Here is a 57,671-nt window from a genome sequence, read left to right as displayed (position 1 = left end):
TATTTAATTAGTATGGAAAAATTTAGCGATATTTATAAGCGAGCGGTAGAGCGAAAAGGCTCTGAAAAAATGCTTAAGTTATTACTTGCAAAACCGCTATCTAAAAAACAACTAAGCACGTTAAGTGACGACGATTGGCTGGAAGAATTTACTCGAAAAGTATTTCAAAGCGGCTTTTATTGGTCAGTCATTAATAATAAGTGGTCGGGATTTAGAGAGGTTTTTTGGGATTTTAGCGTTGATAAGTTATTAATGATGCCCCCCGATATGCTGGAACAAAAAGCAACGGATGAGCGTATTGTTCGTAACTATAAAAAAGTAAAAACAATTACTGAAAATGCTTACATGATCCACGAAATAGCACAAGAACATGGCAGTTTTAGCCAGTTTGTCGCTAATTGGCCAGCAGACAATATTATTGGTTTATGGGCGTATTTAAAAAAGCATGGCGCGCGTTTAGGCGGAAATACAGGGCCTTATGCGCTACGAGCACTTGGTAAAGATACTTTTTTACTATCACGCGATGTAGAGAATTATTTGCGTGCCCATAAAATTATAGATGGCGGCTTACAAACTAAAAAGTCATTGAGTGCAGCCCAAGCTTTTTTTAATGAAATGCAAAAGCAAAGTGGCTTAAGTATGCAAGAGCTGAGCTTAATTGTGGCCTATGGTGTAGGTGACAACCGCGTTGGTATAAGTCAGCAATAATAGGAATTACCATGAAATTAGTGCCAAGATATACGCAAATAGCCGAAAGCTTTGCGATAGAAGATTTCCCTGCAAGTGTTGCCTCTCCTCAGTTATTGCTGTGGAATGAGAGCTTAGCAAAAGAGTTTAATATTAACGTTGCTGCTGATTTACGTGCTAGCACTTTTAGCGGTAACGAAAAACAGGCAATTCCTGCAGTAGCACTTGGTTACTCTGGGCACCAATTTGGACATTTTTCACCACGTTTAGGCGATGGGCGAGCGCATTTACTGGGCGCTATTAATGATGATAAAAACCAATTGTGGGATATTCAACTAAAAGGCTCTGGTGCTACTCCTTATTCAAGAGGGGGTGATGGCAGTTGTGCACTTGGGCCCGCTATTCGTGAATACGTAATGAGCGAGGCAATGCATGCACTAGGCATTAAAACTACCCGATGTTTAGCCGTCGTTGGCAGTGGCGAAACGGTTTATCGCAACCCGCCACAAGCAGGCGCCATAGTGACTCGTTTAGCGACGAGCCATATTCGTGTTGGCTCGTTTCAATATTTAGCGACGCAAGGCGATGTTGAAGGACTTAAAAATTTAGCTGATTTAGCTATAGAGCGACATTACTCAGAAATAACTGGTACAGGATCGCAGCGCTATTTAGCATTTTTAGGCGCTGTGATTAAAAACCAAGTTAAGCTAGTTGTGAGCTGGATGCGTGTTGGCTTTATACATGGGGTTATGAATACAGATAATACGTTAGTGAGTGGAGAAACCATTGATTACGGCCCGTGTGCCATGATGAATAGCTTTGATTTTGATACTGTATTTAGCTCTATCGACAAACAAGGTCGCTATGCATTTGGTAATCAGCCAAATATGGCTAACTGGAATTGCGCCCGCTTAGCAGAGAGCTTAATACCACTAATTCATGACGATGATGAACAAGCGGTTTCATTAATGACGCCACATATTAATAGCTTTGCTGAACTGTTTAATATTGAATTTACAGCAATGTGGGCACAAAAATTAGGGTTGGCAAAAGCAGATATTGACGACAGTGATTTGATTGGTGAGCTATTAAAATTATTAAAGGACCATCAATTAGATTACACCAATACCTTTGATGCATTAACTGAATCATTGAAATATAAAGCGACAGTGCCAGACGTGCTAGCACAGTGGGCTATAAAGTGGCATCACCGCACTGATGAAAATAGCTATCAAACAATGCGCCAAGCTAACCCTAGAGCCATTCCACGAAATCACATCATCGAAAAAATAATTACCGAGTATAATGAATTTGGCTCAAGTGATGTGTTAAATCGCTTTACGAAAGTGATAAATAACCCATATTTAGCGAGTGAAGAATTATTAGAGTTCCAGGTTGTGCCAGAGAGTGACAATGGTTATCGCACTTTTTGTGGTACTTAATCATTGATTGTAAATGTAATGGCATGATTATAAAGAGCCATTTTTAATCGTAAACACGCCATCGCTAGGGTAAGCCATGTTCGAGTGGTATTATCCGATGCAATTAAAATAAACTTTGTTTTCGTTAAGTATCGATTAACAAAGGTTAAGGTAGTCTGTACAAAACTGGTTGAGCTAGAGTTTATTAGCTACAATTTATTAGTTGTTAAAAAATGGGAACAAAACAATGAAATTAAAATCACTTGCAATCGCAATTGCGCTAGCTGCAACTAGTGCATCTACATTTGCTGCAGATAAAGAAGAAGGCTTTTACATTGGTGCATTCGGTGATTACTACGATGCTTCATGGGAAAACATCCGCGCTCAAGCTGGCCTTGATATCAATGAATCGACTGGTTGGGGTGCCGAAGTAGGCTATCGTTTCAGTGATTACTGGAGTGCACGAATTGAATATGCAGACATGGATTTTAACGCTTTTGATAAAGTAAATGGTAACCGCAACAATGTTGACGGTGAGCGTTACGGCATTGACGGTTTGTACCACTTTAATGGCGGTCCTTTTTACGGTTTATTCGGTATTAAAGAAATTGACGTTGTTAAAGATAATACGTTTTTAAATGCAGGTGTTGGTTACCAACATTTCATCACAGACGGCTTATTTGTAAATGCAGAAACAGCTGTTTACCAAGGTCTTGATAAAGGTTATACAGATTTAGGCGCTAAAATTGGTATTAACTACTTATTTGGCCAAAACTCTGCACCTGCTGAGCCTGTTAAACCGGCACCAGAACCTGTAGTTGTTGAAGCACCAGTTTCAACTCCTGCTGATAGCGACAATGATGGTGTTGTTAATGCAGATGATAAATGTGCAAACACACCAATGACAGATGCAGTTGATAGCGATGGATGTACTTTATATGAAGAAGCTAAGGTAACGACTAGCTTATTAGTTACATTCCCACATGACTCTGCGATGGTTAAGCAACAATATTTTGACGACATTGCTGCGGTATCAAAGTTTTTGAAAGAGCATACAGAGACAACAGTATTACTTGAAGGTCATGCTTCAGCTGTTGGTGACGCAAGTTACAACAAAAAACTATCTAAAAAGCGTGCAGATGATGTTGCTGATGAGTTAGTTAAAGATGGTATTTCAAGAGATCGTATTAGTACTGTAGGCTACGGCGAAGAACGTCTTAAAAATACAGCTAATACTAAAGCTGCACACGCAGAAAACCGTCGTGTTGAAGCTCATGTATCAACTGTTGAGCGCGTAAAAGTTAAGCGTTAATAGTTAGAATTTAAGTTTTGTAAACCCAGCCACGCGCTGGGTTTTTTTATGCGTATATTAAAAGTAGGTAACGTTATAACAATGGAACTTTATCAATTTGAGGGATTAAACCTGACGCCTAACTGCGTTAAAATTTTCTGATATACAACTACATGGATGCGGATCAACTGTCGATAAACTATAAATAACCTGAACTCTGGATAATAAACCCATCTCGAGCAGCTATTTTCAACGCTAACTGCGTTGAATTTACTTGCAATAGACCCGCTATTGACGCGTAAATTCGCCTTGTTTTCACTGAAAATCTCTGACTAGAAAAAATAAATTTAAATATCACAATAATTCAATATGTTAGTAAATCCCTTAACCAGAGTTAAGGTTAAATAGCAATGATTCTTACTTAATAAACATTCATGAAAATAGATTTTAACCTAACCACTATTCATAATATTTATAGTCGGTATAATCAGTTGCGTAACTGGATGGATTTTCATCTATCTATAAAAGCTTTATAATCACGCGATAGAATACTATAAGTATTGGGTAATATGTTGCGCATGAAGCGCTACCGGATACTTTCACGTCACCAAGAGGGCAATATTGTGCTACAAGAATATCGTAAACACGTAGAAGAACGTGCCGCGTTAGGTATCGTACCAGCGCCATTAGATGCTCAGCAAACAGCTGATCTTATTGAATTAATTAAAACTCCACCGGCTGGTGAAGAAGAGTTCATTTTAGATTTATTAGTTCACCGCATTCCTGCAGGCGTGGATGATGCTGCTTATATTAAAGCAGGATTTTTAGCGGCAGTTGCTAAAGGTGAAGCTAATTCTCCACTTATTTCTAAAGAAAAAGCAGCAGAACTGTTAGGTACAATGTTAGGTGGTTACAATATCGCACCTATGATTGACCTACTTGATGATGAAACGCTTGCGCCGATCGTAGTAAAAGGCCTTTCAAACACATTACTTATGTTTGATGCGTTCTACGATGTAGAAGAAAAAGCAAAAGCAGGTAACACATTCGCTAAGCAAATTATTGAGTCTTGGGCAAATGCAGAATGGTTTACTAATAAACCAGCGGTTGCTGAAAAGATCTCAGTAACTGTATTTAAAGTAACTGGCGAAACAAATACTGATGACTTGTCTCCTGCACCAGATGCATGGTCTCGTCCAGATATCCCACTGCATGCTTTAGCAATGCTAAAAATTGAACGTGACGGTATTACACCTGATAAAGCGGGCGAAGTAGGTCCAATTACTCAGCTTGAAGAATTAAAAACCAAAGGTTTACCACTTGCATACGTAGGTGACGTTGTTGGTACGGGTTCTTCTCGTAAATCTGCAACTAACTCTGTACTTTGGTTTATGGGCGATGATATCCCATTCGTACCAAACAAGCGTGTTGGCGGTGTATGTTTAGGTAATAAAATTGCGCCAATCTTCTTCAACACAATGGAAGATTCAGGCGCATTACCAATCGAATTAAATGTTGATGAACTCAACATGGGCGAACAAATCGACATCTATCCATATGAAGGTGTTGTTAAGCAACATGGTACTGATAAAGTAATTTCTACTTTTGAACTTAAGTCTGATGTGATCTTAGATGAAGTTCGTGCTGGTGGTCGTATTCCACTAATTATCGGTCGTGGTTTAACTGATAAAGCGCGTACATCTCTTGGCTTAGGTGCAACTGATATATTTAAAGTACCAACAGCAACAGAAGTTTCAGATAAAGGCTTTACATTAGCGCAAAAAATGGTTGGTAAAGCATGTAACGTTGCAGGTATTCGCCCAGGTCAGTACTGTGAGCCTAAAATGACAACTGTTGGTTCGCAAGATACAACAGGTCCTATGACACGTGATGAACTAAAAGATCTAGCATGTTTAGGTTTCTCTGCAGATTTAACAATGCAGTCTTTCTGTCATACATCAGCTTATCCTAAGCCTATTGATGTAAACACTCACCATACGCTTCCTGATTTCATCATGAACCGTGGCGGTGTTTCACTTCGTCCAGGCGATGGTATTATTCACTCATGGTTAAACCGTATGTTATTACCAGATACCGTAGGTACTGGTGGTGATTCACATACACGTTTCCCATTAGGTATTTCATTCCCAGCAGGTTCGGGTGCAGTAGCATTCGCAGCAGCAACTGGTGTTATGCCACTTGATATGCCTGAATCTATTTTGGTTCGTTTTAAAGGCGAAATGCAACCAGGTATCACTTTACGTGACCTAGTCCATGCAATCCCTTACTACGGTATCAAACAAGGTTTATTAACAGTTGAGAAAAAAGGTAAAATTAACGAATTCTCTGGTCGCGTACTAGAAATTGAAGGCGTTGAGCACCTAACTGTTGAGCAAGCGTTTGAACTATCAGATGCATCTGCAGAGCGTTCTGCAGCTGGTTGTACAGTTAAATTATCTAAAGAGTCTATCTCTGAATACCTAGAATCAAACATTGTTATGCTTAAGTGGATGATCTCTGAAGGTTACGGTGATGTACGTACGATTGAACGTCGTATTACTGCAATGCAAGATTGGTTAGCTAATCCTGAGCTTATGGAAGCTGACAAAGACGCTGAGTACGCTCACGTAGTTGAAATTGATTTAGCTGAGATTAAAGAACCTGTTCTTTGTGCTCCAAATGACCCTGATGATGCGCGTCTTCTTTCTGATGTTGCTGGCGAGAAAATCGACGAAGTATTCATTGGTTCTTGTATGACTAATATTGGTCACTTCCGTGCTGCTGGTAAGTTGCTTGATGGCTTTAAAGGTCAACTTCCGACTCAGCTTTGGGTTGCTCCACCTACTAAGATGGATAAAGACCAACTTACAGAAGAAGGTTACTACGGTATTTTTGGTCGTGTTGGCGCACGTATCGAAACTCCAGGTTGTTCACTATGTATGGGTAACCAAGCACGTGTTGCAGATAAAGCAACGGTTGTGTCTACCTCTACACGTAACTTCCCTAACCGTTTAGGTAATGGCGCAAACGTATTCTTAGCATCATCTGAGCTTGCTGCAATTGCTGCAATCATTGGTAGACTACCTACAGCTGCTGAGTACCAAGAGTATGCTGCGAAGATCAATGCAACGGCGTCAGATACATACCGTTACTTGAACTTCCACCGTATGCCTGCTTACACTAAAAAAGCAGACAACGTGATTATTCAACAAGCTGTATAATTTTTAAAGTTTGTTTAAAAACCCGCTTCGGCGGGTTTTTTATTGGCTAAAATAAATATTAGATAGTTCATGTTGTTTTTTTTACATTATTGTATTAACTCTGGTCTTAAGTTGCTTTTAAAGTAAGTAATAAAGCAAAAAATCCTCTCAAAATGCATTAAAATCCTCGCCAATATTCTCATTATTTTAGGCGAGATTTTATGACAGCATTAAACAACCAGAATTTACTGCAACTTCGTTTTATTAACCAAGCAAACATTGATTTGGTTAAGCCTTCTTTTGATAACCTACCTGCTAATCCGTATGCAGATGGTGCTTTTCGAAAACGTCGTTATTCAGTAGTTAAAATGCAAAATGGTGAATTACAGTTACAAAAAACCAAAGCATTTGTGCAAGATGATTCAATTAATACCTTCCAAGGTAATGTAGAGCGCACCTATGAAAATCTAGAGCAAAGCTTGCTTGAATCAGAAGGTATGAAAAATATTGTAAATGAGTTTTGCCAAATTACCGGTATTGATGAGCAGCGCGATATAGAAATTCATCAGTTTCGTATGCTTGCCATTGATAGTGATACACCCGCAGCCCCAGAAGGCGTTCATCAGGATGGGTTTGATCATGTGTGCGTATGTGGTGTTTCTCACGAAAATTTAGAAGGTGGCGAACTACTTGTATACGAAAATAAACAAGCAGAGCCGTGTTTTAAAATGGAAATAAAAGACGGTATGTTTGCATTAATAAATGACCGTCAAGTATGGCATAACGCAACACCTATGAACAAAATTGATGCGAGCAAACCAGGTTACCTGGATTGTTTCGTATTAACGTCTTAAGGAATAAGTATGAACATAGCGCAATTACGTGGGCAGTTTCCTGCACTAATGCAAAACGTTGATGGTAAATCGCCGGTCTTTTTAGATGGTCCAGGTGGTTCGCAAATACCACAGCAAGTACTTAATGCAATGACGGCTTATTTAGGGCATTACAACTCAAACTTAGGCGGTGCATTTTTTTCAAGTGATAAAACGGTTGAGTTAATGGCGAATGCGCGCCAGGCGGCGGCTGATTTACTCAATGCACCTAGCTCACAACAAATTGTGTTTGGTCCAAACATGACCAGCCTAACATTTAGCTTTAGCCGTGCAATTTCACGTGATTGGCAGGCAGGCGATGAAATAATTGTAACCAATGCTGATCACTTCTCAAATGTATCGTCATGGCAGCAAGCTGCAGAAGATAAAGGTGTAAAGGTAAATACCGCAGTTATTAATGAAGTAGATTGCAGCTTAGATATGGCGCAATTTGAAAGCTTACTAAACAGCAATACAAAGCTGGTAGCGGTAACTTATGCGTCAAATACCACAGGCTCAATTAACAATATTAAACGCATTGTAGAGCTTGCTCACGCGGTGGGCGCACTTGTTTATGTTGATGCCGTACATTATGCCCCTCATGAGCTTGTTGATGTACAAGCGCTTGATTGTGACTTTTTAGCCTGTTCTGCGTATAAATTTTTTGGTCCGCATTTAGGGATGGTTTACGGTAAAAAAGAACACTTAGAGGGGTTTACTCCTTACAAAGTTGAGCCAGCTAAAGACGTAGCGCCAGGTCGCTGGGAAACCGGCACACAAAGTTTTGAAGCAATGGCAGGTTTTATAGCCGCTGTTGATTACATTGCGGCAATTAGCGAGCTTGATGATAGCTATTCACGACGTGAAAAACTAAGTGTGGCTTTTGCTAAAACTAAACAACACGAAATGGCGCTTAGTGAGCACTTTTTAACGCGCTTAGTTAATTATCCGCGTATAAAATTATTCGGTATTGATGACTTTGATCGCTTAACCGAACGTACACCGACCTTTGCCTTAATTTTCGAAGGGCTTGAACCGCGTGCAGTGTCTGAATTTTTAGGCAAGCATCACATCTGTGTGTGGGATGGTAATTTTTATGCACAAGGCTTGTGTAAACAACTAGGCGTTCTCGACAAAGGCGGTGTAGTGCGTATTGGTTGTATGCATTACAACACCATCGAAGAGTTGGATCAGTTATTTGATTTATTTGATGAACTACTCGGTTAAATCATACTGATTGTGGTGCGCTAGCTTTCAGGCGCACCATATATTTGCTCTGCACGATTAAACAGTACCCACGATGTTAAAATATACTTATCGTTAGATACAGGCTTATTGCCTCGGTGAGTATGTGTAAAGTAGCCAGGCGCTATTACCATTGTGCCTTTTTTAGGTGCTATTTTACGATTTTGATAGTAAAACTCTGTTTCACCACCTTCTTGCACATCGTTTAAATAAAACATGAATAACAATACGCGATGCAAAGCTTCGTTATGCTGTAGCTGCGGATAAACTTCACTGTGCCAATAAGGATAGCCACCTTTATTTACCTCATATTTTTGCGCTTGAATATTACCGAGTCTAAAAATTTGCTGAACAAGCAAAGGTAATTGCGGTTTACCCACGTCTTCAAAATTTTCTTGAGTTAAATCGACAACTTCAGCTGTTTTTGGGTGATAAACCTTTAAGCCAAATGCTCCGATCATCATAAAAATATGTTCTTCAATGTATTTAAAAACATACTGTGCAGTGGTTTGCTGAATATGTTTTAATTGCTGGGCATATTCGGGGTGATTATTTAAATGTAAATCGTGGCTGTCTTTTTTCTTTAAATCGACTCCGCCTGATGTGACCCCTTGTTTTACATGCGGGCTTTGCGTGAATGTAGTAATAAAGTTATCGCAAAAATCATTGCTTAGCGCATTATCGTATACGCGAATAAAGTCCGTCATGAGTTACCTTTTATAAGGATTATTATGTTTATTGAAAAAGTGATGCCGCGCTTTAGTGAAACAGATGCGCTCGGACACATTAACAATACAGTACTCCCTGTATGGTTTGAAGTTGCACGTGCCCCTATTTTTAAATTTTTTACTCCTGATCTTAACCCACACGACTGGAAATTAATTATTGCCAAAATAGAAGTGTCGTTTGTTGGTGAGTTGTTTTACGGCTATGAGGTAACAGTCAAAACCTCTGTAGAGCATATAGGCACTAGTTCTTTTGTGTTACGCCAAGAGGCATGGCAACACGATAAATGCTGCGCAATAGGTAAAGCAATTATGGTGAGATATGATTTTACTGCAAAGGCTAAACAAGCGCTTTCAACACAAGAAAAAAGCTTGCTAAATGAGCATCTCACGACGCAAAGTGAGCCCTAATATTTAATTAACCTCCTACTGCTAAGCGTTGCTCGATGTAATCACTAAGCGCTGCGGTTTGTGTGTCGTCAAAGCGCAGGCCAAGCTTGGTGCGACGCCATAATAGATCGTGTGCGTTTTGTGCCCATTCTTCTTGCAATAAAAAATCAACTTCAGCGGCAAATAAACCGTGGCCAAAGTTTTGGCCTAAATCAGTTAACTGTTTTGCATAGCCTAAAATGTTTTTAGTGCGTGTACCATAAGTGCGTATAAAGCGATTCAATATTTCTGCGGGCAACCAATTATAGTTACTTTTAAACTCAGATTTTAACCGCTCTACGCAGCTAAAGTCACCACCAGGTAATGCGCTGTCTTTAGTCCATGCGGGGCCCATTTGTGGGTAAAACTCTTGGAGTTTATCAACCGCATTTTCAGAGAGTTTACGATAGGTTGTTATTTTTCCGCCAAAGACACTTAGTAACGGTGTTTGTTTATTTTCGCTAGAAAGCGTTAATTTATAATCACGGGTGACCGATTGGGCATCAACCGATTCATCGTCGAGTAACGGTCGTACACCCGAAAAGGTATGCACTATATCGTCGTATTTAATCTGTTTTTTAAAATAACTGTTCGTTACGTTGATTAAGTAATCGATTTCCTCATTACTTATTTTCACATTTCGCGCAGCGCCTTTGTATTCAACATCGGTAGTACCAATTAAAGAATAGTCATCCTCGAAAGGGCTAACAAATACAATGCGCTGGTCTTTATTTTGCAAAATATAAGCATGTGGTTGGCTGTGAATGCGAGGCACAATAATGTGACTGCCTTTAACAAGGCGGATATTTTGTGGCGATTTTTCTGTTAATGCATCATCAAACAGCTTGGCAACCCAAGGACCTGTTGCATTAACAATGCCTTTGGCTGAAATACTATATTGCGATTTAGAATCCTGCTGCTCAAGTGTTACTTGCCACTTATCTTGTTTGCGCTGTGCTTTTACACATTTGGTTTGCGTGGCAATAATGGCGCCTTTATTTTTTGCTGCAAGGGCATTTAAAACCACTAATCGGGAGTCATCAACCCAACCATCAGCGTATTCAAAGCCTTTAGTTATAGAAGACTCTAATACACTATGCTCATCAAATTTTATACTTTTGGATGCAGGTAAGGTAACGCGCTTTGCTAAATTGTCGTAGATAAACAAGCCAATGCGGATCATCCAAGCAGGGCGTAAATGAGGTTGATGCGGTAATCTAAAAGTTAGCGGCCACATAATATGAGGCGCATTTTTTAATAATACCTCACGCTCTGTTAATGCCTCTTTTACTAATCTAAATTCGTAATGCTCAAGGTAGCGTAAACCACCGTGGATCAACTTAGAGCTATTTGAGGATGTTGCACAAGCGAGATCCGCTTGCTCACATAGCAGTACTTTGAGTCCTCTACCTGCAGCATCTGCAGCTATACCTGTACCATTAACTCCGCCACCGATGACGAGTAAGTCATAGTCGTTATTTATTAATTTCATCGATCACCTTGTTTGGTTAGGGTTAGTTAGTCGTGGCTTGTAATTTCAAGTCATCGGCTTGATAACTGTTTTGCGTCGTTTAACGGTTAGCTATCTTCGCTCGATAAGCATACCTGCGCTACGCAGTGCTGCCATTTTGCGTATAGATCGTTACGTTCATCGGCGCTCATTGTTGGCTCAAAGCGACGCTCGCATACCCACATTTTTGACAGCTGCTGAGTTGATGCAAAGACTCCAGTGTGTAAGCCTGCCAAATAGGCTACGCCTAAAGAGGTTGTTTCAGTGACTACTGGGCGCTCAACTGTGGCACCTAAAATATTGGATAAAAACGTCATTACCCAGTTGTTTTTAACCATACCGCCATCCACCCTAAGTACACTTGGGCGCAGGCCATCACGCTCCATCGCTTTTTGTAAGTCTTTAGTTTGATAACCAACTGACTGCAACGCCGCTGCAACAATGGTACTAATACCAGAGTCGCGTGTGAGTCCCAATATTGCGCCACGTGCATTAGCATCCCAATAAGGTGCGCCTAAACCTGTAAATGAGGGAACTAAAAATACACCATGATCCAGTGGGACATCTTTAACTAAAGATTCACTCTCACCTGCATGGCTGAGTAATTTTAAACCTTCAACAATCCATTGCATGGTGGCACCCGCCATAAAAATACTGCCTTCAATGGCATAGGTTGGTTTTCCTTTTAAGCGATAGGCAACGGTTGTAAGTAAACGATTTTTAGATGTGAGTGCTTTTTCGCCCGTATTTAGCATTAAAAAACAGCCGGTACCGTATGTACTTTTAGCCATACCTTGTTCAAAACAGGCGTGGCCAATAAGTGCGGCTTGTTGATCGCCAGCAATACCACACACACGAATTGGTGCGCCAAAAATATCAGCACTTGTTGAACCAAATTCGGCCGCTGAGTCCATTACTTCAGGCAACATAGATGTAGGAATATCAAATAAGTCGAGTAACGCCTGATCCCACTGCTGAGTATGAATATTAAATAACATGGTGCGTGACGCATTTGTTGCATCTGTGCGGTGCGCTTTACCACCAGTTAGGTGCCAAAGTAAGTACGTATCAACAGTACCAAAAGCAAGTTCGCCAGCATCAGCTTGTTCTTTTGCACCTTCAACATTATCTAAAATCCAACGAATTTTAGTCGCTGAAAAATAAGGGTCGAGTAATAGGCCTGTTTTTTCGCTAATGGTTTGGCAAAGCTCATCGCTACTAAGCTTTTTACAATAGTCGCTGGTGCGTCTGTCTTGCCAAACAATGGCGTTATAAATTGGCTTTCCTGTTTTTTTGTTCCATACCAGCGTCGTTTCGCGCTGGTTAGTAATTCCAATGGCAATAATTTCTTCAGGCTTAACGTTATTTTTAGCCATCACTTCTCGACTAGTACTGAGCACGGTTTGCAAAATGTCATTCGGATCATGTTCAACCCAGCCATTTTGAGGGTAATGCTGCGGGAATTCCTGTTGAGCTAAATCAAAAGCGTCAGCGTCTTTTGTGAATAAAATAGCACGAGAGCTTGTTGTTCCCTGATCAATCGAGAGTATATATTTGGACATAATTTAACGTTATTTATCTTAGATATTACTAGCATCTCTTTAACGTAAGTTAATGGCAATGTTTTTTTAGGAACATATTTGCTTGATTTATTATAAAGGAAGAACGATAGAGTACGCAGTCGTGGTCATTATGTTGATTAATAATAAGCCTCGTGACGCGATTAAATCGCCTCTACAAAGCGCTGACACTTTTAACCGCTTGAGTTAGAATGCGTGGTGCGGAAATAATCCGCGATAAATAATTACTTTGAGTGCTTTATTACATGCTTTTAATGATCGATAACTACGATTCGTTTACCTATAACTTAGTGCAATATTTTCAGCGATTAGATCAAGACGTGTTAGTTAAACGTAATGATGAGCTAAGCATTGCACAAATAAAACAGTTAAACCCGCAGCATATCGTTTTATCGCCGGGGCCATGCACGCCTGACGAAGCGGGTGTCTCGTTAAGTGTGGTTGAGCAGTTAAAAGGTCAATACCCTATTTTAGGTATTTGCTTGGGGCATCAAACTATCGCACAAGCTTTGGGTGGCGACGTAGTCCGTGCAAAAAAAATAATGCACGGTAAAACATCACCTATAATTCATACCAATAAAGGTGTGTTTAAAGATTTAGTTAACCCATTGACAGTGTGCCGTTATCATTCTTTAGTGGTTAAAGCGCAGTCGCTACCCAGAGAGCTTGAGGTAACCGCATGGACGCAAACGCAGCAGGGCGAGTTCGATGAAATTATGGGATTATTACACAAAGAATTAGCCATTGAAGGGGTGCAGTTTCACCCTGAAGCCATTTTAACTGAGCAAGGCTTACAATTGCTTGATAACTTTTTAACTCGGTTTTAATCTAGTACTATTAAATGTATGTTTTTTAATTAATGGATGTTATGACTGAACTCGTATCGCAACAGCGTACTGCAAAAATACTTAACCAACGAGCGCATGACTTGTTGCTTGGCCATAGTTTTGCACATCAACAAATTGGCTTTATCCATACGTTAGATATTGATTATGGCGAACCAATGAAACAGCGCACTTTACTGCAAGTAGAAGTGGCTGCTCAACATAAGCGCCAGCAAGGTAGTACAGCTCATCATAAGTATCGTGCACAAGCGAGTGAAGTGCTTCATAACGCGATCGAAACGGCTATTTTTAAACAGCTCAACGACATAGACGCCGTCATCGAAAATACATTAGGGATAGAGGATGGTATTGCTACTATTCTTGATATTCTTGCTGTTAAGTCGGCGTCGATTGGGCGGTTAGAGCCATTAATTAATGATCTAAGTTGGCTCGGACGAGAGCTCGTAACTTTGGTTAACTTGCCTTATTATCGTAAGCAGCGTAGTAAAAATACCTCAGTAAAAGTGGATAACCCTGCTTTAGCGCTTCGTTATATTGGCCTTGAAAATTTACGATTTATCATTCCTACATTTGCAGTACGCCATTGGATGCCGCACAGCACAGAACCCTTTTCATTATTAAAGCGTAGGCTCAATGAAAGCGTAATGGCCAATGCCCTAGCTGCGCAAAAAATAGCGCAAATGAATGATGTAAATGAAGTGCACGCATTTACTCTAGGTATGCTTTTAGATATTGGGCGTGTTGCATTAACGCGTTTATATTTAAAAACGTTTGAGCAAGTATGGCAGCGTAAAGTACAGCTCGCGCGTAAAGAAAACGAAAAAGATCTACACACTGCGTTATTGGAACTTAAGCCCGACCCTCTGTTTTTAACCACTTTACTTAATAATAAATCTTTAGAGGTGAGCGCTAAAGTAATTGAAAAAATGGCGCTGAGGTATTTACCCTTCAAAGGTGTAATGCAGCAGTTGGTAAGTGGCGTAGAAAAAGGTGACTCAATGCTGCCTTTAACTGAGGTTATGCTAAAAGCTCGCTGTTATTCTCAGTATTTAAGCTTAAAAGAGCATCAGCTTATTGAACCAGACGAAATAGTGGCGTGGTTTTCGCACTTTAAGTTCACTAAAACGGAGTTAAAAACCCTCCAAACAAGTAATTTTACTAATTTAGCTATTCAAATTGACTAAAAAATTGAAATTTTTGTTAATTTTTTAGCGACTAACCATTCATTCTCATTTGATTGTTATATCGTAAATTAGATGCTTAAAGCGTGTACTCTTCAGTGCTCATGCGGTTAGTTACTTAAAATTGATCGCAATTGGCTATGCAAATAGTTATTCACTATCTATGAAATAATATCTTTAGCCCTTTATTTTCAAGGGATACATGAAAGTTTTTAACGAGACAGATATCAGTAATTCTGAAATAATGTGCGTCTGAAAATTGAACCACAAAACAATTTTGCGCAATTATCAGGCTACTGATCTTGCCTATAAAGTTGGTTACAAATAGTAACCAAACACCTATTTTGATGTTTTGTGTTGCTCACAATTAAGAGGAAATAAAATGACAGTCAATCGCGAATTATTTGATCACGTAATGGTTCCTAACTACGCACCTTCAAGCGTAATCCCTGTTCGAGGCGAAGGCTCTCGCGTATGGGATCAACAAGGTAGAGAGTTTATCGACTTTGCTGGTGGTATTGCAGTTAACTGTCTTGGCCATTGCCATCCTGCATTAGTAGGCGCATTAAAAGAGCAAGGCGAAAAAATCTGGCATTTATCAAATGTAATGACCAACGAGCCGGCACTACGCCTAGCTAAAAAAATGGTTGATGCGACATTTGCCGAAAAAGTTTACTTTGCTAACTCTGGCGCAGAAGCCAATGAAGCCGCGCTTAAACTAGCACGTCGTTTTGCGCTTGATAAATTCAGCGCAGAAAAATCACAAATCATCGCATTCAACAAAGGTTTTCACGGTCGTACTTTCTTTACCGTAACGGTTGGCGGCCAAGCGGCATATTCAGATGGCTTTGGTCCAAAACCTGGTGACATTGTACATTGTGATTACAACGACCTAGCTGCTTTTGAAGCGCTTATTAGTGATAAAACATGTGCCGTAATGATGGAACCACTACAAGGTGAAGGCGGTATTATTTCGCCAACTGATGAATTTGCTCAAGGCGTTCGCGATTTATGTACTAAACATAACGCACTGCTTATTTTTGATGAAGTTCAAACGGGTGTTGGTCGTACTGGCGATTTATACGCATACCAAGGCTTAAACGTAGTACCTGATATTTTAACTACCGCTAAAGCACTTGGCGGCGGTTTCCCGATTGGCGCTATGATCACAACAACTGAAATTGCACAGCACCTTAAAGTAGGTACTCATGGTTCTACTTATGGCGGCAACCCGCTTGCGTGTGCTGTAGCAGAAGCTGCATTTGATACAGTAAATACACCAGAGGTACTTGCTGGCGTTAAAGCAAAAGCGGCTTTATTTAACGAACTACTGACTGCGGTTAACGAAAAATACAATGTATTTAGCGAAATTCGCGGCCAAGGTTTATTAATTGGAGCGGTAGTAAACGAGCAATACAAAGGTCGTGCAAAAGAGTTTTTAGTGGCAGGGACTGAGCAAGGTCTTATGTCATTAGTAGCGGGTGCAGACGTAGTACGTTTTACTCCATCGTTAGTCATTCCTGAAGCGGATATTCGTGAAGGTATGGCACGCTTTGAAAAAGCAGTAGCCAACGTTGTAAAAGGGTAATACCTTAACCAACAAATTAAGGGCAAGCATTGCTTGCCCTGCAATTCCTATTTACCGTTATTTATAAGGGAGCAAGCGGACTCATGATGATCCTTCGCCCAATCCAGCAAAATGATTATTCAGCATTACTGAAAATTGCCCACGAATCAGGGCATGGTTTTACCTCTTTGCCATTAAACGAAGCGCTATTACAAAAGAAAATAGACCATTCAGTAGAGTCATTTGCTAAACAAACATCACAACCAGGTGATGAAGGCTACCTGTTTGTTCTTGAAGATAGCGAAACCGGTGAGGTTGTAGGCACATCTGCAATTGAAGCTGCGGTAGGGCTTGATGATGCGTTTTATCATTACCATTTAAGCAAAGTAATTCACTCGTCACGTACATTAGATGTATATAAAGCGGTTGATATTTTGACTCTGTGTAACGACTACACAGGGGCTACAGAATTATGTACGTTATTTTTAAAAGAAGCGTATCGTAAAAACTGTAACGGTAAATTACTGTCTAAAGCGCGTTTTATGTTTATAAAACAGCACCAAGCACGTTTTGCGCAAACCGTTATCGCAGAAATGCGCGGTGTGTCTGACGAAGATGGTAGCAGTCCTTTTTGGCAGTGGCTAGAAGAGCACTTTTTCTCAATGGACTTTCCTACAGCCGATTACCTTACCGGTATTGGTCAAAAGGTTTTCATCGCTGAGCTCATGCCTAAATACCCAATTTACGTAAACTTGCTAAGTAAAGATGCGCAAGCTGTTATCGGGCAAGTTCACGGCAACACGCGTCCAGCAATTGAGCTATTAAAAAGTGAAGGCTTTACATTTAATGGTTACGTAGACATTTTTGATGCTGGTCCAACGGTTGAAGCAAAAGTTGATAATATTGCCACCATTCGCAATGCCAATAGTTTTACTGTTGAAATTGGTGAAATGGCAGCAGGCGATACAATGGTGCTATTAGCGAACGAAAAACTCGAAGGCTTTAGAGCAACAGTTACACCTATGTTGTTTGATAGTCGAGTGAAAAGTATTGTTTTATCGCAAGCAATAGCTGATGCATTGCATCTACAAGCGGGCGATATAATTAGCGCAACCACGATTTAATTTAGGAGAAAGTATAATGGCTCATCCTGCACAATTTATTAATGGTCAATGGTCACAAGGCCAAGGCACAGAATTTAATTCAGTAAACCCTGCGAATAACGACGTTATTTGGCAGGCATCTTCAGCAACTGCGGCGCAAGTAGATACCGCCGTTAATGCAGCGCGCGAAGCATTTTATGCATGGGCTGATAAAAGCTTTAGCGAACGTTTAGAAATAGTTAAAGCATTTGCAGCACAATTAAAAGAAAACAGCGAAGAGCTCGCTGTTACTATCGCACAAGAAACAGGTAAGCCACTGTGGGAAACTCGCACAGAAGCGGGTGCTATGGTTGGTAAAATTGCCATTTCTGAAAAAGCATTTTTAGAGCGCACAGGCGACGTAGAAAATGCAATGCCATTAGGGCGTGCAATGATCCGCCATAAGCCACATGGCGTTGTAGCAGTATTCGGCCCGTATAACTTTCCGGGTCACTTACCTAATGGTCACATTGTGCCTGCGCTTTTAGCGGGTAACACGGTTGTATTTAAACCATCTGAATTAACACCTAAAGTAGCCGAGCTTACGCTTAAACTTTGGGAAAAAGCAGGTTTACCAGCAGGTGTAATCAACCTTGTTCAAGGTGAAGTAGAAACGGGCAAAGCCCTTGCTGCTCACAAAGGTATTGATGGCTTATTCTTTACAGGTTCTTCGCGTACGGGTCATATTTTACATGAACAGTTTGCAGGCCAACCTGGAAAAATTTTAGCGCTAGAGATGGGCGGTAATAATCCACTTATTATTACCGATGTTGAAGATACTAAAGCGGTTGTTCACGATATTATTCAATCTGCGTTTATCTCAAGTGGTCAACGTTGTACCTGTGCACGTAAATTGTTTTTACCAACAGGTAGCAAAGGCGACGTGATTTTAGAGCGTTTAATTACAGCCACTAAAGCCATTAAAGTAGGTAACTATGACGATGCAGAGCAGCCATTTATGGGCTCTATGATCTCATCTACGGCAGCTGCTGGCATGGTTAAGGCGCAAAACGAGCTAGTTGAGCTTGGCGGTCAAGTACTTGTAGAGCTTAAGCACACAGCTAACACAGGCTTTGTAACACCAGGTATTATTGAGTGTACAAATATTAGTGATTTCCCAGATGAAGAACACTTTGGTCCGTTATTAAAAGTATTCCGCTTTGATGACTTTGACCAAGCAATTGATAAAGCAAACGATACAACGTTTGGTTTGTCAGCTGGTTTATTAAGTGATAATGAAGCCGATTACGATCATTTCTTACGTCGTATTCGCGCAGGTATTGTTAACTGGAACCGCCCAATTACTGGCGCATCAAGCGCGGCACCATTTGGTGGTATTGGCGCATCCGGTAATCACAGAGCAAGCGCGTATTACGCTGCTGATTACTGTGCATACCCTGTTGCTTCAGTTGAACTTGAAAAAGTAGCAATGCCAGCAACATTAAGCCCAGGCTTAAAAATAGATTAAGTAATAATTTATTTTAATACTTTTTACTTATAAAAGCAGCCTAGGCTGCTTTTATAAGTATTGCGGTCTTGCAAAGCTAGTAATTTGAATTGCTTTCTGCTTAAATCATGGCAATTAATTATTTTATGGTGGTGTAAAAAATGGTTTTAGATAGGCAAGGGTACGATGATCTGATCATGTATCTAACTCAAAACTTAGCGTTGTTTGAGAAGCCAGGCGAAATAAAACCAGGTGCTCCAACGGTAATGGAATTAATCGAAGATGTGATTGCCGAAAACGTGATGCGTATTTGCGAGCAACACAAAGAGCTTAATACAGAGCAGCGTAGCTTAATTGTACGCGAAGTTGACGGCATAGTTTACGATTTAGAAGAAGTCCTCAGTAGTATCACCTCACAGCCTGTCACAGTCGAACAGCATGTCTTTATAGATGAATTTGCTGGTTTAGTTAAAAACTTATTCGACAGCGCAGTTTCGCAACAGTACTAATCAATTGCTTATATAGCCGCGTAACGCAATTTCATTTGCAACTGCGGCTAAGTTGCTTACAATCGAGAAAATATTTTTTTTGAGATAAGCACATGCAAGCAAATGTAAAATGGGTTGAAGGCGACACGTTTATTGGTCGTTCTAATTCTAATCATAATATTGTTTTTGATGCAGGTAGCGATAGCGCAGCACCAAGCCCAATGGAAATGGTTTTAATGTCAGTCGGCTGTTGTTCATCAGTTGACGTGGTCAGTATTTTAAAAAAAGCGAAACAAGATTTCTCAGACGTGCAAGTTCAGCTTAGCGCAGAGCGTGCCGAAACAGCCCCCCGCGTATTTACTAAAATCAACCTACACTTTGTTGTTAAAGGCAATAATGTGTCTGAAAAGCACCTAGCTCGCGCCGTTTCGCTCTCTGCTGAAAAGTATTGTTCTGTTGCATTAATGCTTGATAAAACAGTAGAAATTACGCATAGCCACGAAGTTGTACAAGATCAAGGAAAATAACGCTTTTTCCATGAGGAAAATTCGTATAAAATCCGCGAACTTTTCATTCTGCAGGTGCAGATTTCACTAATTTATAGGTTGGTTTATTATGAACAAACCCTTCGATAAACTTAAACTTCATGGCTTTAACAATTTAACCAAAAGTTTAAGCTTTAGTATTTACGACATTTGCTACGCAAAGACCGAGCAACAACGTAAAGAATATATTGAATATATCGATGAGCAGTACAGTGCAGATAGACTAACCGACATTTTAGGTGAGGTTGTTGATATCATTGGCGCTAACATTTTAAATGTAGCTCGCCAAGATTATGAACCGCAAGGTGCGAGTGTTACTATTTTGGTTTCAGAAGAGCCAGTAGAAGAGCAGCAAAATTACGATGCTGACGAAGCACCAGGGCCATTACCTGATTCAGTTGTTGCGCACTTAGATAAAAGCCACATTTGTGTACACACATACCCAGAAGCTCACCCTGATGATGGTATTTGTACATTCCGTGCTGATATTGAAGTATCAACTTGTGGCATTATATCGCCACTTAAAGCGTTAAACTTCTTAATTCATAGCCTTGAATCAGACGTAGTAACCATTGATTACCGTGTACGTGGTTTTACCCGCGATATAAACGGTGTCAAACACTACATTGACCATGCAATTAACTCGATTCAAAACTTCATGACAGAAGATACCAAAGAAGCGTACCAAATGATGGACGTGAACGTGTATCAAGAAAATCTGTTCCACACCAAAATGATGTTAAAAGAAACCGATTTAAACACCTATTTGTTTGGTCTTTCAACTGATGAATTATCAGATGACGAAGAAGAAGAAATTCGCTCTAAACTGACTCGTGAAATGCAAGAAATATTCTATGGCCGTAATCTGCCAGAAACAGAATAACCGCAACGAATTGAATTGAAAATGGCGCTCAGTGAGCGCCATTTTTTTGTGCCTTAAATAAGTGTTTATTTAAGCATACTATATAAAAGTGCAAACACAGCAAGTGAACCAACCGCTAATATAAATAGCGTACTTAAACGATTACGGTATTTATGAAGTGCAGGCACTTTATAAACAGCAATCATTGGCATAATGAATAAAATCATCGCAATGATTGGGCCCGATAGTTGATCCATCATGTCTAAAATACTTGGGTTTTTAACAGCGCAAAACCAAATAGCTAAAAACATAATTAACACACCAATTTTATCGGCAACGCCAGCGCTTAATCGTGTTTGTTTAGTCACTAAACCCGTAAAGCTTTCGCGTGCTCCTAAAAAGTGACCTAAAAACGACGACGTAATAGCAATAAAAGCAACAAGCGGCCCAAGCGTGGTAATAAACGAGTTATTAGTAATATTAGCAAGGTACGATAAAACCGAAACGTTAGCCGTCTTAGCTGCAGCCATTTGCTCGCCTGTAAGCGACAGCACGCATGAAAACACAAACAATAGGACAAAGGTAATAAGTAGCAAGCTAGTGCGCTTTAAAATCGCCTCAGACTTACGTGTAGCTTGTTCGCCGTAATGACCGCGTTGCACATTTACAAAGCTTGAGATAGCCGCTGCGTGGCTAAACGAAAACACAATTATAGGAATCGACAACCACAACGTTTTACCAAAGCTGCCCATTTCAGGCATGCTCATATCGGGCACTTGCCAGCTTGGAATCAAATAAAGCGATAAAAACAACAATATACCCACAAGCGGGTAAACTAAAATAGCAAAAGCACGCAGCATTAAACGCTCGCCACCCATCATTAAGCTAATCATACCCGCCACTAATACGCCCGAAAGCAATACGCGAGAAGGTGACTCCATTCCCATTTGATTAACCATAAAGCTATCCACAGTATTGGTTAAGCCTACACCGTAAATAAGCAAAATTGGGAATATAGATAAAAAGTACAACAAGGAGATTAATCGACCCGCAGTCACACCAAAGTGTTCTTCAACTACATCGGTAAAATCGGCATCTTTATTTTTCGACGAAAGCACAAAACGTGCTAAGCCACGGTGGGCACAAAAGGTCATAGGGAATGCTAAGCACGCCATAATAATTAATGGCCAAAAACCGCCAATGCCAATATTAATAGGTAAAAATAAAATACCCGCACCAACGGCCGTGCCAAATAGACTTAGCGTCCATTGTGTGTCATGCAGATTCCATTTAGATTTATTTGTATTAGCTGAACTTGTATGTGTGTTTGTTGATGCATTTGAAAGCGTTGCATCTTGAGATGTGGTCATATGTGTGTGCTCATCCATTATTTAAAATAATAATTGCGCGCAAGAATATAACTTTTAACGTAGTTTTTCATGCTTAGTCACTTTTATCTCGTGAAATAGTTGTAGTAGATTAGTTACTAAGTGTAATGAAAATGAAACGATGTTTGAAAAGTGAACGGTAGGGGGGTTGTAATAGTAATAAGCTTAGGCTTTATGCTCTTGCTTATTACTATTATTGGAAACTATTAGCTTTTAATCTACTGCCGAAAGGGCTTTTTGAGCAATTCGATTAACCATTTGAAGTGTTTTTTCGAATACCCACTTAATAAACTCGGCAGATAACTCCTTTATTTTAGTTCTAGCATACCCAGCAAAGGCCAGCATACATGCAAGTAATCCATTTATAGGGCCTGTTAAATCTACAGTATGAAAATTGTTATTAGCTAAAATCATAGCTATTTTGTCGTATAAACCTAAGCCGTTTGCCGTGCCTGATTGTAGTGCGTTTAAAGCGCCAAGTTTTGCTTGACGTAACACCGTCATAAGGGCTTCACTTAAGCGATTCATCCAATATATTGAAGGCTGTACTTGAGTGGCATGAGCAATATCTAAAGTAACACGTTTAAATGGGTTAAATGTTACTCTCTTATTGATGCTATCCCAAGATTGCTTTTGTGAGTTTCGGGTATAGTATTTCATCAAATGATGCCAAGGAGCTATAATCTGATTGTTATCCATTTTGTATTCAGGAGCGTTGTAAGGAGCTTGCATGAATGGCCAAAAAGGGACCATTGGTACTATATCGCCACCATTTACACAGCGGAATATATTTTTTGGCTCAAGAGCATTAGTTGTACTTAAGGCGAAATTAGTTAAGCCTACTTTTGGAGCTCCAAAAGTATATAACTTAACGTTTACATCGAAGCGTCGTTTAGCCCAATCTGCGACTAGTGATGCGACTGCACCACCAAGGCTGTGACCAACACAATGCACAGTAGCATGCGACTTGAGCGAGCTCAACAATGGGGCTAATTCTGACTTTAAAGTTTCAAATAAAGTATTGAAGCCTGCATGAACACTATGGCCACCATCGCAAACACTTATGTTTGCTCTGCAGTCAGTTGATGCGTCATATAACGAGGCAGTACCTCGAATAGCTAATACCAAATCATTTTTAAACGGATTCATGCGGCCTGTAGGAGACGTTCCTTTACCAACGAGTACAAACCCTGTTTGATGACCTGTAGCATGAGCTATTGCTCCGCCAGAGGTTCCTTTTATTGGTCCATTGGATAAATCAAAGGAAAAAATATTTTCTAAATAGTTTGATGCAATAACTGTGTATCGACCTCTTCGGTCTGGTTTTTGTATATCATAAGAAATTTTAGCAAGTTCAGCGCATAAAATGGGTGATAATGTTGCCACGGTAAATCCTTTTAATCTTGTTTTTCCCAACGAGCAATACTTTTAATGAAGTGCTCATCCAATGAATCTTCGGGGTTTATAAGGTGATGTTTGGTTTCATCATTTGTTAAATCGGCATTTAAATTTTTAAGAAGTCTTTTAAATTCTTTAGGTGTTTTTAGTCCATGCTGAAACCCGATCCACAGATTAAAAATCTTGCCATCTTTTTCTAAGTCTATAATTATTCTAACTACAGGCTCATGAAAAATACTACCAGGTTTGCGGGAGGTTAAAGATTTTTCTGGGAAAGAGAAATAGCCTTCGCTATTAGTATAAACACTGTCTAGCTCTTCATCATCATAGGTCAAGCTACGTTCAACGAGCTGATTTGCTAGTGGAATCCCATTGTTTAAAAGTTGGCCAGTTACTTCTGGGCAAAGCTCAACTTTATATTTAATTAGACCAAGCATTCGGCATCCCTTGTTGGTAATTAATAATCCATATTTTGATGATTTTACATAAACAGAATAAAACATCAATGCATTATTTAATACAATTTAGTTTACCCAGCGACAAATACTATGTTTACCGCTGGGGGTTTTTGAATCAATGATTTGATGTTTTATTTCTTCAGTACTTAAATCTGTATTTAAACTCTTTAGCTTTTTTTGTAATTCAATTGGGGTTTTAAGTGCATATTGAAATCCAAACTACAAAGTATGCTGATGACTTTCAAAGTGAGTCACTATTACGACTCTGATCATTGACTCATAAAATATACTGCCAGGCTTGCGTGATTTAATTGATTTAGCGGGAAATGAGTAAAAACCGAGCTCATCAGTATAGGCTTCGTTTATCTCTTCATTTTCTAAGGTTAAGCCTCTTTGGATAAGTTGGTTTGCTACTGGTTTACCGTTTAGCGTAAGCTGACCTTTAACTTCCGGACATAGCTCTACTGTATAGCGAATTAATCCGAACATTTATTGTTCCTTGTATAATGCCCATGTATTTATAATTACCATATAAATAATATGAAACGTTAATATACGGTATTATTCAATCTAAGAACAAAATTATCATGGATAGGACTGATTGTTTAAATTGATAAATATAAGGTATACACTAGCAAAGTAACGTATTGATAAGGATATTAAGTTGTCACAAGTTAAAACTTTCCCCATTACAGCCAGACGCTGGCTTTCTCTTTTATTGTGCGCAATTACTGCTGCAACAATTACTGTATTTTTAAGCAAAGCTGGTTTTGTACAAAAGGCATATTCAAGTTTAGGCGCTATTTTAAATGCTAACCCAATTCTACATTACAGCAGCGCATTTTTAGCGGGTATTGGAATAAAGCTGCTGCTTGATAAGTTTTATATATCGCACCCTAAACGCAGTATTGGATTTAACTGGCGATACCCGCCAGTGACAATAAGTGTATTGTTTGGATTATTTTTCATTGTTAGTTATGTGTATGTAAGTTATTCCAATGAAATTTTAGCTCAATTAACTGCTCATGCATTTGTAAGTTTCAAGTTTCTGTCACTGAGTTTTTTAGCTGCTGCAGCGACTATTATCTATCAAACTAAGCTGTATACAAAAAATCCCATATTTTCAGTTGCACTGTGCGCGGTATCAGCATTTTATTTATTTTCAGCAATAAGCTTAGTTGAAACAGAGCAAGCATTCAGGGGGTTCTTATTTATAGCAGCTGCCTATTTGGCTATGTCGGTATTTTTGTTATGTGACCAGTTAAGAGCATCTAGTGCAGAGTCGAAAGTCGAATCAAAACAAGAAGCTGAATTAACGCTTGAGAGCTTAGAAAATTTTCGAAGATGGCTTAAAGACGATTCAACTATTAAAAATACTGAACAATTAGAGCCTGACTTGCAGGTTTATGCAAAGCGTATTACTGAGCGGCTTCGAACAGGCGGTGATAAAGAAGGGTATGAGAAAAGGGGAGCGCAACACATTGCCTTGTGCGGGCCATTTGGATGCGGAAAAAGCAGTATAGTTGACAGTATTGCAAATGAGTTAACAACCCCCCCTAAGCAAAATGGGGTCTGGATACACAGTGATATATCAACGTGGGGCGCAGCCAGCGGCAGTGTTGCGCATGTGATACTCAGCAATATTATTGATGATATAAGCCAATATATTGATATGTGTGCCTTCCGTGCACTACCTAAACATTACACTGAAGCACTAAAGTCGGGTGGTAGTGTATTTCAGTTTGCATCTACGTTACTCGCAGGCCCAATTGATATTGAGCAAAGCTTTCAAAAACTTAATGATGCTCTTGAAGTTACCAATCACAAATTACTGATCACCCTACAAGACGTTGACCGTGGAACAGGCGATGAAAACGAAAAACGTTTGAATGATATAGCCGCGCTGCTGGACAGGTTGAAAGATAAAAACTTAAGTAATATTAATTTCATCGTCGCGATGGGTAATGAGAAGCCCGCCTTTGAAGATGTGATATCAAAAGCGACCGACTATAGAGAAGATATAGCTAAAAGTAATTTTAAAGATTTACTTGTTGATTATATTTATGAGAATTTAACTAAAAGTAAGGTGATTGCAGTCATCCCGTATTCGTGGAAGAAGTTAGATGATATAAAAAATAGCTCAACTAAACGAACTGCTTTTTATCTAACTGAAATAACTGAGTTAAATAAATTAATTCCGAGCTTTCGTACTCTAAAAAAAGTACTCCGTCGAGCTAATGAAGTTTGGTGGAAGAATAACTTAAAAGGTGAAGTTAATTTTATATCTTTACTTATGGTTTTAGCGCTCAGAGAAGTTAAACCTAGCTTATTTTCTAACTATCTTAACTTTGTAGATTCTGCAAAACTTAATAGTGAACTTGTAGATGTTGAAAAATTTCTAGAAAAAGACACCCCTAGTGATCTAAAAGAATATTTAAAGGTAATGCTAAATATAAAAATTAATATTGTTGAAATAAAAGATAGCGATCCTCCAAAAGAAAGAGATATTTGGCTTTTAAACCCTAATAAAGAATATCTACAAACGGTGGGCTGTACTAATGATATGTCATATTATATTCAGCGTATTACACGACAAAGCATTTCGAATGGTGAGTTTATAGATCAGGATGTTATTAAAGATATTTTAAAACTAACAAAGTTGCCTTTATCTGAATTCGTGGAAGAGTGGCTAAGTTTTGATGAGTACAAACAAGAAAAGTATTCTCAATTTATTTTCCTTAGGTTTAACGAGGATGAAACATTAGCTTATCAAGAGTCAGGCAATTATAACTTATCCATTAAGTGGTCACCTGAAAAATGTAGGCATGTAATAAAGTTTGTTCACTATTTAGCTAAAGACTTAACGCTCGAAAATATGTATATGTTATTTAATCAACTTTTTAATGCCAAAGATGATTATGAAAAATTTAATACTCTTATTTGTTATTTGGGTGTTGAAGGTTTTTCTGGAGATCTTAAAACGTTAAAGGAATCCCAAATAGGCTTTTTAATACTCAAGCTTTTACAAATTAGCTTTAATAAATTAGCTCCTAATACTAGCTCTATTCCAAGTGAAAGAGATAAATTGGCAACTTATTTAAAGCTAAAAGATATGACTTTTTCTGAAGATGATGGTGTTAGGCTGTTAAATGCAGATTGTTTGCAATTGCAGTATGACTATGAAAAATCTCGATCTCAGAATAAATAGGGCTATTTTCTAAATGAGGACTTTGTTGTTTATCAGGCTTTGACATTGAACATGTGGCGGGATAAATCCACGCCCTACTAAGGTGTATCAATTTAAACTTTTTATGTAACTAAAAGCACATCTGAGTTTGGTGCAGTGGTATTATTTTTTAAACTAGCTGCGGTGCTGATTTATCAAAGCTAAAGGCATTCCCATGAAATATAGCGTTGTACTTGCGGTGCAGCTCTTTTGTAGGTCTGGCTTTAGCCCGACAAAATAACGGGATAAATCCCGACCTACAAATAACTTAACGCCGAGCTACTTTTGAATTAACCGCTAACAGGTCTAGGCCCTTACTCTTCTATCGCACTCACAATAAAATACGGATTTAAGTATTCATCTTTGGTGTTATAAATAAGTGGGCTGCCATCAAGCTTAGTGACTTTTGCACCGGCTATTTGTGCGATTGCATGGCCAGCTCCGGTATCCCATTCGCAGGTTGGGCCCAAGCGTGGGTAAATATCGGCGCTGCCCTCAGCGACTAAACACAGTTTTAGTGAGCTGCCTTTTGACACCATTTCAACCTCGTCAAAGCGTTTTACAAACTCGGCTAAATCGGGTGATGGATGCGAGCGGCTGCCTACAACACGTATTAGCCCTTTGTTAGGTTTAGTGGTTACTTTAAGCTCAATTCGCTCATCGCCTTTATCTTTAAATGCGCCAATGGCATCGCTTGCTAAGTACGATACGCCAAGGGCAGGTGCATCAACTACAGCCAAAATAGGAATACCATTTTTAATTAGGGCGATGTTTACGGTAAATTCACCGTTCTTTTTAATAAATTCTTTAGTGCCGTCGATTGGGTCAACTAACCAGTAGCTTTTCCATGTTTGGCGTACATCCCAGCTTATGTCGGCGTTTTCTTCACTGAGTATTGGAATGTCGGGTGTGAGTTGTTGAAGCCCTGCCACAATCAGTTTGTGAGCTGCTAAATCGGCGTCGGTTACGGGGCTTTCGTCGGCTTTGTACTCAACGTTAAAGTCCTTTTCGTAAATTCCCATTATCGCTTGGCCTGCTTTGCGGGCAAGGATGAGGGTTTCTTCTAGCAGTTCGGTTTGATTCATGGGGTTAACCTATATTATGTGCTTTTGTTTTAGATACGTTATCAGTTGTGTAACCGATTGGTCTAGGGTGTTTTTACTTGTATCTAAAATTATTTCTGGATTGTTTGGCACTTCGTAGCTTGAATCGATACCCGTGAAGTGTTTTATCTCCCCTGCGCGGGCTTTTTTGTATAAGCCTTTTGGATCGCGGCTTTCGCATACATCAAGCGGGGTATCGATAAATACTTCAATAAATTCGCCGTCGTCTACTAGGCTGCGCACCATATCGCGCTCTGCTCTAAAAGGCGATATAAACGCAGTAAGTACTAACAAGCCAGCGTCGGTCATTAGTTTTGCGGTTTCGCCTACGCGGCGTATGTTTTCAATGCGGTCTTCGTCGCTAAAGCCTAGGTCTTTGCATAAACCGTGGCGTACGTTGTCGCCATCGAGTAGGTAAGTGTGCGTACCTTGCTGATTAAGCGCTGCTTCTAATGCGTTTGCTACGGTGCTTTTACCAGAGCCTGAAAAGCCGGTAAACCATAAAATAGCGGGCTTATGTTTTTTTTGCTCACTACGCTGTGCTTTTGTCGTTGCGTAGTTATGCCAAACTATATTTTCATCCATAGTGAGAGTCTCTTATGCTGTGAGCGCTAGTATTAAAATGGAAATACCAGCGGGATCAAGGTTAATACCGTGATTGAATAAATAATAGAAAGGGGTAAGCCCATCACTATGTAATCTTTTAAGCGATAGTTACCCGCGCTATACACCATTAGATTAGTTTGATACCCAAATGGCGATATAAAGCTGGCTGATGCGCCAAAGGCAACCGCCATAATAAACGGTAGCGGGTCTACATTAAAACCAACTGCGAGCGAGTATGCAACAGGGAACGACAAGGCTGCTGCGGCGTTATTAGTAATAAGCTCGGTAAATAATACGGTCATTAAAAATATAGCTATAAATGCGCCGTACGGGCCAAAATCCCCAAGTACCATAAACATGGCGTCGGATATTTGCCCTGCAAGTCCGGTGCCTATCATTAATTTAGCTAGGCCAATGGCGCTGCCTACAACCACGAGTAGCTCAAGTGGAAAACGGCGTTTTACTTCATTAAGTTTTATAGTGCCACTGAGCATTAAGCCAATCAGTAATACTAATAAGCCTTTAACCAGCGGCACTATGCCAACAATGCTTAATCCCAGTACGGCGGCAAAGCACAGTAGCACAATGTTTGATTGTTTAGGGGCAAGGTGGGTTTGTAAATCAAGGCCCGATATATACACAAACTCGCGTTTTAAATTTGGCAAAGAGTAAAAGTTTTTGCCTGGTGCGAGTATTAGTGAGTCGCCAGCTTGTAATTGTACTTGCCCAAGGCCGCCTTGTAAGCGGTCGTGCCCACGGCGAATGGCAATAACGGCGGCATGAAATTGCTCTCTAAAGCGGGCTTCTTTTACGGTTTTGCCAATAAATTTTGATGACTGACTTACAACTACTTCGACTAAGTGTTCTATGTCTTTTTGATGATTGTCGTGCACTACTTTTAAGCCGTCGAAACGGGTAAGTAATGGCACCGATTTTATGTCACCTACAAACAGCAGCACGTCGTCTTTTTGAATAATTTGCTGCGGGGTGACTGCGCAAATGCGGCTGCCATCGCGAATAATTTCCGCAAGGAATAAGTCTTTTAAATCACGCAGGCCGTTTTCTTCAACGGTTTGACCTATTAATTTTGAATTTGCTTGTACTTTACCTTCTAGGTAAAAAGGCACCACTTCTTGATCGCTTTTACCGTTGTCGGGTAAAAATTTAAGCATCACTAAAATAGTAATTAAGCCTACGCTTAGCGCGCCTAAACCCACTAGGGTAAAGTCAAAAAAGCCCAGCGGTGCCATGCCTGCATCTACTGCAAAGCCATTGACGATTAAGTTGGTTGATGTACCAATAAGCGTAATAGTGCCGCCCAAAATAGCAGTGTACGACAGCGGTAATAATAGCTTTGAAGGGGAGTGATTAGGGTTGTCTTTTATCGCGGTAATAAGCGATGCAACAACGGCGGTATTGTTAGTAAACGACGATAAAAAAGCAGTTGATAACCCCAATTTTGTTACCGATTTTACTAAACTACCTTTAGATAGTGATTGTGCTAACTTTTGAATTAGCGTGGTTTTTTCAATCGCAATCGACACTACCACCAGTAAAATCAAGGTAATAAGCGACGGATTAGCGTAGTTAACTAACATGTTTTCAAGATCAATTAATCCGGTTAAATAACTAGTACCAATGGCACTTACAAATAACCATGCTGGATTAATACGGGTGCCAAAAAGGCACCCGACTAAGGTAAGCATAATGCCTGTTAAAACGAGCTGTTCTACCATGCTTTTAAATTCCTAACAGACATTTTTTACTTACAGCTTTGATATATCAAGCGCTTGCCAATGTGGAAAGTGCTTGCGTACTAAGCTGTTAAATTCAACTTCAAATTCGCTGAAGTTCGTTTGTTGCGCTTGGCTTTGCAGCACTTGTTCAATCATGCCCGCAGCAACGGTTAAGTTTGATAAGCGGTCGATTAATATAAACGAACCTGTTTCGTGATTGCAGTGGTACTCGTCTGCCAAAATGGTTTCGGTTAGTTCAAGCGTTACAATCGCAATCTCGTTTAACTGTAATGAGTCGCTAGTGCCGTGTTCAAGCGTGTTCACATCAATTGTGTGATCAATCTTTTTAACAATAGCTGAGGTGTTTTTGCTGCCTAGTTTTAGGTTATAGCTTTTACCTAATACTAATGGCGACTCATGCATCCACACAATTTTAGCTTGCAGCTGGTTAGTAACCACGGCCGTTGAATTTGCAGGTACTATTACGTCGCCTCGGCTAATATCAATTTCGTTATTTAGGGTAACGGTAATTGCTTGGCCCGCTTGTGCGCTATCTAGGTTGCCATCAAAGGTAACAATTTCTTTAATGCTTGATGTTTTACCCGATGGTAATACTTTTATAGCATCGCCTACGTGTATCTTGCCCGATGTCAGTGTGCCCTGAAAGCCACGGAAGTTTAAGTTAGGACGCACTACATATTGCACTGGTAGGCGCGCTTCAAAGCCTGTATCTGTTTCGGCTGCTGGCGAATCTTCTAGTAATTCAAGTAGCGGCTTGTCGGTGTAATATGGAGTATATGCAGAGCGCGTTACTACGTTGTCGCCTTTAAGCGCCGACATAGGCACAAACTTAATGTTTGATACGTTAAGTTGCTCAGCAAATTTAAGGTAATCGGCCTTAATTTTTTCATACACGGTTTCGTCAAAATCAACGATATCCATTTTATTAACGGCAACAACAAACTGCTTAATGCCCAGCGAATCACAAATAAAGCTGTGGCGCTTGGTTTGTACTTGCACGCCGTAACGCGCATCAACCAAAATAATGGCGACATCACTTGTTGATGCACCCGTTACCATGTTGCGCGTGTATTGCTCGTGCCCTGGGGTGTCGGCAATAATAAATTTACGCTTAGCCGTTGAAAAGTAACGGTACGCTACGTCAATAGTAATGCCTTGCTCGCGCTCAGCTTGTAGGCCATCAACTAATAAAGCAAGGTCAAGATCTTCACCTGCATTACCTACTTTTTCGTTATCTTTATGAAGAGCAGCAAGCTGATCTTCATAAATTTGGTGGCTATCGTGCAGTAGGCGGCCAATCAGTGTTGATTTACCGTCATCTACGCTGCCACACGTAAGCATGCGCAATAAGCTTTTGTCTTGTTGGCGTGCTAGGTAGGCGTCTATGCCTATTTCTTTTACTTCGTTAAATGTATCGTTATTTTGGCTAGACATTAAAAATACCCCTCACGTTTTTTCTTCTCCATTGAGCCGGCTGAATCATGGTCAATAACACGACCTTCACGTTCAGATGACGTAGATAGCAGCATTTCTTCGATGATTTCGGTTAAAGTACTGGCTGTTGATTCAACTGCACCGGTAAGTGGGTAGCAGCCTAATGTACGAAAACGTACAGATTTCATTTGCGGTACTTCACCTTCATTAAGTGGCATACGCTCATCGTCAACCATAATTAGGGTGCCATCGCGATCAACAACAGGGCGCTCTTTTGCTAGGTAAAGCGGTACCATGTCGATGTTCTCTTGGTAAATGTATTGCCAAATATCAAGCTCAGTCCAGTTAGACAACGGGAAAACACGAATGCTTTCGCCCGGGTTAACTTGGCTGTTGTAGGTATTCCACAGCTCAGGACGTTGGTTTTTAGGGTCCCAACGGTGGTGTTTGTCGCGGAATGAGTAAACACGCTCTTTTGCGCGTGATTTTTCTTCGTCGCGGCGTGCGCCACCAAATGCAGCATCAAAACCATATTTGTTAAGTGCCTGCTTTAAGCCTTGGGTTTTCATTATGTCGGTATGTTTACCCGAGCCATGCGTAAACGGGCCTACACCCATTTCAATGCCTTCAGGATTTTTGTGTACCAGTAGATCAAAGCCGTATTCTTTAGCTATACGGTCGCGAAACTCAATCATTTCACGAAACTTCCAGTTGGTGTCTACGTGCAATAACGGAAACGGAATTTTTGCAGGGTAAAATGCTTTACGCGCTAAGTGCAAAAGTACCGACGAATCTTTACCAATAGAGTAAAGCATTACTGGGTTCTCAAACTCAGCGGCGACTTCGCGCATGATTTTGATACTTTCAGCTTCAAGTTGCTGAAGGTGAGTTAAAGCCATTGTTAGTCGTCCTACTAAAATGATTAAAAGTTATAAATTTAAAATTCGGTTATGTATTTGATACATCTGTAATCGGCTGTGCAAAGCTACTTGTTTGTTCGTTTTTCCCAAACCACGCTAGTTGCGAGTGCAGGGCGGCTACTTCGCCAATAATGAGTAGCGCAGGCGATATAATGCTGTTGCGCTGGATTAAGTCGGCAAGTTCGCCTAATTGGCCTGTTACCACACGCTGATTTTTACGTGTACCGTTTTCGATAATGGCAACCGGTGTGTCGGCTTTGCGGCCATGCTTTAAAAGCTCGCTTTGTATGTGCGGCGATTTAATTACGCCCATGTAAATAGCAAGTGTTTGATTTGCTTTTGCCAGCGATTGCCAATCAAGTTCTTGACCGTCTTTTTTACAGTGGCCAGTTACAAATTGAATGGCTTGTGCATGGTCACGATGCGTAAGCGGAATACCCGCATATGCACTGCAACCTGCAGCAGCTGTAATACCCGGTACAATTTGATAATTTACCTTGTTAGCAGCCAGTACTTGTACTTCTTCGCCACCACGACCATAAATAAACGGGTCGCCACCTTTAATGCGGCACACTTTTTTGCCTTGTTTAGCAAGGTCGACCAACATTTGGTTGGTGTCGTCTTGAACAACACTGTGATCGCCTAAACGTTTGCCTACACAAATAAGGTCAGCATCGCGACGCACTAATTCCATAATTTCATCAGAGACTAAAAAGTCATATACAACCACATCGGCTTGTTGCATAAGTTGCAGTGCTTTAAGTGTTAAAAGCTCAGGATCGCCTGGACCTGCACCGACTACATATACTTCGCCTTCAGGCTCTGCTTTAGCATCTAGCATTTGCTCTAGTTGCTGCTGCGCGGCTTGAGTATCACCGGTTTGCACTTTACTCACGACAGAAGAGTCGAACACGCCTTCCCAAAATTGGCGGCGGTCAGAAAAGTGTTTAAAGCGTTTTTTTACTTTGTCTCTAAATCCGCCTACAAGTGTTGCAAGTGGGCCAATATGTTGTGGGATCAAGGTTTCGAGCTTTTCGCGTAGGCGGCGTGCAAGTACGGGCGCAGTGCCCGCACTTGATATAGCAATCGTAATTGGGTCGCGGTCAACAATCGATGGGAATACAAACGTACATTTAGGTTGGTCATCAACCACGTTTACGAATACATTGCGGGCATTGGCAAGCTCAAATACGTTGTTGTTTACTTCATCGCGGTCAGTTGCCGCAATAACTAACATTTTGCCATCAAGATGCGACTCATCAAAATAAGCATCAATAAGCGTGACTTCATTATTATGTGCATGCTCTTTTAATTCATCACAAAACCAAGGTGCTACTAAGGTAACGCTTGCTCTCGCTTTTAAAAACGCGCGACATTTGCGTAATGCGACCTCTCCACCGCCAACAACCAATACTGGTTTGTTGTCGAGTTTGGTAAAGATAGGTAAATACTGCACGTTAATAACACCCCTAAACAAATTCAAATACAAGAAAACGCTTTATTCTGGCAAGCAGAATATAGCGGCTATCAATAAGTAAAAAATAATTAAAACCAAGTTGATATAACCAAAAGTTATAATAGGTGGGCTTTTTAGGCCTAAGACTTATTTAACAAGGGATTGCAGCGAGTTACAAGTAAAATAACCAGCTTATAGTGTTTGGTTATGAGCTATAGCGAGTTTGATTTAATTTGTTAATATGGGGGGTATATTAAATTTTGTACTTAACATAGGCAAGGGAGTCTACATGACACAGCATCAAAAAGACGCGGCATTAGCAGTCGCACTGATGGATTTAACAAGTTTAAACAGCAGTGATACAACTACAGATATTCAAGCGCTTGTTAATAGTATAAATCCGACCTTAGGCACGCCAGCAGCCTTATGTGTTTATAGCGACTTTGTTGATGATGCAAAAATAGCACTGGCAACGCGTGAGCTTAGCCACGTAAAAGTGGCAACAGTCACTAATTTCCCAACGGGTGATGCGCCACTCAGTGGTGTAATTAACGAAACACTCATTGCAATAGAGCGCGGTGCGGATGAGATTGATTTAGTTATTCCTTATAAAAAACTCATAGCGGGCGATGCTCAAACAGTACTTAGCTATGTAAGCGAAAGTAAAAAAGCGTGTGGGTCGCGCGCGCAACTAAAAGTAATTATAGAAAGCGGTGAGCTTAAAACTGACGCACTCATAACACAGGCCACGGAGCTTGCAATTGAAGGTGGTGCCGATTTTGTAAAAACCAGTACGGGTAAGGTCGCTGTTAATGCCACGCTTGAATCAACAAAAATTATGCTCAGTGCAATTAAAAGGACTGGTAAGCGTGTTGGCTTTAAAGCCGCCGGAGGTGTTAAAACAGTGGCTGATGCCAGTGATTATTTAGCACTGGCACGCACGATAATGGGTGATGATTACCTGCAAGCAAAGACATTCAGGTTTGGTGCTTCAAGCCTATTAAGTGATGTTTACAAGGTGTTGAATGAAGCGCAGCAGTGATGAGGAAAAGCGTCAGTTAGAGCATGATGCGGCTAAATTGTTTTTACGTTGTTATGAGCAGCAGTTAGGCATTCATATGCGTAATATTTGGCATAATGAACCCAATAAACCTGATGTTAGTTGTTATCAAGAAGATGAACAGCTTGATATAGAGATTGCCCATTTGTATGCCAGCGAATCAGAAGCGATGGCTGTTTTAGGGCGCCCGCTGTCAATGCAAATGCAGCGAGATTTGGCAGACATGGCACAAAAGCCAAGTGAGCACAGATTGCGGGGCGCATTAGAGCGATTGCTAAAACAAAAAGCAAAAAAGCGTTATTATTCAAAGCGTACTTGGCTTGTTATTCGTAATGCGAGTACTATTTGGCGCAAAGCTGACTTTGAAGCAGTGATCGATGACCTTAACTTTCCAAGAACCTATCAATTTGAACAAATTTGGTTAGTGTGTGATTTTTATCGTGGTGAGTTATTACGTGTAGATGAAAAACGGCCTATATAACAGCCGTTTTTTATTTTAAGCTTAAAGCTAATACTGATTAATTAAATTTAAACATGTTGCTTATACTTTCGAGGCTAGATTTGTTCGTTTTGGCAATACAACCACTGTCATCAAGTGACTTTTTAGTTGTTTCATCAGCTAAACCCGTTACCTTTATTTTTTTGTCTTGTTGGTACTCACGCAGTGCGATAACTGTTTTACGATCGTATTCAACATCTTGTGTTTCAAATTCTTCATAATCAGGCTGGTTTCTTAGGTAACCCAAGCACACTAAGCTTAGGCGTGACATTGCTAAATCCATTTTTTCATAATGCGGCATTCTATGAGTGGGTACATCGACTGTTACAGCGGGCTTGCTGGCTGCTTTTGCGCGCTTAGTAGCTGGCGGCGGCGCAGTGTAACCCGGTGCTAAAGTATTGTTACTGTTATAGCGATAGTAGGTATCTGGGATTTTAGTTTCTAAAAACTCAACCGCTTTAATAATAACTTCACGCAGGGCTTTTTCTTTAGGGGTATCAGACCATCCACTAATATTGCCACCAACGAGTGCGCCACCAAAATTGGTTGCAGCGCCTGTGAAATCAAAATCTTTACTACCCCCTTCAACACTCGTTGCAGCTAAAATGCGTGATGTGCGAGTGTCTATAAGGCGTAGATCAATTGCCATATGTGAACCCGAAAAACCGGCAGATACAGAGCTAAATACATCACCGATAAAGCCGCCACTGCCAACACTTGCACCAGAGCTATCGTCATCAAATTCTGTTACCGCAGCAATCACGACTATTTCAGCGCCTTCAATCTCACCATAAGCGGCACCCGATGATGCACTAACGCGACCGGAGGCTGCTAGGTCTTGTTCTGATAAAACCGCATCAAGCGCTTGGCGCTCTAAAACAATAAAACGATTTGTTGATACTAGAGCGGTAGTTAATTGATCCGCCATACCGTCGCCTATTTCTTTACGCCACCATTTTGAATTATTTGATTTGTCGGTGAAGCGTGCAACTGCAATTCGGGCTTTTGGACCGTTGTATTGTTCCTGTGCAACTGCATTTATATCAGGTGAGTTTTGACCCGATGTCACATTGGTTGAAGTGCTTTGACAAGCGCTCAGAGTGGTCGTTAATAGTGCCGTTAATAGTAATTTTTGTGGTGTTTTTAACATATGACTGTCCTTAATTAATATGCTTAAAGGAAATGTTGTGCATTCCCTTTAATATTTATATTCATGTTAATTTAGTTAAATCAGTAAGTTAAAAATAGTACTGGCGCGAAGTGTTTGGTTACACAGGCGAAGTTTTTAATCTTTTTTCACGAAATTGCTTAGGCGACACTGCATATTTTGCTTTAAAGCAGCGAGCAAAATAACTTTGTGAATTAAAGCCGACTTGTTGCGCAACTAATCCTATTGCAAGATTACTGTTTTTCAAAAGTTCTTCTGCGAATTCTAAACGAATGTTTCGAATGTAGTCGCTAGGTGTTAAGTTATACAAGGCTTTCATTTTTAATTGCAAAGCGCGGGGGCTCAGGTAAAGCGCTGCTGCAAATTCTTCTACGCTAAACGCCTCGTCTTGATAACACTCTTTTACTATTGCTTTTACACGCTGGGTAAATATGTAGTCTTTACTTTGTACCATTTGTGGGTCGAGTTGGATTGTTTGTGATAAAGCCGGTAGCTGCTGTTTTAAATGTTGATTAAGCACTTCTCTAATCGTTAATAACCCTTGAACGCGGCTTAGTAAAAGTTGCGGCTCAAAAGGCTTACTTAAATAATCATCTGCAAGTAAGTCTAGGCCTTTTAGTTTACTGTTAGTATCAGCCTTTGCTGAAAGCAATAGAACTGGAATGTGGCTAATAGCCGTGTCGCTGCGCAGTGCTTTAATAAACTGATAACCATCCATAACGGGCATCATTACATCACTTATCACTAAATCTGGCATTTCATTTGTACATAATGCTAAGCCTTGTTTGCCATTGAATGCACTTATGCATTCATAGCTGTTAATAAAGAGAGAAGTCAGTAAGTCACGCATTTCGTCGTTATCTTCAATAATAAGAATTTTATTACTTTTTGCGCTACGTTTATTGTTGTTTTTAGATGTAGTAAGCACTGAGAGGTTGGAGGCTTCTTGGCTTTGAGCTGTAGGCAATGAAACCGTGAAGCAACTTCCTTTGTTTAATTCACTTTTAAGTTCAATGGTTCCTTCATATTGCTCAACTAGCTGCTTTACTAGCGCTAAGCCAATACCGCTGCCACTTTGATTATTGGTATTTATACGTGTAAAACGTTGAAAAATTGCTTCAAGGTGTTCTTTATCTATACCGACACCCGTGTCTGATACAGATACTACAAAAGTTTTATTTTGAGCTGATAGTTGAAGTAGCACTTTTCCTGTGTTTGTTGTGTATTTGTGAGCGTTACTCAATAAGTTACTAACAATTGAAGTTATATGTTCATGCTCTAACTCAAGGTAAATACTCTGCTGCGTTAAATCTTTAAATTCAAATGTAATATCTTTTTGTTCAAATAGAGGAGTAAAGTCTTCTATTAGCTGTATTATCAATGGCTTTATAGCATAGGGCGTTACGTATTTTACTGCTGAACTAGGGCGTTGGCTTAATTGCAAAAGTTGATTTATTTGATCTAATAATTTATGACTGTTGCGATGAATCATCGCTAGTTTTTGTTGAGTGTCTGAATCTTTATGGCTTTTTTGTAAACTCTCAAGTGGCGCTAATATTAAGCTCAATGGTGTTTTAAGCTCATGGCTAACGTTATCTAATAGTTGAGTTTTTAAGTTACTAAGCTCTCGCTCTTTTAAACTAGCTTGTTCTGCTATTTTAGCCCTATACCTTGCGGTTATAATTAACCAGATTATAAATAATACGATAATGATGTAAGTGACATAAACGACATTGTTCTTCCACCAAGGTGGAGTAACCGTAAGTGCAACCATCGTTTTATCATCACTCCATTGGCCGTATTGGTCTTTAACTTTTACAATAAAGTGATAGCTTCCAGCGGGAAGTTGAGAATAGCTAACTTGCCTCTGATTTTTGTTTGCGTATAAAAACTGCTTATCTAATCCAGCTAACTTGTAAGCATATTGGTATTGAGAAGGGGGCTCTGCACTGTTTAAAGCAGAAAACTTAAAACCGATAACACCATCTTCTTCTTTAAAAAAGAGTCTGTCTGTATAGCTTATAAGCTTAGCCGCTTGAGTCTTGGCTTTTATATATTGCTGCGTCGCGACTGACTGGTTATAAATAAGTAAGTCTGTAATAACGGGTTCTGGAGGTTGGGTTGCTAGAGTTAGTTTTAACGGATCAAATTGATTAAAACCATTAATACCACCAAAAAATAATTCGCCATCATTGGCTTGAAAAGCGGCACCTAAAATAAATGAATTATGCTGCGCTCCATTTGCGGGTAAAAAATGCTGCATTTTTTGAGTCTTAGGAGCATAACGGGTTAAACCTTGATTACTACTGAGCCACAAGTAGCCGTTGCTATCTTGTTTAATTGCAAAAATATTATCATTAAGTAAGCCATCGAACTCGGTAATGTTTATAACGTTGTTTGTTGGGATATTTAATTTATTGAGCCCGCCAAAAGTACCTACCCATAAAGTGTTTTTATCTTGTAAATGCAAGGATGTAACCATGTCGTGGGTTAAACTATTAGGCTTTTTAAGATCGCTTTGGTAATGAGTAAATATTCCATCATTTAAAGAAAGTTTATTGAGTCCTGCACGGGTTCCAGCCCATATAATATTATTGTAGCTGTCATACGTAATACTAAAAACAGTATTATTTGAGATACTATTTTTATCTGTGCTGTATTTAAAGTGTGTAACTTGCAATGTATCGGGGTTAAAACGCGTTAATCCTTCATTACTGCCCAGCCACAAATTACCATTTTCATCGCCCTCGATTGCATAAATACGGTTACTACTAAGTTGATGGCTTTGCACTGTAAAAGCCGAAAAGTTATCATTAATTGGGTTGTAAAGCAGTAAACCACCTCCATACGTGCCTACCCATATACGATTATTTGCATCTTCATAAAGACTAAATATATTGTTGTTAGTTAAGCCCGTTGTAGGGTTTTCATTCACTTTATAACGTTTAAAGCCATTGTTAGTTTGCTTGTTAAGGCCATCGCGTGTGCCAATCCAAAGTAAATTGTTGCTGTCTTTGAGTATTGCTCTTACAAAGTCATTCGAAATTGAAGCCGGGTTATTGCTTTGATGCTTTTGATGACCAAACTGAGTCTGCCTTTTATCATAGCGATGTAACCCATAGCCGTCTGTACCAATCCAAATAATGCCTTGAGGGTCTTGGTAAAGTGACAATAGGTGGTCGTTAGCTAAGCCATGTTTTAAATCTGGAGAGTGAGTAAGTTGATGAAACTCGCTACTTAATAAATTATCAGTAGCTTGGTAATAAAGACCATGACCATAAGTGCTTACCCATAATTTTTTTTCATCATCAAAAAGTATATCTGTGATCCAAACATTTTTGAGTTGCTCAAAGTTATAAAATGCTCGTGCGTTTGAGTCAAAAACACTTAGACCAGTTTTGCCTCCTAGAATTAACTGGCCGTTTGATGCTTTTTTTAATTGCCAGAGTTGTTTTGGGCTATTAGGTATGTGTGTGAACCGATTTGTTATTGAATCGAATTTAATAAGCCCAATATTACTTGCTAACCAAAGGTTTTTTTTGTTATCAAAAAGCATATCTTTAAAAACAACATTTAATTGGTCGATGTCTTGATAAGTAAATAATTCGGTAGTATTTGTGTTTGTATTTAACCGAGTAAGTTGCCCCTTATCGTGACCAATCCAAATTGTTTCGGGGGAATTAGAGATAATTGCTGAAATGCGTTCGTTTGTAATAGAGGGGGTTGAATACTGGTTAAAAACACGAAAATTTCCTGTTTCAGTATTTAATAAGTTGAGGCCGTTGCTTGTTGTGGCAAACCAAAGTTGGCCGTTTCCTAAATTCAGGCAGTCTGTAATCCAACTCCCCGAAATACTCGATTGTGAAGGGTTGAATTTATAGTGTTTAAATTCATATCCATCGAATCGGTTTAAGCCGCCTTGGGTCGAAAACCAATGAAATCCCTTTTCATCAGTGGTACTACAGGTGATTGAATTTTGCGATAAACCTTGCTCATTTGTATATGTATCTAAGTACAGTGGTAGGGCAAGCGAGCTAATATGGAATAATAATAAAAAGCTGATGACTTTATATTTTATGATTGTTTTAATTGCTTTCACAGACTTCCTATCTCTTGTGAATCCCTAGGGCGTGTTGACCTTTGTGGATTGAAATTTGTTCAATCTAGGGGCGATTTAATCTCGGCGCGAGGTTTGTAACCTGCTGGGCTAAGTAAAAACTGAGTATTTGAACAATCATAAACTGCTTTTTAATCAATGTTAAGATTGATTTTTAAATGTAATGTTGAGATTTTGCACTGCGGGTATCTTTTAGGCTTGTGTTAATGGACTGCGTAAGTATAATAGGCATCCACTTTGCAGGGGCGTAGTTCCAATTGGTAGAACAGCGGTCTCCAAAACCGATGGTTGGGAGTTCGAGTCTCTCCGCCCCTGCCAGATTTACTTGTGTGTTGAGTAGTCTGAGATTAAAAACCGGTTTAAATTAAGTCTGTTTTTAAGTTTAGATTTTAATGGATTAACCCTACCTAGGTGTAGAGTTGTTGTGTCTGTAGTTAAGGTAATAATATTATGAGCACGAATGTAGAAACACCATCAAGTGCGATGGAGTCAGTAAAGTGGTTAGTAGCAATCGCGCTACTTGCAGGCGCAGTTGTTGGTAATCATATGTATGCAGATCAGTCTGTATTACTACGTGCTATCGGCGTTGTTGTTGCAATAGCGGCTGGATTAGCAATTGCCTCACAAACCTTTAAGGGACGTAACTTTCTTGCTTTCGCTAAAGAAGCTCGAATTGAAGTACGCAAAGTTATTTGGCCAACTCGCCAAGAAACTACCCACACGACATTAATTGTAATGGTTGCAACAGTGATTATGGCACTTATCCTTTGGGGATTAGATGGCATTTTATTCCGTGCTGTTGGCTTTTTAACTGGATTGGAGATCTGATCCCATGTCGGATGAGAACGAGAACAAAGAAATTAAATTACGTTGGTACGTAGTACAGGCTTTTTCTGGTTACGAAAAGCGTGTAGCACAAACATTAATAGAACATATCAAAATTGAAGGTCTTGAAGCGAGCTTTGGTGAGATATTAGTACCAACTGAAGAAGTTGTTGAGATGCGTGCTGGTCAAAAGCGTAAGTCTGAGCGTAAATTCTTCCCAGGTTATGTATTAGTACAAATGGATATGAACGACGCAAGCTGGCACTTAGTGAACAGTACTGAACGCGTAATGGGTTTCATTGGTGGAACGTCTGATCGTCCTGCGCCAATTAGTCCTAAAGAAGCAGAACGCATTCTTAATCGTTTACAAGAAAATGCTGAAGCACCTAAACCTGCAACATTATTTGAACCAGGTGAAGTTGTACGCGTTACAGATGGACCATTTGCAGACTTCAGTGGTGTAGTTGAAGAAGTTGACTACGAAAAAAGCCGCGTAAAAGTATCTGTACTTATTTTTGGTCGTTCTACGCCAGTTGAACTTGAGTTTGGTCAAGTTGAACAAGATAAGTAATTGATTAAAAAAGCTTCGTCACTATTTTTGTAAATTTTGGCACGAAGCTTGAAAAAGGCCGTTGATTATCTTATAATCAGCGGCCTTTTTGTATTAAGGTAAAATTAATTTTTACTATACAAAAAGTACGAAACCAATTTTTAAACTGGGAAGCCGCTAGAGTACGCGTCCTCGCGCGCACAAGGCTAAGACCCACCTAATGAGGTATTTATAATGGCTAAAAAAGTTGAAGCTCTAATCAAGCTACAAGTTGCCGCTGGTATGGCTAATCCTAGTCCTCCAGTTGGTCCAGCACTAGGTCAACACGGTGTGAACATCATGGAATTCTGTAAAGCGTTTAACGCACGTACAGAATCTATTGAAAAAGGCGCTCCAGTTCCTGTAGTGATCTCTGTTTACGGCGACCGTTCTTTTACGTTCGATATGAAAACACCACCTGCAGCTTACTTACTTAAGAAAGCAGCTGGTATCAAATCAGGCTCAGGCCGTCCTAACACTGATAAAGTAGGCACAGTAACTCGTGCTCAACTTGAAGAGATCGTTGAGACAAAACGAGCTGACCTTACAGCGGCTGATATGGACGCTGCGGTTCGCACTATCGCAGGTTCTGCGCGTGCGATGGGCTTGAACGTAGAGGACTAAGAAATGGCTAAATTAACTAAACGTATGCGTACTATCCGCGAAAAAGTGGAAGTAACAAAAGATTACGAAATCAATGAAGCAGTTGCTCTTTTAAAAGAGTTAGCGACAGCTAAATTCGTAGAAAGTGTTGACGTTGCCGTTAACCTTGGTATCGATGCTCGTAAATCTGATCAAAACGTTCGTGGTGCAACTGTACTACCTAACGGTACTGGTCGTGACGTTCGTGTTGCTGTATTCACACAAGGCGCTAACGCAGAAGCTGCGAAAGAAGCTGGTGCTGAATTAGTAGGTATGGAAGATCTTGCTGAGCTAGTTAAAAAAGGCGAGATGAACTTTGACGTTGTTGTTGCATCACCAGACGCTATGCGTGTTGTTGGTCAACTAGGTCAAATCTTAGGCCCACGTGGTCTAATGCCAAACCCTAAAACTGGTACTGTAACGCCTAACGTTGCAGAAGCAGTTAAAAATGCTAAAGCTGGTCAAGTACGTTACCGTAATGACAAGAATGGTATCATCCATACTACTATTGGTAAGGTTGATTTCACAGCTGAGCAACTTCAACAAAACCTTGAGTCACTAATTGTTGCACTTAAGAAGGCTAAGCCTTCTCAAGCTAAAGGTGTTTACTTGAAAAAAGTAACTATCTCTACAACAATGGGCGCAGGTGTTTCTGTTGACCAAAGCACTTTAAGCACAGTAGTAGCTTAATTTAGTGTTTACATGGCGTGAAATTTGTACTATAATTTCGCGCCATTTTGTTGATTAATTTATTAGTCAGCAAAGTAAAGAATTCGGGTTGAAGTCCATAATTTCGTTAAGCCTTAGGTTTAACGATAAATTGGGCTTCCGTCCAAGACCGTAGGTGGCTTCGGCCTTAATATTCACCTACGTAGACGGTGTAGACCCCAGATAGATTTTTCCTAATCCTTCTGGCTCTCGCCGTAAAAAGCATCTCTATCTTGTTTGATAGGGAAGAGTAGAACAGGGGAGTCCGATAATCGGTATCCCCATTAAACCAGGAGTAACACCCATGGCTTTAAATCTTCAAGGCAAAAAAGCAATAGTTGCTGAAGTCAACGAAGCAGCCAATGGTGCTCTATCTGCAGTTGTTGCAGATTCTCGTGGTGTAACAGTTGGCGCAATCACTGCCCTTCGTAAAGAAGCTCGTGCAAACGGTGTTTGGATGAAAGTTGTCCGTAACACTTTAGCAAAACGTGCTCTTGAAGGAACAGATTTTGAGTGTCTTTCTGATTCATTTGTTGGTCCAAGCTTAATCGCTTTCTCATCAGAGCACCCAGGTGCTGCTGCGCGTATCTTTTCAGATTTCGCGAAAAAGAATGAGAAATTTGAGCTTAAAACGGCCGCTTTTGAAGGAAATGTTGTTGATGCAGCAATGCTTGCTACATTACCTACATACGATGAAGCTGTTGCACGCTTAATGAGTGCTATGAAAGAAGCGTCTGCTGGCAAATTGTGTAAAACAATTGAAGCAGTACGTGTACAGAAAGAAGAGCAAGCTGCTTAATTTTAAGCTGTTTAATCACTTTCGGTGTAAAATTTATTTGGACTTAATGTCCGTTAATTATTAGGAAATTTGTAATGTCTGTATCTAAAGACCAAATCCTTGACGCAATTGCTGAAATGTCAGTAATGGACGTTGTTGCTCTTATCGAAGCAATGGAAGAAAAATTCGGCGTAACTGCTGCAGCTGCAATGGTAGCTGGTCCAGCTGCTGAAGCTGCTGAAGAGAAAACAGAATTTGACGTAATCCTTACTGGCGCTGGCGCTAATAAAGTTGCGGCAATCAAAGCTGTTCGTAGCGCAACTGGCCTTGGCCTTAAAGAAGCGAAAGCGCTTGTTGAAGCTGCTCCTACACCTGTTAAAGAAGGTGTATCTAAAGAAGAAGCTGAAGCTCTTGCTAAAGATCTTACTGAAGCTGGTGCTGAAGTTGAGGTTAAGTAATTTAGCTTTTGCTAAGTTCGCTGCCTGAGAAATCAGGCAAGGGCTGGTGATTATTTAATCACCGGCCTTTTTGCGCTATGGAGTGAACTACTCTTTTAGCGCAAATAAAATCTGATTTTTTCTTTACTTTCAACGCTTTATAGTTTGCTAGTGTTAAAAGGAAGACTAAGTTAGAACAACAATTAAATGTTGTAAAATCTTGGCATAGCTGCCAGTTAAGTCTGTTCTTACAAGAACAGGTCGGGTCAAAGAACAGCAAGCTGAGGAACCCCATGGCTTACTCTTATTCTGAAAAGAAACGTATCCGTAAGGATTTTGGTAAACGTCCACAAGTTTTGGATATACCTTTTTTACTGTCTACACAGTTAGAATCGTTTAAAAAATTCTTAGTGCCGGACGCTGATGGCGATCATGGTTTGGAAGCTGCCTTCCGTTCTGTGTTCCCTATTAAAAGCTACTCGGGAAATTCTGAGCTTCAATACGTAAGTTATCGTATTGGTGAGCCAGTTTTCGATGTAAAAGAATGTCAAATTCGCGGTGTGACTTATTCTGCTCCACTTCGCGTGAAACTGCGCCTTGTTGTTATGGATAAAGAAGCGCCAGGCACAGTTAAAGACATTAAAGAGCAAGAAGTTTACATGGGCGAAATTCCGCTCATGACCGATACCGGTACCTTTGTAATCAATGGTACAGAGCGTGTTATCGTTTCTCAGCTACACCGTAGCCCTGGTGTATTCTTTGATAACGACCGCGGTAAAACTCATTCATCAGGTAAAGTACTTTATAACGCACGCGTTATTCCTTACCGTGGTTCATGGTTAGACTTCGAATTTGATGCAAAAGATAACTTATATGTACGTATTGACCGTCGTCGTAAATTACCGGCGTCTATCATCCTACGTGCACTTGAGTACTCTAGTGAAGAAATCCTAGAAATCTTCTTCGACAACACGACGTTTGAAGTAGCGAACGGTAAAGTTCTTATGGAACTTGTACCTTCACGTTTACGTGGTGAAACTGCCGCTTTTGATATCAAGAGCGAAGACGGTGAAGTATTTGTTGAAAGCGGTCGTCGTGTTACGGCTCGCCACATCAAGAGCATCGAGAAGAAAGGCATTAACCGTCTAGAAGTACCTCATGAGTATATTATTGGCCGTATTATAGCTAAAAACTACGTTGACGAGTCAACGGGTGAAGTTATTGCTAGCGCGAATGATGAATTAACTCTTGAGCTAATGGCTGAGCTAGTTAAAGCTGGTTACACTAAAATTGATACGTTATATATCAATGAAGTGGACAGCGGTGCTTACATGTCAAATACATTGAACATTGACTCTTCAAGCAGCCGTTTAGAAGCATTAGTAGAAATTTATCGCATGATGCGCCCAGGCGAGCCACCGACGAAAGACGCGGCTGAAGCCTTATTCCAGAACTTGTTCTTCTCTGAAGAACGTTATGACTTATCTACTGTAGGTCGTATGAAGTTCAATAGCCGTGTTGGTTACGATACAGACACAGGCCCTGGCACATTAAGCAAAGAAGACATCGTGTCTGTTATGAAAGTATTAATTGCTATTCGTAACGGTCAAGGCGATGTTGATGATATCGACCACTTAGGCAACCGTCGTATACGTAGTGTTGGCGAAATGGCTGAGAACCAATTCCGTGTTGGTCTAGTACGTGTAGAACGTGCTGTACGTGAGCGTTTAAGCTTAGGTGACCTTGACGCGATCATGCCACAAGATCTTATTAACGCTAAGCCTATTTCGGCAGCGGTTAAAGAGTTCTTCGGCTCGTCTCAGTTATCACAGTTTATGGACCAAAATAACCCGCTATCAGAAGTTACGCATAAACGTCGTATCTCTGCATTAGGTCCGGGCGGTCTAACTCGTGAACGCGCAGGCTTTGAAGTACGTGACGTTCACGTAACTCACTATGGTCGCGTATGTCCAATCGAGACTCCTGAGGGTCCAAACATCGGTCTAATTAACTCATTGTCTACGTACGCACGTACCAATGACTACGGTTTCTTAGAAACACCTTACCGCAAAGTGGTAGACGGTGTTGTAACTGATGAAGTTGATTATTTATCAGCCATTGAAGAAGGTCAGTTTGTTATCGCACAGGCGAATTCAAACTTAACTGAAACCAATGAGTTTGTTGATGAACTTATTCCATGTCGTCACAAAGGTGAATCTACCTTTATGGGTCGCATGGACCAGCAGTATATGGATGTATCACCACAACAGGTGATCTCTGTAGCGGCAGCACTTATCCCGTTCCTAGAACACGATGATGCTAACCGTGCATTGATGGGTTCAAACATGCAACGTCAAGCAGTACCAACATTGAAAGCGGATAAACCGTTAGTAGGTACTGGTATTGAGTTAACACTAGCGAAAGATTCTGGTGTAACGATTGTTGCAAAACGTGGTGGTGAAGTAATGTATGCTGACGCAAGTCGCATCGTTGTTAATGTACATGAAGAAGAGCGCATCCCAGGTGAAGCGGGCATCGACATCTACAACTTAACCAAATACACACGTTCTAACCAAAACACATGTATTAACCAAAAACCAACGTGCATGGTTGGCGAACCGGTTACTCGTGGTGACGTGTTAGCAGATGGTCCTTCGACTGACTTAGGTGATTTAGCCCTTGGTCAAAACCTTCGCGTGGCATTCATGCCATGGAACGGTTATAACTTCGAGGATTCAATCTTACTATCAGAGCGCGTAGTTGAAGAAGATCGTCTAACGACAATCCATATTCAAGAACTACAGTGTGTTGCTCGTGATACTAAATTAGGTCCTGAAGAGATCACTGCAGACATCCCGAACGTGGGTGAATCTGCACTAGGCAAGCTTGATGAATCAGGTGTTGTATATATTGGTGCTGAAGTTAAAGGCGGCGATATTCTAGTAGGTAAAGTGACTCCTAAAGGCGAAACACAGCTGACACCTGAAGAGAAGCTTCTACGAGCTATCTTCGGCGAAAAAGCGTCTGACGTTAAAGACAGCTCTTTACGTGTACCAAATTCTGTAACTGGTACTGTAATTGACGTACAAGTCTTCACCCGTGATGGTGTTGAAAAAGACAAACGTGCGTTAGAAGTTGAAGACATGCAGCTTCGCGAAGCGAAGAAAGACTTCAACGAAGAGTTCCGTATTTTAGAAGCTGGCGTTTTAGGACGTGCTCGCAAGTTACTTGTTGATGCAGGCTTCGATGAAGACAAACTAACGTCACTGAATGCTGAAAAACTACTTACTCAAAGCCTTGCACAAGAAGACAAGCAAGCTGAACTTGAGCAACTAGCTGCACAGTACGATGAGCTTAAAGCTGAATACGATAAAAAGTTTGAAAACAAACGTCGTAAAATTACCCAGGGTGATGACTTAGCACCAGGCGTACTTAAGATTGTTAAAGTATACCTAGCTGTTAAACGTCGTATCCAACCAGGTGATAAAATGGCGGGTCGTCATGGTAACAAAGGTGTTATCTCGACTATCGTACCAGTAGAAGATATGCCATACGATGATAAAGGTCGTACGGTAGATATCGTATTGAATCCACTAGGTGTACCATCGCGTATGAACATCGGTCAGATCCTTGAAACACATATGGGTCTAGCTGCACGTGGTATCGGTGAACGAATTGAAGAAATGATGAAAGAACAACGTGAGCTTCATGAGCTACGTGAATTCATTAAGCAAGCCTACGAAATTGGTGAATCTCGCCAAGTTGTAGACATTGCTAGCTTCACGGATGACGAAATTCGTCGTCTAGCTGAAAACTTAAAAGGTGGTTTACCAATAGCTACTCCTGCATTTGATGGCGCGAAAGAAAGCGAAATTAAAGACATGCTAGAGCTTGGTGGATACCCAAGAAGTGGTCAGGTTACACTTTATGATGGCCGAACTGGCGATCAGTTTGAACGCCAAGTAACCGTAGGTTACATGTACATGCTGAAACTGAATCACTTAGTTGATGATAAAATGCATGCACGTTCTACTGGTTCTTACAGCCTTGTTACTCAGCAGCCGCTGGGTGGTAAAGCACAGTTCGGTGGCCAGCGTTTTGGTGAGATGGAAGTATGGGCACTTGAAGCTTACGGTGCTGCTTACACTCTACAAGAAATGCTAACAGTGAAATCGGATGACGTGAACGGTCGTACTAAGATGTATAAAAACATCGTTGATGGTAACCATAAAATGGAACCAGGTATGCCAGAATCGTTCAACGTATTGTTGAAAGAAATCCGCTCACTGGGTATCAACATCGAGTTGGAAGAAAATTAAGCCAATTAGATGCTGCAGTTAATGCTGCAGCATCTGTTACGGCTGAATAGAATGTAGGGACGAAATTATCCGTCCTCAAGATTAACTCCGACAGGAGAGCTAAGGTGAAAGACTTACTTAAGTTTCTGAAGCAACAAAATAAGACCGAAGAATTCGATGCAATTCGCATTGGTCTTGCTTCACCAGACATGGTTCGTTCATGGTCATTCGGTGAAGTAAAGAAACCTGAGACTATTAACTACCGTACTTTCAAGCCTGAGCGCGATGGCTTATTCTGTGCCCGTATTTTCGGCCCAGTGAAAGATTATGAGTGTTTATGTGGTAAATATAAACGCCTTAAACACCGTGGTGTGATCTGTGAAAAGTGTGGCGTTGAAGTAACACTCACTAAAGTGCGACGCGATCGTATGGGTCATATTGACCTTGCGAGCCCAGTTGCACATATATGGTTTTTAAAATCATTACCGTCACGTATCGGCTTAATGCTAGATATGACACTTCGTGATATTGAACGTGTTCTTTACTTCGAATCATTCGTCGTAACTGAGCCTGGTATGACAACGCTTGAGCGTGGTCAGTTATTAGGTGAAGAAGAATACTTAGATGCACTAGAAGAACACGGTGATGAGTTTGAAGCGAAGATGGGTGCTGAAGCAGTTTTAGACTTGCTTCGTGAACTCGATCTTGCTCAATTAATTGCTGAGATGCGTGAAGAGTTACCAACAATTAACTCTGAAACTAAGCGTAAAAAAATCACTAAACGTCTTAAGTTAATGGAATCGTTCCACCAATCAGGTAATAACCCTGAGTGGATGATCATGACAGTACTTCCAGTATTGCCACCTGATCTACGTCCATTAGTACCACTAGACGGTGGTCGTTTTGCGACATCTGATCTAAATGACCTTTACCGTCGTGTTATTAACCGTAATAACCGTCTTAAGCGTCTACTAGATTTAGCAGCACCAGACATTATTGTACGTAACGAAAAACGTATGTTGCAAGAAGCGGTAGATGCGCTACTTGATAACGGTCGTCGTGGTCGTGCAATTACAGGTTCTAACAAGCGTCCTCTTAAATCTCTTGCTGATATGATCAAGGGTAAACAAGGTCGTTTCCGTCAGAACTTACTTGGTAAGCGTGTAGATTATTCAGGCCGTTCTGTAATTACAGTAGGTCCTACACTTAAGCTTCACCAATGTGGTCTTCCTAAGAAGATGGCACTTGAGCTATTCAAACCATTCATCTATGGCAAACTAGAGCGTCGCGGCATGGCTACGACAATCAAAGCAGCTAAGAAGATGGTTGAACGTGAAGTTCCGGAAGTATGGGATGTACTTGACGAAGTAATTCGTGAACATCCAGTATTACTAAACCGTGCACCAACACTTCACCGTTTGGGTATCCAAGCGTTTGAGCCTGTGCTTATCGAAGGTAAAGCGATTCATTTGCACCCATTAGTATGTGCGGCGTACAACGCCGATTTCGATGGTGACCAAATGGCGGTACACGTACCGTTAACAATCGAAGCGCAGCTTGAAGCTCGTGCATTGATGATGTCAACAAACAACATTCTATCTCCTGCGAATGGTGAACCAATCATCGTTCCTTCACAGGATGTTGTATTGGGTCTTTATTACATGACCCGTGATTGCATCAACGCTAAAGGCGAAGGCGCGATATTTAAAGATCCAAAAGAAGCAGAAAAAGCATACCGTAGTGGTAATGCAGACCTTCACGCAATCGTGAAAGTACGTATTAGCCAATCAGTTAAAAACGAAGATGGTGTAGTAGAAGACACTGTTACTGTTATCGATACAACTGTTGGCCGTGCAATTTTGTCTCTAATTTTACCAACAGGTATGCCGTTTGCGTCAATCAATCAGCCACTAGGTAAAAAGCAGATTTCTAGCTTATTGAACGAGTGTTACCGTCGCTTAGGTCTTAAAGACACTGTTGTGTTTGCTGACCAAGTTATGTACACCGGTTTCCATTATGCAATGAAGTCAGGTGTTTCTATCGGTATTGATGATTTAGTTATCCCACCGGTTAAAGCACAAATCATTGAATCAGCGGAAGCTGAAGTGACTGAAATCAACCAACAATTCCAATCAGGTCTTGTAACGGCTGGTGAGAAGTACAACAAAGTTATCGATATCTGGTCACGTGTAAACGAAAACTTATCACGTGAGATGATGGCTAACTTGTCGAAAGACACAGTAACCAACGCGAAGGGTGAAGAAGTAGAGCAACCGTCATTTAACTCAGTGTTTATGATGGCCGACTCAGGTGCTCGTGGTAGTGCCGCTCAGATCCGTCAGCTAGCAGGTATGCGTGGTCTAATGGCACGTCCAGATGGTTCAATCATCGAGACGCCAATCACCGCTAACTTCCGTGAAGGTCTAAACGTACTTCAGTACTTCATCTCAACGCATGGTGCGCGTAAAGGTCTTGCCGATACAGCACTTAAAACAGCGAACTCGGGTTACCTAACGCGTCGTCTAGTAGACGTTGCACAAGATTTGGTAATCAACGAAGATGACTGTGGCACAGAAGATGGCTTAACAATGAAACCGCTTATTGAAGGTGGTGATGTTGTAGAAGCGCTTCGTGAGCGCGTACTAGGTCGTGTTGTTGCTGAAGATATTGTAATTCCAGGTACTAACACTGTACTTGTTGAACGTAATATCATGCTTGACGAAAAACTGTGTGACCTTTTAGAAGAGCACTCAGTAGATGAAGTTCGCGTACGCTCAGTTATCACTTGTGATAATGACTTTGGTGTTTGTGCTAACTGTTACGGTCGTGACTTGGCACGTGGTCATATCATCAACGCAGGTGAATCAGTAGGTGTTATCGCGGCACAATCAATCGGTGAGCCAGGTACACAGCTTACGATGCGTACTTTCCACATCGGTGGTGCGGCATCTAGAGCGTCTGCAGAAAATAATGTACAAGTTAAAACTAACGGTACGTTAAAACTGCATAACTCTAAATATGTATTAAATACAGACGATAAGATTGTTATTACTTCACGTTCAACGGAAATTACTATCATCGATAGTCATGGTCGTGAGAAAGAGCGTTATAAAGTACCTTACGGTGCGGTATTAACAGTTAAAGATAATGCAGAAGTTCAAGGTAACGACATCGTTGCTACTTGGGACCCGCATAGTCACCCAATCGTTCTTGAGCATAAATCAAAAGTATCGTTCAGCGATATTGATGACTCAAATACTGAAGCGCAGACTGATGAACTAACTGGTTTAACCCGTGTAGTTGTTAAAGATCTTGCTAAAGTTAATACAAAAGAACCTAAGCTTATCATCGAAAGTGAAGAGCGCGGCTTGCAAGAAACACGTCTTCCTTCATTCACAACGATTGAAGTAATTGACGGCGTTACAGCAAACCCTGGTGACGTGTTAGCACGTATCCCGCAAGAAGGTTCGAAAACTCGTGATATCACGGGTGGTCTACCACGCGTAGCCGACTTATTTGAAGCGCGTAAGCCAAAAGATCCAGCTATTTTAGCTGAGGTTACTGGTACAATTAGCTTCGGTAAAGAGACTAAAGGTAAGAAGCGTTTAGTTATTACTCCACCAGAAGGTGATCATTACGAAGAGATGATCCACAAGTGGCGTCAACTTAACGTGTTTGAAGGTGAGCAAGTGTCTAAAGGTGAAGTTATCGCCGATGGTCCTGAATCACCGCATGACATCTTACGCTTACGTGGTGTGACTCATGTTGCTAACTACATCGTTAACGAAGTGCAAGAGGTTTACCGTTTGCAAGGCGTTAAGATCAATGACAAGCACATTGAAACAATTATCCGTCAAATGTTACGTAAATGTACCATTATACACGGTGGTGATACTGACTTCCTAGCTGGTGAACAAATCGAAGTGGCGCGCGTAAACATCGCAAACCGTGACCTTGAAAAACAAGGTAAGATCCCAGCTAAGTTTGAAATCCAGTTAATGGGTATCACAAAAGCATCACTAGCAACAGAATCTTTCATCTCTGCAGCGTCTTTCCAAGAGACAACACGTGTTCTTACAGATGCGGCAGTGAATGGTAAGAGCGATGAGCTTCGCGGTCTGAAAGAAAACGTAATAGTGGGTCGTTTGATCCCAGCCGGTACCGGTTTTGCGTATCATCAAGATCGTATGGCTCGCCGTAAACAAAGCAAAGTAGTCGTAGAAGAGCAAACAGTAAGTGCAGAAGAGGCAACTCAAGCACTTACAGACGCCCTAAATGCTGATTTGTCTGGAAATCAATAAACTGTTCTTAATCAATGGATTAAGAAATAGTAAGACAGTTATATACTGTCTTACTATCAGTTTAGGTTGACAGGTTAAACTTTGCTCATTAAAATTCCGCCACCCATTTACTTGTGTGCTCAATGCAGGCTTGTAAATAAAGGGCGGATTTTTTCTTTTTTCAGTAGTAATTTTAATTTCAGGAGCTATTTAAATGGCAACTATTAACCAGCTAGTGCGTAAGCCACGCCGTAGTAAGGTTACGAAAAGTAACTCAGCTGCACTTAAAGCGTGTCCGCAAAAGCGCGGTGTATGTACTCGCGTATATACAACTACACCTAAGAAACCAAACTCGGCGTTACGTAAAGTAGCTCGTGTACGTTTAACTAACGGTTTCGAAGTAACTTCATACATTGGTGGTGAAGGTCATAACCTTCAAGAGCATAGTGTAATCCTAATCCGTGGTGGTCGTGTTAAAGATTTACCAGGTGTGCGTTTTCACACTGTTCGTGGTGCACTTGACTGTGCAGGCGTTAGCGACCGTCGTCAAGCTCGTTCTAAATACGGTACTAAACGCCCTAAAGGCTAATGTTTTCCGTTAGTAAGGCCAAGCACTAAATATTTATAATTATTGTTTTGGGTGATTGACTCGAAAGAGCAACCCTGAATAAACCGGAGATACAAAATGCCTAGAAGACGCGTAATCGGTCAACGTAAAATTCTTCCAGATCCTAAGTTCGGATCGGAACTTCTTGCTAAATTCGTTAACATCGTGATGTTAGACGGCAAGAAATCTACTGCTGAAAAAATTGTTTATGGTGCGCTAGACGTGGCTGCTGAGAAATCAGGCAAGTCGCACCTAGAAATCTTTGAAACTGCACTTGATAACATTCGCCCACAGGTAGAGGTTAAATCTCGCCGTGTTGGTGGTTCAACTTATCAAGTACCAGTTGAAGTACGTCCAGTTCGTCGTAACGCATTAGGTATGCGTTGGTTAGTAGACGCTGCACGTAAGCGTGGCGAAAAATCTATGGGCTTACGTTTAGCTCAAGAAATCGTTGACGCTGCTGACAACAAAGGCACTGCGGTTAAGAAACGTGAAGACGTTCACCGTATGGCTGAAGCGAATAAAGCATTCGCTCATTACCGTTGGTAATCTGTCTTTAACCTTTAAGAGGATCATATGGCACGTACAACTCCACTTGAGCGCTATCGTAATATAGGTATTGTTGCTCACGTAGATGCAGGCAAAACCACCACAACAGAACGTGTTCTGTTCTACACAGGTCTTTCTCATAAGATCGGTGAAGTACATGATGGCGCTGCAACTATGGATTGGATGGAGCAGGAACAAGAGCGTGGTATCACAATCACTTCTGCTGCAACAACGTGTTTTTGGAAAGGGATGGACGCTCAATTTGACGCCCATCGTATCAATATTATTGATACTCCAGGACACGTAGATTTCACTATCGAAGTAGAGCGTTCTTTACGCGTACTAGATGGTGCGGTAGTTGTTCTTTGTGCTTCATCTGGTGTACAGCCGCAAACTGAGACAGTTTGGCGTCAAGCGAACAAATACGAAGTTCCGAGAATGATCTTCGTAAATAAAATGGATCGCACGGGCGCTGACTTCTTAGCTGTGGTTAGCCAGGTGAAATCTCGTCTTGGAGCAACGCCTGTTCCAATTCAGTTGCCTGTAGGCGCTGAGGACGACTTTAAAGGTGTTATTGACCTTATAAAAATGAAAGTGATTAACTGGAACGAAGCGGACCAGGGTATGACTTTTTCTTATGAGGCAATACCGGCAGAACTTCTGGAATTGGCTGAAGAATGGCGCTCTCATTTAGTTGAAAGCGCTGCTGAAGCTTCAGAAGAACTGATGGATAAATACTTAGAAGGTGAAGAGTTAAGCGAAGCAGAAATTAAAAATGCTTTGCGTCAACGCACATTAGCTAATGAGATTGTTCCAGTTACTTGTGGTAGCGCATTTAAAAACAAAGGCGTTCAAGCTGTGCTTGATGGCGTTGTTGAATATATGCCGTCCCCAGAACAAGTGAAACAAATCCAAGGTATCTTAGAAAATGGTACTGAGGAAGAACGTCCGGCTAATGATAAAGCGCCGTTTGCTGCACTCGCTTTTAAGATTGCAACAGACCCGTTTGTTGGCACCTTGACCTTTTTCCGTGTTTACTCTGGTACTGTTAAACAGGGTGACACGGTATATAATCCAGTAAAAAGTAAGCGTGAGCGACTTGGCCGTATCGTACAGATGCATTCAAACTCTCGTGAAGAGATCAAAGAAGTTTTCGCAGGCGACATCGCGGCAGCTATTGGTCTTAAAGACGTAACAACAGGTGAAACACTGTGTGATCCGAATTCTATTATTACGCTTGAGCGTATGGAATTCCCAGAACCAGTAATCTCTATTGCGGTTGAGCCTCGCACTATAGCTGACCAAGACAAGATGGGTATCGCGCTAGGTAAACTAGCAGCTGAAGACCCTTCTTTTCGCGTACAAACTGATGAAGAATCAGGCCAGGTTATAATCTCTGGCATGGGTGAACTTCACCTAGATATCATCGTCGACCGTATGAAACGTGAATTCAGTGTTGAATGTAACGTTGGTAAGCCGCAGGTCTCATACCGAGAAGCTATTCGTTCAACTGTTAAAGTTGAAGGGAAGTTTATACGTCAGTCAGGTGGTCGTGGCCAATATGGGCACGTTTGGATTAAACTTGAACCGATGGATATTACGGATGATGAGTCACCAATTTACGAGTTCGTTAACGAAACCGTTGGTGGGTCTGTTCCTAAAGAGTTCGTCCCTGCGGTAGACAAAGGTATCCAAGAGCAAATGTCTCAAGGTGTACTGGCAGGCTACCCATTACTTGGCGTTAAAGCGACTTTATATGATGGTTCATTCCATGATGTAGACTCGAATGAAATGGCATTTAAAATAGCGGGTTCACTGGCAATGAGAGACGGGGCGCTACAAGCGAAACCTGTACTTTTAGAACCAGTAATGAAGGTTGAAGTACTTACGCCTGATTCAAATATGGGTGATGTAGTTGGCGACCTAAACCGTCGTCGCGGCATAATCGAAGGCATGGAAGATGCATTAGGTGGACTTAAGCAAATTAATGCGCAAGTTCCTCTTTCTGAAATGTTTGGTTATGCGACTGCTTTACGATCTGCAACACAGGGCCGTGCCTCATACTCTATGGAGTTTGTGAAGTACGCTGAAGCCTCTAAAAACGTTGCAGATACAATAATTTCAGCTCGCGCTGTTATATAATTTTAGCTTGTCTGGCTCAATAGTGAGTCAGGCTTTAATTTCTTTATTAGGAATTTTTTAAGATGGCAAAAGAAAAGTTTGAACGCGTAAAACCGCACGTAAACGTTGGTACAATCGGCCACGTTGACCACGGTAAAACTACACTAACTGCAGCAATCACTAACGTACTTGCAAAAGTATACGGCGGTG

Annotated in this window: 45 protein-coding genes and 1 tRNA gene; 31 read left to right on the top strand and 15 right to left on the bottom strand. The window is 40.7% G+C overall.

Going from position 1 to position 57,671, the window contains the following annotated elements; all coding sequences use genetic code 11:
- Positions 1 to 12: 12 nt before the first annotated feature.
- From ACJJVZ_RS19055 to ACJJVZ_RS19030, 6 genes are all read left to right on the top strand, one after another.
- Entirely contained in the window at positions 13 to 708 is a 696-nt protein-coding gene (locus ACJJVZ_RS19055; protein ID WP_077536713.1) for a DNA-3-methyladenine glycosylase I, read from the top strand.
- An 11-nt stretch (positions 709 to 719) separates the two neighbouring features.
- Positions 720 to 2,129 carry a protein adenylyltransferase SelO gene (locus tag ACJJVZ_RS19050; protein ID WP_405602766.1) on the top strand — a complete coding sequence of 470 codons (1,410 nt, stop codon included), beginning with the start codon at positions 720 to 722 and terminating at the stop codon, positions 2,127 to 2,129.
- A 226-nt stretch (positions 2,130 to 2,355) separates the two neighbouring features.
- Entirely contained in the window at positions 2,356 to 3,420 is a 1,065-nt protein-coding gene (locus ACJJVZ_RS19045; protein ID WP_405602763.1) for an OmpA family protein, read from the top strand.
- A gap of 602 nt (positions 3,421 to 4,022) precedes the next feature.
- On the top strand, positions 4,023 to 6,620 hold the full coding sequence (gene acnB, locus ACJJVZ_RS19040) for a bifunctional aconitate hydratase 2/2-methylisocitrate dehydratase (RefSeq protein WP_405602761.1): 2,598 nt from the start codon (positions 4,023 to 4,025) through the stop codon (positions 6,618 to 6,620).
- A 200-nt stretch (positions 6,621 to 6,820) separates the two neighbouring features.
- On the top strand, positions 6,821 to 7,453 hold the full coding sequence (locus ACJJVZ_RS19035) for a 2OG-Fe dioxygenase family protein (RefSeq protein WP_273049063.1): 633 nt from the start codon (positions 6,821 to 6,823) through the stop codon (positions 7,451 to 7,453).
- 9 nt (positions 7,454 to 7,462) lie between these two features.
- Entirely contained in the window at positions 7,463 to 8,698 is a 1,236-nt protein-coding gene (locus ACJJVZ_RS19030) for a cysteine desulfurase-like protein (RefSeq protein WP_405602759.1), read from the top strand.
- Between the two features lie 20 nt (positions 8,699 to 8,718).
- Here the strand turns inward: ACJJVZ_RS19030 and ACJJVZ_RS19025 are convergent, their stop codons facing one another.
- Positions 8,719 to 9,423: a 2OG-Fe(II) oxygenase gene (locus tag ACJJVZ_RS19025; RefSeq protein WP_405602757.1), complete on the bottom strand. Its 705-nt coding sequence runs from the start codon at positions 9,421 to 9,423 to the stop codon at positions 8,719 to 8,721.
- A gap of 24 nt (positions 9,424 to 9,447) precedes the next feature.
- On the opposite strand from ACJJVZ_RS19025, the gene ACJJVZ_RS19020 reads away from it, so the two are divergent.
- Positions 9,448 to 9,852 carry an acyl-CoA thioesterase gene (locus ACJJVZ_RS19020; RefSeq protein ID WP_405602755.1) on the top strand — a complete coding sequence of 135 codons (405 nt, stop codon included), beginning with the start codon at positions 9,448 to 9,450 and terminating at the stop codon, positions 9,850 to 9,852.
- A 7-nt stretch (positions 9,853 to 9,859) separates the two neighbouring features.
- Here the strand turns inward: ACJJVZ_RS19020 and glpD are convergent, their stop codons facing one another.
- Both glpD and glpK read right to left on the bottom strand, forming a co-directional pair.
- On the bottom strand, positions 9,860 to 11,362 hold the full coding sequence (gene glpD, locus ACJJVZ_RS19015; RefSeq protein WP_138585197.1) for a glycerol-3-phosphate dehydrogenase: 1,503 nt from the start codon (positions 11,360 to 11,362) through the stop codon (positions 9,860 to 9,862).
- Positions 11,363 to 11,448: 86 nt separating this feature from the next.
- Entirely contained in the window at positions 11,449 to 12,942 is a 1,494-nt protein-coding gene (gene glpK, locus ACJJVZ_RS19010) for a glycerol kinase GlpK (RefSeq protein WP_138585198.1), read from the bottom strand.
- Positions 12,943 to 13,205: 263 nt separating this feature from the next.
- Between glpK and ACJJVZ_RS19005 the strand changes: the two genes are divergently transcribed.
- The 8 genes from ACJJVZ_RS19005 to speD all read left to right on the top strand — a co-directional run bounded on the left by ACJJVZ_RS19005 (position 13,206) and on the right by speD (position 21,058).
- Entirely contained in the window at positions 13,206 to 13,787 is a 582-nt protein-coding gene (locus ACJJVZ_RS19005; RefSeq protein WP_138585199.1) for an aminodeoxychorismate/anthranilate synthase component II, read from the top strand.
- A 41-nt stretch (positions 13,788 to 13,828) separates the two neighbouring features.
- Positions 13,829 to 14,989, top strand: a complete 1,161-nt coding sequence (locus tag ACJJVZ_RS19000) for an HDOD domain-containing protein (protein ID WP_138585200.1) — start codon at positions 13,829 to 13,831, stop codon at positions 14,987 to 14,989.
- A gap of 379 nt (positions 14,990 to 15,368) precedes the next feature.
- Positions 15,369 to 16,574 carry an aspartate aminotransferase family protein gene (locus ACJJVZ_RS18995; protein ID WP_077536726.1) on the top strand — a complete coding sequence of 402 codons (1,206 nt, stop codon included), beginning with the start codon at positions 15,369 to 15,371 and terminating at the stop codon, positions 16,572 to 16,574.
- 83 nt (positions 16,575 to 16,657) lie between these two features.
- Positions 16,658 to 17,677 carry an arginine N-succinyltransferase gene (astA, locus tag ACJJVZ_RS18990; RefSeq protein ID WP_405602751.1) on the top strand — a complete coding sequence of 340 codons (1,020 nt, stop codon included), beginning with the start codon at positions 16,658 to 16,660 and terminating at the stop codon, positions 17,675 to 17,677.
- 16 nt (positions 17,678 to 17,693) lie between these two features.
- The gene (astD, locus tag ACJJVZ_RS18985; RefSeq protein WP_273049030.1) at positions 17,694 to 19,163 is read left to right on the top strand and encodes a succinylglutamate-semialdehyde dehydrogenase; all 1,470 of its coding nucleotides are present in this window, start codon (positions 17,694 to 17,696) and stop codon (positions 19,161 to 19,163) included.
- A gap of 140 nt (positions 19,164 to 19,303) precedes the next feature.
- Positions 19,304 to 19,651, top strand: a complete 348-nt coding sequence (locus ACJJVZ_RS18980; RefSeq protein WP_405602749.1) for a DUF3802 family protein — start codon at positions 19,304 to 19,306, stop codon at positions 19,649 to 19,651.
- Positions 19,652 to 19,743: 92 nt separating this feature from the next.
- Positions 19,744 to 20,157, top strand: a complete 414-nt coding sequence (locus ACJJVZ_RS18975; RefSeq protein ID WP_077536730.1) for an OsmC family protein — start codon at positions 19,744 to 19,746, stop codon at positions 20,155 to 20,157.
- Between the two features lie 88 nt (positions 20,158 to 20,245).
- Positions 20,246 to 21,058: an adenosylmethionine decarboxylase gene (gene speD / locus ACJJVZ_RS18970; RefSeq protein ID WP_077536731.1), complete on the top strand. Its 813-nt coding sequence runs from the start codon at positions 20,246 to 20,248 to the stop codon at positions 21,056 to 21,058.
- Positions 21,059 to 21,123: 65 nt separating this feature from the next.
- Here speD and ACJJVZ_RS18965 read toward each other — a convergent pair whose 3' ends face one another.
- The 4 genes from ACJJVZ_RS18965 to ACJJVZ_RS18950 all read right to left on the bottom strand — a co-directional run bounded on the left by ACJJVZ_RS18965 (position 21,124) and on the right by ACJJVZ_RS18950 (position 24,770).
- Positions 21,124 to 22,407, bottom strand: a complete 1,284-nt coding sequence (locus ACJJVZ_RS18965; RefSeq protein WP_405602745.1) for an HAAAP family serine/threonine permease — start codon at positions 22,405 to 22,407, stop codon at positions 21,124 to 21,126.
- A 231-nt stretch (positions 22,408 to 22,638) separates the two neighbouring features.
- A complete protein-coding gene (locus ACJJVZ_RS18960; protein WP_077536733.1) occupies positions 22,639 to 23,811 on the bottom strand; it encodes a lipase family protein in 1,173 nt (390 codons plus the stop codon).
- An 11-nt stretch (positions 23,812 to 23,822) separates the two neighbouring features.
- The gene (locus ACJJVZ_RS18955) at positions 23,823 to 24,260 is read right to left on the bottom strand and encodes a DUF6795 domain-containing protein (RefSeq protein ID WP_405602742.1); all 438 of its coding nucleotides are present in this window, start codon (positions 24,258 to 24,260) and stop codon (positions 23,823 to 23,825) included.
- A 240-nt stretch (positions 24,261 to 24,500) separates the two neighbouring features.
- Positions 24,501 to 24,770, bottom strand: coding sequence for a DUF6795 domain-containing protein (locus ACJJVZ_RS18950; RefSeq protein ID WP_405602739.1), 270 nt, complete (start codon positions 24,768 to 24,770; stop codon positions 24,501 to 24,503).
- A 175-nt stretch (positions 24,771 to 24,945) separates the two neighbouring features.
- Between ACJJVZ_RS18950 and ACJJVZ_RS18945 the strand changes: the two genes are divergently transcribed.
- Entirely contained in the window at positions 24,946 to 27,489 is a 2,544-nt protein-coding gene (locus ACJJVZ_RS18945; RefSeq protein ID WP_405602736.1) for a P-loop NTPase fold protein, read from the top strand.
- A 332-nt stretch (positions 27,490 to 27,821) separates the two neighbouring features.
- Here ACJJVZ_RS18945 and cysQ read toward each other — a convergent pair whose 3' ends face one another.
- From cysQ to cysG, 6 genes are read right to left on the bottom strand one after another with little or no spacing between them, the layout of a single operon-like run.
- Positions 27,822 to 28,592, bottom strand: a complete 771-nt coding sequence (cysQ, locus tag ACJJVZ_RS18940; RefSeq protein ID WP_405602734.1) for a 3'(2'),5'-bisphosphate nucleotidase CysQ — start codon at positions 28,590 to 28,592, stop codon at positions 27,822 to 27,824.
- A gap of 9 nt (positions 28,593 to 28,601) precedes the next feature.
- Positions 28,602 to 29,195, bottom strand: a complete 594-nt coding sequence (cysC, locus tag ACJJVZ_RS18935; RefSeq protein WP_010555008.1) for an adenylyl-sulfate kinase — start codon at positions 29,193 to 29,195, stop codon at positions 28,602 to 28,604.
- Positions 29,196 to 29,227: 32 nt separating this feature from the next.
- Positions 29,228 to 30,952: an SLC13 family permease gene (locus ACJJVZ_RS18930; protein ID WP_405602731.1), complete on the bottom strand. Its 1,725-nt coding sequence runs from the start codon at positions 30,950 to 30,952 to the stop codon at positions 29,228 to 29,230.
- A 30-nt stretch (positions 30,953 to 30,982) separates the two neighbouring features.
- The gene (gene cysN, locus ACJJVZ_RS18925; protein ID WP_405602728.1) at positions 30,983 to 32,407 is read right to left on the bottom strand and encodes a sulfate adenylyltransferase subunit CysN; all 1,425 of its coding nucleotides are present in this window, start codon (positions 32,405 to 32,407) and stop codon (positions 30,983 to 30,985) included.
- Positions 32,407 to 33,306 carry a sulfate adenylyltransferase subunit CysD gene (gene cysD / locus ACJJVZ_RS18920; protein ID WP_008133447.1) on the bottom strand — a complete coding sequence of 300 codons (900 nt, stop codon included), beginning with the start codon at positions 33,304 to 33,306 and terminating at the stop codon, positions 32,407 to 32,409. The genes cysN and cysD overlap by 1 nt, the downstream gene beginning before the upstream one ends.
- A gap of 49 nt (positions 33,307 to 33,355) precedes the next feature.
- Positions 33,356 to 34,783 carry a siroheme synthase CysG gene (gene cysG / locus ACJJVZ_RS18915; protein WP_405602725.1) on the bottom strand — a complete coding sequence of 476 codons (1,428 nt, stop codon included), beginning with the start codon at positions 34,781 to 34,783 and terminating at the stop codon, positions 33,356 to 33,358.
- A gap of 289 nt (positions 34,784 to 35,072) precedes the next feature.
- Here cysG and deoC point away from each other — a divergent pair, with 289 nt between their 5' ends.
- Positions 35,073 to 35,825: a deoxyribose-phosphate aldolase gene (gene deoC / locus ACJJVZ_RS18910; RefSeq protein WP_405602723.1), complete on the top strand. Its 753-nt coding sequence runs from the start codon at positions 35,073 to 35,075 to the stop codon at positions 35,823 to 35,825.
- Positions 35,809 to 36,324 (top strand): hypothetical protein, encoded by a 516-nt coding sequence (locus ACJJVZ_RS18905; protein WP_405602720.1) that lies wholly within the window; start codon positions 35,809 to 35,811, stop codon positions 36,322 to 36,324. The genes deoC and ACJJVZ_RS18905 overlap by 17 nt, the downstream gene beginning before the upstream one ends.
- 37 nt (positions 36,325 to 36,361) lie before the next feature.
- Here ACJJVZ_RS18905 and ACJJVZ_RS18900 read toward each other — a convergent pair whose 3' ends face one another.
- On the bottom strand, positions 36,362 to 37,492 hold the full coding sequence (locus tag ACJJVZ_RS18900; RefSeq protein ID WP_405602718.1) for a CsgG/HfaB family protein: 1,131 nt from the start codon (positions 37,490 to 37,492) through the stop codon (positions 36,362 to 36,364).
- Positions 37,493 to 37,610: 118 nt separating this feature from the next.
- Positions 37,611 to 41,609 (bottom strand): two-component regulator propeller domain-containing protein, encoded by a 3,999-nt coding sequence (locus ACJJVZ_RS18895; protein WP_405602716.1) that lies wholly within the window; start codon positions 41,607 to 41,609, stop codon positions 37,611 to 37,613.
- Positions 41,610 to 41,868: 259 nt separating this feature from the next.
- Here ACJJVZ_RS18895 and ACJJVZ_RS18890 point away from each other — a divergent pair.
- From ACJJVZ_RS18890 to ACJJVZ_RS18830, 13 genes are all read left to right on the top strand, one after another.
- A tRNA-Trp gene (locus ACJJVZ_RS18890) sits at positions 41,869 to 41,945 on the top strand.
- 132 nt (positions 41,946 to 42,077) lie between these two features.
- A complete protein-coding gene (gene secE / locus ACJJVZ_RS18885) occupies positions 42,078 to 42,455 on the top strand; it encodes a preprotein translocase subunit SecE (protein WP_002958877.1) in 378 nt (125 codons plus the stop codon).
- Between the two features lie 4 nt (positions 42,456 to 42,459).
- A complete protein-coding gene (nusG, locus tag ACJJVZ_RS18880) occupies positions 42,460 to 43,023 on the top strand; it encodes a transcription termination/antitermination protein NusG (RefSeq protein WP_007378450.1) in 564 nt (187 codons plus the stop codon).
- Between the two features lie 213 nt (positions 43,024 to 43,236).
- Positions 43,237 to 43,665: a 50S ribosomal protein L11 gene (gene rplK, locus ACJJVZ_RS18875; protein WP_024610771.1), complete on the top strand. Its 429-nt coding sequence runs from the start codon at positions 43,237 to 43,239 to the stop codon at positions 43,663 to 43,665.
- 3 nt (positions 43,666 to 43,668) lie between these two features.
- On the top strand, positions 43,669 to 44,373 hold the full coding sequence (gene rplA, locus ACJJVZ_RS18870; protein WP_182701850.1) for a 50S ribosomal protein L1: 705 nt from the start codon (positions 43,669 to 43,671) through the stop codon (positions 44,371 to 44,373).
- A 322-nt stretch (positions 44,374 to 44,695) separates the two neighbouring features.
- Complete coding sequence (gene rplJ / locus ACJJVZ_RS18865) at positions 44,696 to 45,190, top strand: 50S ribosomal protein L10 (protein WP_002958881.1); 495 nt, start codon at positions 44,696 to 44,698, stop codon at positions 45,188 to 45,190.
- Positions 45,191 to 45,264: 74 nt separating this feature from the next.
- The gene (gene rplL, locus ACJJVZ_RS18860) at positions 45,265 to 45,627 is read left to right on the top strand and encodes a 50S ribosomal protein L7/L12 (RefSeq protein ID WP_077536746.1); all 363 of its coding nucleotides are present in this window, start codon (positions 45,265 to 45,267) and stop codon (positions 45,625 to 45,627) included.
- 272 nt (positions 45,628 to 45,899) lie between these two features.
- The gene (gene rpoB / locus ACJJVZ_RS18855; protein WP_182701849.1) at positions 45,900 to 49,925 is read left to right on the top strand and encodes a DNA-directed RNA polymerase subunit beta; all 4,026 of its coding nucleotides are present in this window, start codon (positions 45,900 to 45,902) and stop codon (positions 49,923 to 49,925) included.
- A gap of 104 nt (positions 49,926 to 50,029) precedes the next feature.
- Entirely contained in the window at positions 50,030 to 54,205 is a 4,176-nt protein-coding gene (gene rpoC, locus ACJJVZ_RS18850) for a DNA-directed RNA polymerase subunit beta' (RefSeq protein WP_182701848.1), read from the top strand.
- 193 nt (positions 54,206 to 54,398) lie between these two features.
- Positions 54,399 to 54,773: a 30S ribosomal protein S12 gene (gene rpsL, locus ACJJVZ_RS18845; RefSeq protein WP_008165517.1), complete on the top strand. Its 375-nt coding sequence runs from the start codon at positions 54,399 to 54,401 to the stop codon at positions 54,771 to 54,773.
- A gap of 96 nt (positions 54,774 to 54,869) precedes the next feature.
- On the top strand, positions 54,870 to 55,340 hold the full coding sequence (gene rpsG / locus ACJJVZ_RS18840; protein WP_010392135.1) for a 30S ribosomal protein S7: 471 nt from the start codon (positions 54,870 to 54,872) through the stop codon (positions 55,338 to 55,340).
- Positions 55,341 to 55,367: 27 nt separating this feature from the next.
- Positions 55,368 to 57,482, top strand: a complete 2,115-nt coding sequence (gene fusA / locus ACJJVZ_RS18835) for an elongation factor G (RefSeq protein WP_405602711.1) — start codon at positions 55,368 to 55,370, stop codon at positions 57,480 to 57,482.
- Positions 57,483 to 57,544: 62 nt separating this feature from the next.
- Positions 57,545 to 57,671: GTP-binding protein (locus tag ACJJVZ_RS18830; RefSeq protein ID WP_033023824.1), on the top strand; the 127-nt coding region annotated here is incomplete at its 3' end.

The sequence above is a fragment of the Pseudoalteromonas sp. Ld19 genome (assembly GCF_045064135.1).
GTDB classification, from domain to species: domain Bacteria; phylum Pseudomonadota; class Gammaproteobacteria; order Enterobacterales; family Alteromonadaceae; genus Pseudoalteromonas; species Pseudoalteromonas aliena.
This window is presented reverse-complemented; position numbering and strand designations above follow the sequence as displayed.

Coding starts and splice junctions, on each gene's coding strand:
- ACJJVZ_RS18900 (WP_405602718.1), bottom strand. CDS start 37,492: ATGTTAAAAACACCACAAAAATTACTATTAACGGCACTATTAACGACC.
- ACJJVZ_RS19045 (WP_405602763.1), top strand. CDS start 2,356: ATGAAATTAAAATCACTTGCAATCGCAATTGCGCTAGCTGCAACTAGT.
- ACJJVZ_RS18975 (WP_077536730.1), top strand. CDS start 19,744: ATGCAAGCAAATGTAAAATGGGTTGAAGGCGACACGTTTATTGGTCGT.
- ACJJVZ_RS18905 (WP_405602720.1), top strand. CDS start 35,809: ATGAAGCGCAGCAGTGATGAGGAAAAGCGTCAGTTAGAGCATGATGCG.
- rplJ (WP_002958881.1), top strand. CDS start 44,696: ATGGCTTTAAATCTTCAAGGCAAAAAAGCAATAGTTGCTGAAGTCAAC.
- ACJJVZ_RS18950 (WP_405602739.1), bottom strand. CDS start 24,770: ATGTTCGGATTAATTCGCTATACAGTAGAGCTATGTCCGGAAGTTAAA.
- ACJJVZ_RS19055 (WP_077536713.1), top strand. CDS start 13: ATGGAAAAATTTAGCGATATTTATAAGCGAGCGGTAGAGCGAAAAGGC.
- deoC (WP_405602723.1), top strand. CDS start 35,073: ATGACACAGCATCAAAAAGACGCGGCATTAGCAGTCGCACTGATGGAT.
- ACJJVZ_RS19030 (WP_405602759.1), top strand. CDS start 7,463: ATGAACATAGCGCAATTACGTGGGCAGTTTCCTGCACTAATGCAAAAC.
- rpoB (WP_182701849.1), top strand. CDS start 45,900: ATGGCTTACTCTTATTCTGAAAAGAAACGTATCCGTAAGGATTTTGGT.
- fusA (WP_405602711.1), top strand. CDS start 55,368: ATGGCACGTACAACTCCACTTGAGCGCTATCGTAATATAGGTATTGTT.
- ACJJVZ_RS18955 (WP_405602742.1), bottom strand. CDS start 24,260: ATGCTTGGTCTAATTAAATATAAAGTTGAGCTTTGCCCAGAAGTAACT.
- ACJJVZ_RS19020 (WP_405602755.1), top strand. CDS start 9,448: ATGTTTATTGAAAAAGTGATGCCGCGCTTTAGTGAAACAGATGCGCTC.
- rplL (WP_077536746.1), top strand. CDS start 45,265: ATGTCTGTATCTAAAGACCAAATCCTTGACGCAATTGCTGAAATGTCA.
- rplK (WP_024610771.1), top strand. CDS start 43,237: ATGGCTAAAAAAGTTGAAGCTCTAATCAAGCTACAAGTTGCCGCTGGT.
- ACJJVZ_RS18965 (WP_405602745.1), bottom strand. CDS start 22,407: ATGACCACATCTCAAGATGCAACGCTTTCAAATGCATCAACAAACACA.
- nusG (WP_007378450.1), top strand. CDS start 42,460: ATGTCGGATGAGAACGAGAACAAAGAAATTAAATTACGTTGGTACGTA.
- cysC (WP_010555008.1), bottom strand. CDS start 29,195: ATGGATGAAAATATAGTTTGGCATAACTACGCAACGACAAAAGCACAG.
- glpK (WP_138585198.1), bottom strand. CDS start 12,942: ATGTCCAAATATATACTCTCGATTGATCAGGGAACAACAAGCTCTCGT.
- astD (WP_273049030.1), top strand. CDS start 17,694: ATGGCTCATCCTGCACAATTTATTAATGGTCAATGGTCACAAGGCCAA.
- ACJJVZ_RS18980 (WP_405602749.1), top strand. CDS start 19,304: ATGGTTTTAGATAGGCAAGGGTACGATGATCTGATCATGTATCTAACT.
- rpsG (WP_010392135.1), top strand. CDS start 54,870: ATGCCTAGAAGACGCGTAATCGGTCAACGTAAAATTCTTCCAGATCCT.
- ACJJVZ_RS19025 (WP_405602757.1), bottom strand. CDS start 9,423: ATGACGGACTTTATTCGCGTATACGATAATGCGCTAAGCAATGATTTT.
- secE (WP_002958877.1), top strand. CDS start 42,078: ATGAGCACGAATGTAGAAACACCATCAAGTGCGATGGAGTCAGTAAAG.
- ACJJVZ_RS19050 (WP_405602766.1), top strand. CDS start 720: ATGAAATTAGTGCCAAGATATACGCAAATAGCCGAAAGCTTTGCGATA.
- rplA (WP_182701850.1), top strand. CDS start 43,669: ATGGCTAAATTAACTAAACGTATGCGTACTATCCGCGAAAAAGTGGAA.
- ACJJVZ_RS18995 (WP_077536726.1), top strand. CDS start 15,369: ATGACAGTCAATCGCGAATTATTTGATCACGTAATGGTTCCTAACTAC.
- cysD (WP_008133447.1), bottom strand. CDS start 33,306: ATGGCTTTAACTCACCTTCAGCAACTTGAAGCTGAAAGTATCAAAATC.
- cysQ (WP_405602734.1), bottom strand. CDS start 28,592: ATGAATCAAACCGAACTGCTAGAAGAAACCCTCATCCTTGCCCGCAAA.
- glpD (WP_138585197.1), bottom strand. CDS start 11,362: ATGAAATTAATAAATAACGACTATGACTTACTCGTCATCGGTGGCGGA.
- cysN (WP_405602728.1), bottom strand. CDS start 32,407: ATGTCTAGCCAAAATAACGATACATTTAACGAAGTAAAAGAAATAGGC.
- ACJJVZ_RS18930 (WP_405602731.1), bottom strand. CDS start 30,952: ATGGTAGAACAGCTCGTTTTAACAGGCATTATGCTTACCTTAGTCGGG.
- ACJJVZ_RS19005 (WP_138585199.1), top strand. CDS start 13,206: ATGCTTTTAATGATCGATAACTACGATTCGTTTACCTATAACTTAGTG.
- astA (WP_405602751.1), top strand. CDS start 16,658: ATGATGATCCTTCGCCCAATCCAGCAAAATGATTATTCAGCATTACTG.
- ACJJVZ_RS19035 (WP_273049063.1), top strand. CDS start 6,821: ATGACAGCATTAAACAACCAGAATTTACTGCAACTTCGTTTTATTAAC.
- rpsL (WP_008165517.1), top strand. CDS start 54,399: ATGGCAACTATTAACCAGCTAGTGCGTAAGCCACGCCGTAGTAAGGTT.
- speD (WP_077536731.1), top strand. CDS start 20,246: ATGAACAAACCCTTCGATAAACTTAAACTTCATGGCTTTAACAATTTA.
- ACJJVZ_RS19000 (WP_138585200.1), top strand. CDS start 13,829: ATGACTGAACTCGTATCGCAACAGCGTACTGCAAAAATACTTAACCAA.